The sequence below is a fragment of the Micromonospora sp. U56 genome (genome assembly GCF_018070095.1).
Taxonomy (GTDB): domain Bacteria; phylum Actinomycetota; class Actinomycetes; order Mycobacteriales; family Micromonosporaceae; genus Micromonospora; species Micromonospora purpureochromogenes.
In genome coordinates, this window is sequence record NZ_JAGPYL010000033.1 from 1 (window position 1) to 53,792 (window position 53,792).

Consider the following 53,792-nt stretch of genomic DNA (forward strand, 5'->3'; position numbering starts at 1 on the left):
CCAGCGTCAGACAAACTGACGGACTCGAAGTTCCAAGGAAGGTCGACGTCGGCGGGCGACCACCGCCGATTTTCACGCACGGCACGGGCGTCGCGACAGAGTCATCGGGGACAAACTGACGGTGCGGCTGGCCCCGAGGAAGTCTTGCTGCCGGGTTAGGCGCGGGCTGCTGATTCGGCGGGCGTGGTGGCAGGGTCGTCATCCGGTCCACCGTCGGGTGACGGGGCCTGCGCTCTGTCGGCAGCGCGGGCGGGAGCTACCGCCTGTAGCCGGCGGACGTCCCGGCTGGCCAGCATGCCGAGGACGGCGAGCACCACCAACGTGGCGAGGATCAGCAGCGTGTCGCGGGTGCCGATGGCCGCGGCGACCGGTCCGACCGCCACCTGTCCGAGTGGGATGGCCACCCAGGACCCCAACATGTCGTAGGAGTAGACGCGGGCCAGTCGGTCGGCCGGGATGTGTTGCGCGATTGACGTGTCCCAGGCGACGGCGAACTGTTCGACGGCGATGCCGACCGCCAGTCCGGCCGCAAGGAGTACGACGATGGTGGGCGCCAGGGCCAGCCCCAACAGTAGGAACGACTCGGCGAACATGCAGGCCACCCCGAGCAGCAGCAGCCGGCGCACCCGGATCCGCAGTGCGATCAAGCCGCCCACGACCATTCCGGCGGTCTCGGCCGCCAGCACCACGCCCCAGGCGCTACGGCCGATCGTGTCGTCCGCGACTGCCGGGCCGAGCACGTTCACGCCGCCGGCGAGGGCCGCGTTGAGGATCATGAAGCCGAGCACGACCACCCAGACCCAGGTTCGCGCGGTGAACTCGGTCCAGCCCTCGCGGAGGTCGGCGACGATGCTCGTGCGGGTGCTCGTCGCTGCCGGGGCAGCGACCCGGACTCCGGTGAACGCCATTGCCGCGATAGCGAAGGTGAGCGCGTCGACGGCGAGGCCCCAGCCGGGCCCGACGGCGGCCACCAGGAGGCCACCGAGCGCGGCCCCGCCGATCATGCCCGCGTTGATGCCGAGCCGGATGATCGCGTTGGCCGGCTGGATCAGCTCCGGCGGCACGGTCTGCGGCGTCGCGGCGGCCGAGGCTGGCTGGGCCAGAGCGCTCACGATGCCGTTGGCTGCACCGAGCGCCAGCAACAGCGGGATCGTCGCCGTGCCGGTAAGCACCAGGGCGGCCACCGCCGCCTGGGTCAGCGCACCAAGCACATTGGAGCCGACCAGGACCAGCCGGCGCGGAATCCGGTCGGCCACCACCCCACCGAAGAGTACGAACAACACGGTCATCAGCGATCTCGCGCCGACCACCAGGCCCAGGTCGCGCACCGAGCCGGTCAGATCGAGGACGGCGAAGGCCAGCGCGATGGGCGCGACACCGTTGCCAAGCATGTTGACCAGCCGACCAGCAGCGAGGTAGCGGAACGCGCCATACCGCAGCGGAGCCAGCATTAGTCCTCCATCGGGAACAGGACAACGAAGGTCCAAGTAAGCGGTGATCGACGCACGGGTGGTGGAAGGGACAGGCGTAATGATCGGCTTACCGTGCCGTCCGGTCGAGTGATTCTTTCGACAGCAGAAGTGACCGCGCAATTGCGTAGCCGGCACCACCGCCACTAGACACCTGGCAGCCTCCTGACCCTGAGCGGTCCGCATCTAGTCCGCAAGAGGTCTGCAGACGGCGGGGGAGCGGTGAGAGATGTCGAGAGGCATCTCCGCTGCTAGACCCTTGGTTGACCAGGTCGACGGGGCGGGCATCTTGATCTCATAATCCCTCGTTCGAGTCCCGCCCGCCCCACCGACCGCACCATTGTGCGAACCGGTGAACTCTTCGAGGTGCCCCGTCCGTTTCGGGCGTGACGAGGTCGAGGAGGTCGGCGACGCTGCGGCTGAATCGGTCGAGTCGGTAGACGAGTAGGACGTCGTAGAGGCCGGCTTTCGCGGCGTGGAGTGCTTTCTTTAGTCCGGGGCGTTCGGTGGTGGCGCCGGAGGCGTCGTCTTCGTAGTCGGCGACGATCGTCCAGCCCGGCTGGGAGGCGACGTACTTTTCGAGGGCAGCGCGTTGGGCGTCGAGGGAGAAGGGTTGGTGTTCGTCGTCGGTGGAGCGGCGGACGTAGATGCAGACCCGGCTCGGGCCGGCGGGCCGTTCGGTATCGGTAGTGGGTTGGGCGCGCCAGCCGCGCCGTCGGGGTGGGGCGAGGGGTGGGGCTGCCATGCGGCGAGTCGTCCTTCGAGATCGAGGGGCCCGGAGCCGCTGGCGACCTGGTGCGGGCCGCCAGCGGTTCGGGCGCCTACAGGATGAGGTCGGGGTGGTCGTCGACGTCCGCCCGGGGACGTCCGTTGTGCGGAAGAGGGTTGGGAAGCCACAGCGGCAACGGCGGCCTCGGCGGCCGACCAGGTGAGCACATCGCGCAGGATCAGCACCGCCCGCTGCCGCGCGGGCAGGTGCTGCACGCGGAGTCGTCACTGGGACACGACCGCCATCGGCGCCGGCGCGATGAGGCATGGCCGCCCTCTCGCCGATACCCGACGGAAACCCCCTCCTGCCGCTTGCGTCGAAGCCCGTAACGCTCAAACCAGGGCGGTGGTCAGCCGGGTGACGTCCTGCCAGCCCTGCGCAGCCCGAGCAGGGCGACCACGGCGAGGAGGATGACGGCGACGGAGTACTCGTTGGCGGTCCGGGGCAGGCCGCCGGCGTAGACCACGAGGAAGCCGGCAATGACGGTGGGCAGGCCGAAGCCGACGTAGCAGACGATGTAGAGCAGGGAGAGCACGCTGGCGCGTTCGTGCGCCTCCACGAGCGGCATGACCGTCTTGAGGCTGCCCTGGAAACCGCCACCGAAGCCGACGCCCCCAAGCGCGAGGCCGACGAAGAAGCCAGGGATGGATTCGGCGGTGACCGAGATCAGCGTGATGATCATGCCCAGGATGAGGGCGGCAATTCCGATGAGCATCACGGTCCGTGCGGCGGCGTTGCGCAGCAGGAGAATGGTGGCGGATTGGAAGACGGCGAAGACGAAGACGACCAGACCGCCGACCACGATCGAGGTGGCCATGAGGGCGCGCACGAGCGCCGGGCCGAGCGCGCCGAAGAATCCGGCCAGCGCCCAGACGGCGAAGAGCACCGGAGCGACGACCAGTAGCGGCCCGCGCACGGCGCGCGGCAGCGCGATCTCCGGCCGCAGACTCTGCAGCGCTCCCTTCATCGGCGTGACCGTTTCCCGCATCAGCACGACCCCGACGCCTTGGACCAGCAGGATGCCGAGCAGAACGGCGTACACCAGTCGGGTGGGCGCGGGCAGGTACTGGATGAGCAGCGCCGAAAGCAGGGCACCGGTGCCGTACCCAATACCGGGGGCGATCGAGTTCGTGAGCGTGCCGCGGTAGCGGTTGATGTCGAGCATGGCGGCACCAACGGCGCCGGTGGCGGCGCCGGCCGCGAGCCCCTGTACGACGCGGGCGGCCAACAGCGCCGACACGCCGTTGGCGAAGATGAAGATGACCAGCGAGATCATCTGGACCGCGATCGCGACGAGCAGGACCGGTCGCCGCCCGACGTGGTCGGACAGCTTGCCGAACGTGAGCAGGGAGGCCAGCACCGCGAGGGCGTAGACGGCGAACACCATGGTGGTCGTGATCGGCGAGAAGTGCCAGCGCGCCTGGTAGATCTCGTAGAGGGGGGTCGGGGCTGTCGACGAGGCCACGAAGGAGACGAGGATCGAGGCGAGCAGAAACAGGGCGACATCCGGCGAGATCCGCCGTTGTCCGGCGATACTCATCAGACGTCCCCCTCGTGAACCGCAAGCAGCGTCCGGCAGCGTCGCCATGGACGCGCTCCTGCTGACATGCCGCAGCGGATTGCCCGGTGCGAGCCCCCTCACACGCGATATGGACTGGCCCCGACACGCCAGGCTCACCGGTTTGCCGTCAGCCATCACCGACTCCACTGGCGAATTTGTGGACTAGGCGTTGACCTGGGGCTTCTCGGCCTGGCTGGGGTGGTGTGGGGCGTTGGGGCACGATGGTGACCCTGCTGGTTAATTGGTGTCCTGATTGGAGCTGTCGGCGTGGCTGCTGCCGGTTGATGTTGGTCGAGGGCACGGGCGGGGGCGGCCATGACACGGTCTCGATCGGCGCGGATCCGCCTGATCGCGGCCCGGTCGCTTTCGCTGTCGCGGCCGTAGAATCGGTGCCTTGATGTCGATGCAGCCGCAGTCCCGGCCGCAGCCGTCGCCGGAGATCACCGCGGCGGTATTGGCGATGTACCGGGGCCGGTGTGCTCCGTTGCCGGTGGTGATCCGGGATGAGTTGGGTGAGCTGTTCGCCGATGAGCAGTTCGCGGCCGGGTTCGGGGTGCGGCACGGCCCCGGCGCTGTTCGGGAGCGTCCGGTTTGATCATGGTTTGTTAGATGCCGTAGGCGGCGAAGGTGTCGGTGCGGTCGTGGAAGCGACGAGAAAACTCTTGCACTCCCAAACCGGCTCCTGTCAGATTCTGCGAACTCCTCAACTTCGTGATCTTGCAACATTCAGCCGAAAGTCTGATGGATGAAAGTGATAAGAGAGGCGAAACGGAGATTCTCGGAAAGGCTGCTCCATGGGTCGTCCGACACCTTCAAGACCCATCTGCTCGCTGTCCGGCATCCTCAGCGTTGACCGCAGCAAGGCGTCGGACATGACCTTCGGACACGCCGGCGGCCAGACCCAACTCCGCCAGGCTGGCCTGCGGACGCTCGGCACGCAGCCGGGCTACGACATCTGCCGTCCGCTCCGCGCGCCCCGTCACCCGCTTACGTCGCGCGGTGCGCCGCCGCAGAGGCACCGATACCTGATCCGCCGTCGGATCGTCGGCGACCCCGGCCTGCTGCGCTCGCTTCGCCTCAGTCATGGAGCCCGACGGGCGCGACTGCGGTGGCGGCGCAAACGCAGCGTCGAAGGTAGGCAGCTGCTGCGGACGGGCGGCGTCTAATGGCACGCCGCCACGATCCGCGCTCCGAGGCTTGGCTCGGCGGCGGCGATGTTCGCCGCCACGCTGGCCGCCACCCCGACCGCGAACGCCGTCCGGGCCGACCAGCGCACCCTCCGACCGGCGCGTTTGTCCTCGACCATGGCCGCCGACGCGACGACGAGCATCCCGTCGACCGACAGCGGCAGCACATAGGCGACCTCGGGACGCTCCCCGAACCTCAACGCCACGGCCACCATATGACTCCACGACGACCAGGCAGCAATCCCGGCCACCGCCACCGTGCTCACGTCTCGGGCAAGCCGGGTCGGCGTCATCGGACCACCCCCAGCCCGAGCCGTCGCTCGATGGCCCGGACCTCGACGGGATCCACGGCCGGACGTCCGCCGATGTCCAGCCGCGTTTGGACACTGACCCACCGCTGCCACCGCCGGACGACTTCGCTGACGTCGAGGCCGGTGGCATCGGCGATGTCCGCCAGGTCCGCGCCCGCCCGTAGAGCGGCGTGGATCACCGAGGGTTGCCAGCGAGTCCACCAGGACACCACCGCAGCGGACAACGCCAGCTCCGTCAGTGCCTCATCGCGACCGAATGCCGCCGTCCGAACGACGGCATGGTCGTGAAGATCGAGAAGGAGCTTGAACGGGTTGATCTCTTCCGCATCGGCGAACCGTACCGGCGGTTCGGTCGGTCGAGCCGGGTTCATCGGGCACCGCCCAACGCCCGTGAGCTGGGCAAACTCAGTGGTAGTGGATCACCGGCGATCGTGGCGGTGTGGTTCGCATGGTGGTACCTCCGGCCCACTTCGATCCCTCATTCAAAACGCCATGGAGCCGCGCCCCGGGTCGCCGAGCAGATGGCAGTCACCTGGCGCCGCCCACATCGATGTCACGCTGTCGCAGCATCGGACATCCAGGCTCTGGTCCGGGGCCGGCCGAACTGACCAGGAGTCCATGGCGTACCGTGGCACCCCGCATGATCGCCTGTACACAAGTTTCTGTACGGAAGGAGGAGACGGACGAGCTGGTGGTGCGCCCAACCCTGTGTCGCTCGGCGTGCCCGTCAGAACTTCCCCGCTGATTTCTCCAACCCACTCCACGTCCCACACGGAGGGCCTTTGCCGGACGCCTACGCCCGAAATGTGATGGCCAACCGGCCATGGCAGGTCCAGCACCCTCGCGGCCATCTCTGGCCGGGGGCCTGCCAGCCGCCGAGAGGACGTGTCAGATGACCTTTTTCGAATATCTGGAAAGCCGCCGTGACCTGCTGGTCGCCCAGACCATCGAGCACGCCACGATCGTGCTGATGGCGATAGCGCTGGCGACGCTCATCGGCATGTCCATCGCCGTCCTCACCTACCGCCACCGCCGTGCCCGGGGGATCGCCGTCGCGGTCGCCGCAACTGTGCTGACCATTCCCTCCTTCGCGTTGCTCGGCCTGCTGATCACGCCGCTGGGCCTGGGGTACCTCCCCGCGTTGGTCGCGCTGACCCTTTATGCCCTGTTGCCGATCATCCGTAACACGGTGGTGGGACTGACCGAGATCGACCCCGCGCTGACCGAGGCCGCCCGCGGCATCGGGATGAGCTGGGTACGGTCGCTGTGCACGGTCGAGATACCGTTGGCCTGGCCGGTCATCCTGACCGGTATCCGGGTCTCCACCCAGATGACGATGGGCATCGCGGCGATCGCCGCGTACGTCGGCGGGCCGGGCCTGGGCAACCAGATCTTCTCCGGCCTGGCCAACCTCGGCGGCGTCAATTCGCTGAACCAGGCCCTGATCGGCACGCTCGGCGTGGTCGTCCTCGCCCTCGTCGTGGACCTCTGCCTGGGCCTGCTCGGTGTGCTGACCCGGGGCAACCGGGGCAACCGGCGGCCCCGCTCGCGGTCAACCGCGCCGTTAACCGCCGGGCAACCGAACTCCGCCACGGCGCTCGCCGGCACGCCGTCCTTCGCGGCCCCGTCCACCCCTCAGGGAGGCCAACGATGACCGCTGACGTGATGATCGAACTGCAACAGGTCAGCAAGCTCTACCGGGGACAGAAGACCCCTGCGGTCGAGGACGTCTCGATGACCATCCGGCGCGGCGAGATCGTCGTGCTGGTCGGCCCTTCCGGCTGCGGCAAGACCACCACCATGAAGATGATCAATCGATTGATTGAGCCCAGCTCCGGGCGGATCATGGTGGACGGATCCGACGTCACCTCGCTCAACCCGACCGAGCTGCGCCGGCGCATCGGGTACGTCATCCAGCAGGTCGGGCTCTTCCCGCACATGAGCGTGGCGACCAACGTCGGGTTGGTGCCGAGGATGCTCGGTTGGGACCGCAAGCGAATCGACGCCCGGGTGGACGAGCTGCTGCACCTGGTCGGGCTGGAGCCCGGCCAGTACCGGCACCGCCTGCCCAGCCAGCTTTCGGGCGGCCAGCAACAGCGCGTCGGGGTTGTCCGGGCGCTGGCTGCCGATCCGCCGGTGATGCTGATGGACGAGCCGTTCGGCGCCACCGATCCGTTGACCCGGGACCGGCTGCAGAACGAGTTCCTCCGGCTGCAGGAGAAGCTGCAGAAGACCATCGTCTTCGTCACCCACGACTTCGACGAGGCGATCAAGATGGGCAGCCGCATCGCGGTGCTCGGCGACCGGTCGAGCATCCGCCAGTTCGACACCCCCGAGCGGCTGCTGAGCAATCCCGTGGACAAGACGGTGGCCCAGTTCATCGGTGCCGGCGCCTCACTCAAGCAGCTCAACCTGCGGCGGGTCGACGCGGTCGACTGGGACGAGGCCGAGTTGGTCCGGCTGGATGACTCGCCGGCATCGGCGCTGCGCCGGTTGGACGAGACCGGTGAGTGGGCCGTACTGAGCGTCGACAGCGAGCGGCGTCCCGTGCATTGGATCACCGCTCGGGACCTGGATCCGCATCAGGACAACCTGCGCGGGATCGGCGGACCGGCCACCGTGGTGGAACCCCGTGCCACGCTGCACGACGCGCTCGACGCGATGCTCAGCAGCAGCAGTGGTGCTGCCGTGGTGGTCGACGACGCCGGCCGGTACCGCGGCACCGTGACCATCGACCGGCTGATGCGGGCGATCGGTGAGATGCGCGAGACCGAGCGGCGCCGCGATCAGCCGGTGTCGGAGGCGCCGGAGACAGCGGACGGGCCGAGAGTCGATGCGATGCCCGGGCAGCGCCGTGGCGCCCGGTCGGCGGCGGATCGGCAGACGCCATGAGTGTGGGTACCGTCGGCTCCGGTCAGCTCGCGGACGCCCCGCCATCGCGGTGGCGGCCTCTGCTGCGCCGGCATGCGACCATGCCGCTGGTGCTCGCGGCGGCGCTGCTCGCCACGTACCTCTGGGTGGGCTCGCTTGCCCTCGACGACATCGAGCGACGCTCGCTCAACGCCGGGCACCTGTTCCGGGTGACCGGCCAGCACGTCTCGATCTCCGCGATGACCGCCCTGCTGGTGGTGGTGATCGCGGTCAGCGCCGGCGTCCTGCTCACCCGCCCGGCGCTGCGCTGGCTGGCACCGTTCGTCACCGCTCTGGCCAACATCGGCCAGGCGACGCCGGCCATCGGGCTGCTGGTGCTGCTCAGTATCTGGCTGGGCATCGGCGCCGGCACCGCGTTGATCGGGCTGGTGGCCTATGCCGTGTTGCCCGTGCTGCGTAACACGATCGCCGGGATCAACCAGGTCGACCGGCATCTGATCGAGGCGGGTCGGGGCATCGGCATGTCCCCGCTCGCGGTGCTGCTCCGGGTCGAGTTGCCGCTGGCGGTACCGGTGATTTTCGCCGGCGTACGCACCGCGCTCGTGCTCGCGGTCGGGGTCGCCACGCTCGCCACCTTCATCGACGCGGGCGGACTCGGCGGATTGATCGTGACCGGGATCAAGCTTCAGCGTGATCCCGTCCTGATCACCGGTGCGGTACTCACCGCCGCTCTCGCCCTGACGCTGGACTGGCTCGGCGGTGTGATCGCCGATCTGCTCCGGCCGCCCGGGCTCGACTGATTCGCAGATCATCCACATCCCCTTTCCCCAACCGACGCCCCGTGCGTCGTGGAGGCCGTCAATGCGTACCCAAACACCCCTTGCCCGGCTGGCCGCCGGCACCGCACTCGTCGCGCTGGCACTGACCGGTTGCTCGGTCACCACGCAGGACTCCGGCGGGGAGGTGGCGGTCGGAGCGGGGTCGATCAAGAAGGACGACGCGCTCGCCGGCCAGACGCTCGTGGTCGGCTCCAAGGACTTCACCGAGAACATCGTTTTCGGTCACATCACCATGCTGGCGCTGAAGGCGGCGGGCGCGAACGTGACCGACAAGACCAACATCAAGGGGTCGGTCAACGTCCGCAAGGGACTGCTCGCCGGCGAGATCGATGTGTACTGGGAGTACACCGGCACCGCCTGGATCACCTACCTGAACCACACCGATCCGATCCCGGACTCCCGTCAGCAGTACGACGCGGTGGTCAAGGAGGACAAGGAGAAGAACCAGGTCGTCTGGGGTGGCATCGCGCCGGCCAACAACACCTACGCGTTGGCGGTGCGTGCGGAGAAGGCCAAGGAGTGGAACCTGCGGACCCTGTCCGACCTCGCGGCGTTCGCCAAGAGCAAGCCGGCCGACGCGACTTTCTGCCTGGAGAGCGAGTTCGCCGGACGGAACGACGGGTGGCCCGGCCTGACGAAGATGTACGACATGAACCTGCCGAAGTCCAACATCAGGACCGTCGACACCGGAGTCGTCTACACCGAGACGAAGAAGGGCGAGTCCTGCAACTTCGGTGAGGTGTTCACCACCGACGGCCGGATCAGCAACCTCAACCTGGTGGTGCTGGAGGACGACAAGAGCTTCTTCCCGATCTACAACCCGGCGCTGACGGTCAACGGCGCGACGGCCGCCAAGTACCCGAGCCTGACCAAGATCCTTGAACCGATCACGGCCAAGCTCGACGACGACACCATCCGCAAGCTCAACGAGCGCGTGGACGTCAAGGGCGAGCCGGTGGCGCAGGTCGCCGCGGACTGGTTGAAGGAAGAGGGCTTCATCGCCTGATCTTCCGCGCGACCGCGAGCGGCTCCCCGGACCCGGAGAGCCGCTCGTGGTCGTACCTGTCCAGGTCGATGGTTTGGTCGCCGCCAAGTCCGGTCCACCTACGCCAGGTGACGAATGACCCTGGGCACTCGTGCCGCTCGACTGATCGTCGCCGCCTGACGACGGAGCTCGGGCGTTCATCGGCCTTCCTGGTCCGATCCAGCGGAAGTGGAGTTCCGGCGATCGTGGCGGGGTGGTTCGCATGGTGGTAACGCCGTCGGTCCGCACTGAGTCCGCAGCAGCGCGAGCCGCCGCACGGGCATCGGGTTCACCGACGAAGTTCGGATCCGCCACGTCGACCTGATCGATGGATTGTGGCCTAGGCTGGGTCGTCATGAACGAGCCGCGCGGGTCAGGAGTCCTCCGTCATCAGCCGTTGCATGACGGGTTCGTACCGGCGCAAGGGCAGCAGCAGGGCTTCGCCGAGGCCATCGACCGGCACATCGAGGAACACTTCGGGCCTGTCGAGTTCGTCTACCACGAGGTTGCGTCGCACCTGGTCGGCGTGCATGTCTATGTCGTGGCACCGACCGAGAAACGCCCCTATCGGACGCTGATCACGTCTGGGATGAGTGAGCTGCCGATGACGGTCCCCGAGGGCCATGGCCCGTACGCCGAACTGATGCTCTGCCTGCCGGCCGACTGGCCGCTGACTCGGCTGACCGGGCTGGATGACGACCCGGCCGGCTGGCCGGTGCGAGTCCTCAAGCAGGTGGCCCGGCTGCCGCACGAGTATGGGACCTGGATCGGCGAATGGCATTCCGTGCCGAACGGCGATCCCGCGCAGCCGTACGCTACGGACTCCCCGTTCGCCGGAGTCGTTGTCACGCCGATGCTGCGTGTGCTGCCCGAGGCTCGCACGATCGCGGGCCCCGGTGGCATTCAGATCGCGTTGCTCGCGCTGATTCCGCTGCACCCGGAGGAGATAGCGGTCAAGGTCGAACGCGGCACAGGCGCACTCATCGAAGTGCTCGACCGTGGCCGCGTCACCGAATTGCTGGAGCCGCGCCGGCCCTCGTACGCCTGACGGTTCGATCCTGCACGTACCGACCTAAAGATCACCGTGCGGGCCTGTGCCGCGATCCCTCTTCAAAGATCGGCTGAGCGGCGGACGCCGCGGGACGACTGTCTGCGTACTGATGGTTCGCTCAACTCCGCCGGAGCGATTCCACCGACTGGCCAGGACGCCAGTTACCTGCGGGCTCCGGTCGATGGTTCGTTGCTGGCTCACTCGGTAACGAGCCGTCTCCCGTTCGCGACGGGCCAAGCAGGGCGAGGACTGCTGCCACGATCGTCTCGATGGCCGGAGCTGCATGGTCTGAGGTGTCGATCTCAACGACGGCGTCGACGCCCTCCGGCGGTTCGAAGATCGACCGTTTCATCTCACCCCGCTGGAACAGGGATAGGAGCTGCTGGTCAATGGTCCCGCCATCGGCAGCCCGAGCGCCAAGTCGCCGGCCGATGACCGCCTCCTGGGCGACGACGTGAACAGCCAGCACTCGGGTGCCACCTGCGAGCAGCACGCCCAGCAGCTCGCGGGACAACACCGAGGACTCCACGACGAAGCTCACCCCTGAGGCCGCGAGCAGCCGGATTGCGTCGACCATCACGGCCTCGGCCCGGCGGCTGACGGGACCACCGGCAACGTGGAAGTCCGGGTCGAGCCGGACCCGCCCGTCCTCGGCGACGGAGGCGGAGGACAGCCCCAGGCCTGTCTTGATCTCATCGCGGGTCAGGAACGGGATACCGAATCGGCCAGCCGTTGCAGAGGCAATGGTGGTCTTCCCGGCTCCCGGACACCCGCAGACAGCAATCACCACCGGCCGTTCCCTCACCAACATCCGCCGATCCTGGCAGACCCGCAGGCACGCTGTCGACGTGCCGAGCGTGAGCACCCAGGGCGTCACGGGCCATCCATGGGCCAGTAGCGGCGGCCGGCAGCGGTCATGAGCGGTCACCAGGGGCGAGTAGCTTCGCCGTTGGGCGCAGGCGTTCTGGGCATCACGACCGGTTGAGCAGCTCTTCCAACTGAAGCTACAGGCGCCATCCCGATTGCCGGGGCGCGGCATTGGGCACAGGATGGCGGGATGTCCGAGAAGCCTGTCAGCCTGCGGGTGCTCACGCTGAATGCCCTTGCGCCCTTCTTCGCCGACTGGCCACGCCGTCGGGCGGTGCTCGTTGACGGGCTGCGCGAATTGCGGCCGGACGTGGTGGCCCTGCAGGAGGTGGCTGGCGGCGGGGACTTGGACGAGGCCGGTGGCCTGCTCGGGCCGGACTATTACCTCGTACCGCACCCGGGGCGGTCGGCCGACGGAGTCGGAGCCGTGCTGGGCAGCCGGTGGCCGATGCGTACCGTCGGGGTTGTCGACCTGCATGTCACCCCGCGCACCGCGGCGCTGCCGTGGAGTGCCGCCGTCGTGGTGGAGGTCGCGGTGCCGCCGCCGCTGGGACCGGTACTCGTCGCGCACCACAAGCCGACCTGGCAGTACGACGCCGAGTACGAGCGGGAACTGCAGGCGGTGTGGACGGCCCGGTACATTGAGGAACTCGTTGCCGAGCGGCGGTCCGAACCGCTCGACCCGGACGGTCCGGACACCGAGCCGCACGTGGTACTGCTGGGCGACTTCGATGCGGCACCCGACGCTGCGAGCGTCCGGTTCTGGACCGGCCGGCAGTCGCTGGCTGGCATCAGCGTCTGTTACCAGGACTGCTGGACGGCGATTCGTCGTGAGGAGCCGGGGCACACCTTCTCGCCGGACAATCCGCTGATCCAGGCCGGGCTGATGCCGCTGGACCGGGGGCGGCGGATCGACTACGTCCTGGTCCGGTGCGGCCCGCACGGGTCAACCCTCGACGTGATGGACTGCCGGCGGGTATTCGCCGAACCGGTTGACGGGGTGTGGGCGAGCGACCACTTCGGGGTACTCGCGGACCTGCGCCTTCCACCGCACCCGCCGGGTACCTGGATGGAGATCCGCTAGCGGTCCGCAGTCGGTCCGCGGCCCGTTCTTCTCACCGTTCCCGCACCGGCGCGGTGTGACTGGCGGGCCTGGTACGCCGGCCGCGGCCGCATGCCTAATCTTCAGCAGCCCGCCACAGCGGCACGCTTCAGACCGGCGCAAGCAAGGTGTCGAATACGGAGAAGAAAGTGTCGAAGGCGGCGGGGGAGCGGTCGGTACGCGCCCGGATGAGCGTGCCTTCCCAGGCGTTGACGAGGAAGCCGGCGGTGACCTCGGGGTCGACGTCGGCACGGATCGTCCCGGCACGCTGCGCCTCGGCCAGGGTTGTCGCGATGAGGCCGGCCCACGTGTCGAGGCTGTGCCGTACGGCGTCCCGGATGGCGTCCCGGTGGTCGACGATCTCGGTGCCGAAGTTGCCGTACAGGCAGCCGCGGTGGTATCCGTATCGGACGACCTCGTCGCGGAGGAACTCGAAGTGCGCCCGGAGCCGCTGCACCGGCGGGACCGAGCTGTCGGTGAGGTCCTCGAGCCGGCGTCCGGCGCCGTACCGCTCCAGCGCCACGATGGCGAGGGCTTCCTTGCTCTCGAAGTGGTTGTAGAACGACCCCTTCGGTACGCCGGCCGCCTGGGTGATGTCGTTGACGCCGGCGGCGTTGTATCCGCGGGCGTGGAACCGGTCGAGCGCGGCCGTGACGATCTCTTCGCGCGTGCTCTTCCTGGCCAAGACGGACCACCTCCCGGGGCAAATATGACCGGTCGTCTTGGCCGCGTCAAGCCCACGGTCATGTGATTCAGCGCTCGTTGCCGCTTCTAAGACGACCGGTCATATTCAACCTCTGGCCGGGTAACCAGCGCCTGGTCAACCGGGTGGCTACCCCGGGACGACGGATCTACATCACCGAGGAGAATTGATCGTGAGCGACCTTACGAACGCCGTCATCGAGGCCCACGGCGGCCTGGACCGCTATCAGCAGTTCAGCTCGGCCACGGCCCACTTCCGCTCCGGCGGAGCGCTGTGGGCCATCAAGGGCCAGGAGGGGATCTTCGACCAGGCTGCCGTACGGGTCGACCTGCGCCGACAGCACGCCAGTCACTTCCCCTTCAAGGCACCTGACCTGCACACCTCGTTCACCGCTCAGCGAGTGGCCGTGGAGAGCGACACCGGCGAGGTGAAGGCCGAGCGCCTCAACCCCCGTGCCTCCTTTGCCGGCCACGTCCTCGAAACCCCCTGGGACGACCTGGACGTCGCCTACTTCGCCGGCTACGCCATGTGGACGTACCTGACGTCCCCGTTCACCTTCGCGAGGCCCGACTTCCAGACCGAGGAGCTGTCTCCCGTGACCGAGGAGGGGGAGACCTGGAACCGTCTCAAGGTCGTCTTCCCCGAGGACATCGCCACCCACTCCCGGGAGCAGACGTTCTACTTCGATCAGGACGGGCTGCTGCGCAGGCACGACTACACGGCCGAGGTCCTCAACGCCGGGCCGGCCGCGCACTATTGCTCGGACCACAAGGAGTTCGGCGGCATCATGGTCCCGACCCGGCGGCGCGTCTACCCGCTGTCTGAGGACGGAACCGCGGTGCGCGACATCGAGCTCGTCACCATCGACATCGACAATGTGGTGTTCGCCTGACGCCGGATAGCCGCTGATGTCCCCCTGCCGCGCTTTCTCGGTCAGGGGGACTATCGGGTTCGACGCGGCCCGTCGAAGGACAGTGCGAGCCCAGCTCGTCGCGTTCGGCTAGGAGATCAATGCCGCCGGTACCTGGTGGCGTCGGTCAACGCGCTCAATCGGTAGCGCAGCACCCGGGCCTGCCCGATCGACAACACCACCCGGTGAGCGGTGGTGGACACCGTCGCCGTCAACGCCACGACCGGTCCGGCCGCCGGGTGAGTCGTCTGCACCAGCCCCACGGTGAGGATCGACGCCTCGGGCCGATTGGTGTCGACATCAGCCACCCGCGACCGGTGTTCCCCGCGCTGGTGGCACCCGGCGGCATGCCGTGTGATGCGGTGGGGGAGCGGTAGCCGCCGGGGCGAGCTCGGACGAATCATCGACGCCGACGAATGACGCGTCCGGAGCTGCGGTGCTGGAAAACATTAACAAACTTCTATCTAGAGGCCCATACCTTTCGTTCATAGATGCAAAAGTTCGATAACACCCTGCGGAAGTTCGCGGGATACCTCCGCTTGTGCACAAAAGGTCCACGGTGGACATCCGCGGATCGCTGCCGGGAGCGCGCCGGCAGCGGCGTACCGCCCGTATGGTGTCCGCATGGCGCGCGAGGTATGGGCCGACGGTGCCGCGTACGAGGCGTACGTGGGCCGGTGGAGTCGCCTCGTGGCGGCGGAGTTCGTGGCCGGGCTGGACCTGCCGCCCGGACTGCGCTGGCTGGACGTGGGCTGCGGCACCGGCGCGCTGACCTCGACGGTGCTGGCCCGCACCGAGCCGGCCCGGGTGGACGGCGTCGACCCCTCCGAGGGCTTCGTGGCGCACGCCCGTACCCGGGTCGACGACCCGCGGGTGGTCTTTTACGTCGGCGACGCCCGCTCGCTGCCGCTGCCCGATGCCGCCGTCGACGTCGTCGTCAGCGGCCTGGCGCTCAACTTCGTGCCCGACCCGGCGCGCGCCGTGGCGGAGTTCGCCCGCGTCCTCGCTCCGGGCGGCGTGGCCGCCGCCTACGTCTGGGACTACGCCGAGGGCATGGTGATGATGCGCCACTTCTGGGACGCCGCGGTGGCGCGCGACCCGGCGGCGGCGGAGCTTGACGAAGGTCGCCGCTACCCGCTGTGCCAACCGGAGCCGCTACGCGCGCTCTGGGCCGGTGCCGGGTTCCGCGACGTGACCGTGCGGCCCGTCGAGGTGCCCACCGCCTTCGCCAACTTCGCCGACTACTGGACGCCGTTCCTCGATGGGCAGGGACCCGCGCCCGGCTACGTCAGCTCGCTCGCCGAGCCGGACCGGGCCGAGCTGCGGGAGCTGCTGCGCGCCCGGGTGCCGACCGGACCGGACGCCGCCATCCGACTCACCGCCCGCGCCTGGGCGGTCCGGGGGACCGCACCGACACCCCGATCGTGAGTACGAATGCTCATCCGCGACGCGGTCCGTACCGCGAGGATCGGGGCGTGAACAGCATGACACGCGCCCTCCTCGCCGCCCTCGTCCTCGCCGCCGCGGCGGTCGCCACCTGGTGGGCCTGGCTGGGGTGGGACACCGGCTACACCACCGACCCCGAGACGGGCGCCGTCAGCGGGCCCTACCAGCCGTGGCAGGTGGCCGGCTGCGTGCTCACCCTTGCCCTGGTCGCCGCCCTCGCCGGCTGGCGGCTCCGGCCGTGGCTGGTCGCCCCGGTGCTGACGGTCGCTTTCACCGCCGCCTGGACGGTGCACGCCGCCTCGACCGACGACAGCGGGCTGTGGGCGGTGGGGGCGGTGCTGGTGCTGGTCGGCACGGGGCTCGGGACGACGGTGGTGAGCGGAGTCGCCCACCTGCTGCGGCGCCGGCGGGGCTGACGGACGGGATGCCGCAAGCGCCGCCGTCGTGGCTGAGTGTCGCGCTGACCGGGTCGGCGTCGCTCGTCGCCTAGGATGGGACTCATGAGCGCTGAGGCCGTCGGCATGCACATGCCCGCTGTCGTCACGCTCGACGACGTCGCGGCGATGAACGCCGCCGACCCCAACGGTCATCGCTACGAGACGAGCCCCGAGGGGGTCCTGTCGGTCATGCCGCCGCCCGACTCGGAACACGCGATGATCGCCAGTCGCCTCTTCGCCTGGCTGATCATGGCCGGGTGGCCCGCCGAGCAGGTGCTCCAGGCGGCCGGCGTGCGCATTCCCGGGCCGGACGGCGACGGCGGCCGGATCCCCGACCTGACCGTGTGGCGCAAGCCCCCACCTCGCGGAGTCTGGTCGGCGGTGGCCGACGTCGCCCTGGTGATCGAGATCGTCTCGCCCGGCTCGGAGGCCATGGACTCCGTGACGAAGGTCCGGGAGTACGCCACGGCGCGCATCCCTCAGTACTGGGTGGTGGACCGGGACGGCGGACAGACCGTCACGCTGCACCGGCTCACCGGGCAGGGCGGGTACGAGGAGCGGGCGCGAATGCCGCTGGCCTGGCTGCTGCAGACGTCGCCCGCCGACCACCTCGACTGAGCCGGCACCCACACGCCCCCGCCGGGGTCGCAATCGGCCACCCGGCCAACCCCGGGGACGGATAGCCGACAGGACGCCGTACCCCCTTCCGACGCATTGTTTATGCAGGTGGAGAGGCTGCGGATGGCGGGCCACATCCCATCCCTCACCCCGACGGCGACAGCACGGTCGCCGTCGGACGCCGCCATCGCCGGGCTCGGCCCGGCCGTCCCGGCGGACACGGCCGCGCCGGTCCGACCGCGCCCACGGCCACGTCGCGTCCCGGTGGACCCCGTCCCGGGCGCCCGGGCCGGGGTCAGCTCCCACAGGACAAGGACGTCACCACCTCCGGTCGACGCCGTCGCGCGTCCGCTCCGCCCTGACCGGCGGCAGTCCCGCGCCTCGACCGGGCGCACCGGCGACAGCCGGGCGTACGAGCAAGGAAGGAGGGGGCGGACATGGCCGCTCCCACCGTCACCGCGAGCCTGAACGCCGCGACCTATTCCCCCGGCGACCAGATGACCCTCACGGTCACCTACGGCGACCCGGACACCAGGCCCCTCACCGTCACCGTGGTGGTGACCGACGCGCAGGGCAACAGCAGCGCCCCGGTCAAGGTCACCGCCGTCATCGACCCGCTCACCCTCACCGTCACCGACGACTCCGGGCGTACCTGGACCCGGGCGTCGGACAACGGGTCGGTGGCCGTCTACCGGGCGGTGGCGTGATGCCCCGGGTCACCGTGACCGTCCGCGACAACGGCGGGCGCACCGCCACCGCGACCGCCGACTACGCCCTCGCCCCACCGGTCCTCGGCGGCTACTACCTGGCGGGCAACGCCGACCCGACGGCCGACATGGCCGGCGGCAACTTCCGCTCGCTGACCCAGTACCGCAGCTTCGCCGACGGCTACATTTTCCCGGGCTACAACAAGCCCTGGCTGCTCAGCCTCGGCCGCAGCGGGTTCGCGATCAACATGGTGCTGGAGCTGAAGCACTACGGCGTCGCCACCACGGCGGCACAGACCTTCGCCGTGGACGGCGTCAGTTACACCGTCCCGGCGCCGGCGATGACCATCCAGCAGCGTCCCGGGACGACCTGGCCGAAGGCCTACGGGTACGGCCAGGTGCTCGCCGGGCTCTGCGACGGCCTCTTCGCCCGGGCGCTGTCGCAGTACCGGACGATGGGCTTCGGGGTGAACATCCAGCTCGCCTCCGAGCTGGACACCGACCACGAGTTCGGCACCACCGAGTCCGGAGTGTCGTACGGCTGGGCGGAGTCGGACGCCCGCGCGGTGCGGGCGATGACCTACATCGTGAACTGGTTCCGGGCCCGCGCGCTGCCGGCCGGCACCACCTTCTCCGTCGGGTCGGGCGGCTTCGACCGGGCCTGCTTCCAGCGCACCCACCCGGAGTCGCTGATGGCCAAGCTGGACTTCCTCCAGTGGAACGCCTACGCCACCGACCCGAGCCACACCGCGCTCGCCCGGTTCCGCCGGGCGAAGGACTGGGCGGTCGCCGACCTCGGGCCGGTGGCGCTCTCCCGTCCCGTGATCATCGCCGAGTGGGGGGTACGGGCCGCCGAGATCCCCGACCAGGCGGCCTGGATCGCCACCGTGCCGGCGGCCATCGCCCGGCTCAACAGCGAGCGCGGCCCGCGCATCGTCCGGACCAACTACTTCAACTCCAGCTGGGGCACCCTGGCGCCCCGCACCGACGGGCTCGCGGCGCTGCGGGCGGCGTACGCGACCAGGCCGTACGTCTGACGGGGGCCGGCGGCGTCGGCACCCGGCGCCGCCGGCGCTACCACCGGGACGTGCGGGTTCCGGCGGGACGGGTACGGCGGATCAGGGGCGGTCCGGCTGCCCGCCGAGACGGTCGGCGTACGTGTCGCGCAGCTCGGCCCAGCCGAAGTCCTTCGCCTCCGCGCCCCGGATCGGACCCACCGGGTCGCCGGCCAGCAGGTGGTCGGCGACGTCGAGGCAGAGGTGCCAGCCGGCGGCCACCATCGGCAGCATCCCCCGCTCGGCGAGGGTGTGTCGCAGCAGCAACCGGGTGCCGGTGCCGGACGGGGTCAGCTCCCAGCGGAGCAGATCGTCACCCCAGGTGTACTCGAGCAGGTGGGGTGGCTCGGCCCGGCGTACCGTCGCGGGTTGCGGCACGGCCGTGTCGCCGTCGACCACAGTGAGCGTCGCGGTGCCCGGGGCGCCGAGGTCGCGGTCGGCCAGGAACGGCGCCCACTCGGCCAGCCGGGCCGGGTCGGTCAGCGCCGACCACACCTTCTCCGGCGCGTGCCGCAGCTCCCGGACGAACAGCAGGGTCCACCGGTCGCCGGCGGGCTCGGCCTCGATCTCGGCCGGCGGGCCGGGGCGGAACGAGTCGCGGTCCATGGTCACTCCTTGTCGAGGTGGCGCTCCAGGGCGTCCAGGTGCGCGGTCCACACTTCGCGGTACGGCGCGAGCCAGCCGTCCACGGCGCGGAACGGGCGTACGTCGATGCGGTAGATGCGGTGCTGGGCGGCCGTGCGGCAGGAGACGAAGCCGGCCTCGCGCAGCACCTTGAGGTGCTTGGAGACGGCCGGCTGGCTCATGCCCAGCACGTCGACCAGCTCGCCGACGCTGCACTCCGAGCGGCGCAGCGCGTCGAGGATCCGGCGTCGGGTCGGCTCGGCCAGCACGGCGAAGGCGTCGACGGACACCGCAATAATATGCCCCCTCGGTCATATGCCGGTCAAGTAATGGAGGCTCGTCCAGGATCGGAGGCGACGGCGCCGCCGCCTCCATATGCTCGGCACATGGAACTGCGGATCTTCACCGAACCCCAGCAGGGCGCAGGCTACGACCAGCTGCTCGCCGTGGCCCGCGCCGTCGAGGACGCCGGGTACGGCGCCTTCTTCCGCTCCGACCACTACCTGAAGATGGGCTCGGTGAGCGGGGAGCCGGGGCCGACCGACGCCTGGACCACGCTGGCCGGCCTGGCCCGCGACACCTCCCGGATCCGGCTCGGCACGCTGATGACCGCGGCGACCTTCCGGCTGCCCGGCCCGCTCGCCATCACCGTGGCGCAGGTCGACCAGATGAGCGGCGGCCGGGTCGAGCTGGGCATCGGCACCGGCTGGTACGCCGACGAGCACACCGCGTACGGCATCCCGTTCCCGCCGCTCGGGGAGCGGTTCGCGCGGCTGGAGGAGCAGCTGGCGGTCATCACCGGGCTCTGGGAGACCCCGGTCGGCAAGACCTTCGACCACCCCGGGACGTACTACCCGGTCACCGACTCGCCGGCGCTGCCCAAGCCGGTGCAGCAACCGCGCCCGCCGATCCTGCTCGGCGGGATGGGGCCGAAGCGCACCCCGCGCCTGGCCGCCCGCTACGCCGACGAGTTCAACCTGCCCTTCGCCTCGATCGAGGACACCGTCGCGCAGATCGCCCGAGTGCGGGCGGCGTGCGCGGCCATCGACCGTGACCCGGCCACCATGCGCTGGTCCAACGCCCTGGTGCTCTGCTGCGGGCGCGACGAGGCCGAGGTCGCCCGCCGGGCCGAGGCGATCGGTCGGGAGCCCGCCGAGCTGCGCGAGAACGGCCTCGCCGGCACCCCGGCCGAACTGGTCGACAAGATCGGCCGGTACGCCGACGCCGGCAGCGAGCGGATCTACCTCCAGCTGCTGGACCTCACCGACCTGGACCACCTGGAGCTGGTCGCCGCCGAGGTGATGCCGCAGCTCTGAGGGTCAGCGCGCTCGCAGGCCGCCCGGCTCGCGCAGCACGGTGTCCAGCCGGCCGTCCCGGTCGCTGTCCAGATAGGTGATGTCCGGGACGCCGTCACCGTCCAGGTCGAACTGCACCACGTCGGCGATCCCGTCGCCGTCCAGGTCGGTGACCACCTGGGTCGACCCGTCCACGTGGTGGGTGACGATCGAGACCGAACCCGGCCCGGCCGCGCGCGGCGGCGGGCCGGGGGTCGGCGGGGTGGGCTCCGGCTCGGGCGTGGGCGGCGGCACCGGCTCGGTCCGATCCGGGTACGCCGCCGGCGGCGTGCTCGTCGGCTCCAGGCCCATGCCGGTCGGGTCGATCTCCTCCTCCGACGGGTAGACGTCGCCGTGCAGAGTGGGGTCGCGGTAGCTGCTCATCCACCCATTGTTCCCATGGACGCCGTCGACAAGCGTGCCGGATGATGCACTCCGACACGATCGCGGACGGGGGTACGACGTGGAACTGCACCGTAGGCCGGGCCGGCTGCTGCTGCCGGCGATCTGCATCCTGGCCGGGATCGTCCTGCTGACGCTCGGTGACGGCGGTGGGCTGCTGCGGACCCTGGTGGCCCTCGGCGGGATCGCGCTCGGCGTGGTGGTGCTCGTCGGCGCGCTGCGGCCGTTCCGGTTCGTCGTCGACGCCGACGGCCTGACCGTCCGGCGGCCGGGCCTGCGCCGGACGATCCGCTGGCCGGAGCTGGCCGCGGTGGTGCTCGACCAGCCGGCGCCCCGCTCCGGCGTACCGGCCGCGCTGCGCCTGCTCGCCGTGCCGGCCACCGGCGCCGGAATCGGCCCGCTGGACGCCCGGCACCCGCTCGACGAGCGTCCGGCGGTCGAGCTGCTCGACCTCGCCGGGATCCGGGAGTCGCCGGGGGAGATCGCGGCGACACTCGCCCGGTACGCCGGCGAGCGCTTCCTCGACGCCCGCGCGCTGCGCCGGGCCGCCTTCGCCGACCTCGACTTCGCCGTCGGCCTGCGCGGCTACCGGGTCGACGTGGTCGACGCGCTGATCCGGGGCGGGCAGGACGCCCTCGCCTCGGGCGACCCGACCCGGCGCCGCTCGGCCCGGGCCGAGATCGACCAGGCCCGGCGGGCCGGCCTGCCGGTCGACCTGCGCGGCTACAGCACCCTCCAGGTGGACGAGGCGCTGGACGCCCTCGGCGCGGCGCTGGCCGACGAGCCCGCCGAACGGGAGCCCTCGTGACCGACGTCGCGCGCCGCAACTGGGCCGGCAACGTCGCGTACGCCGCCCGCCGCTTCCACCGGCCGTCCAACTTGGACGAGCTGCGTCGGCTGGTGGCCGGCAGCGACCGGATCCGGGCGGCCGGCACCGGGCACTCCTTCAACCGGCTCGGTGACACCACCGGTGACCTGGTCTCCCTCGCCGGGCTGCCGCCGACCGTCGAGGTCGACCGGGAACGCGGCACGGTCACCGTCGCCGCCGCCCTGCGGTACGGGGATCTGGCGACCCGGCTGCACGCCGAGGGGCTGGCCGTGGCCAACCTCGCCTCCCTGCCGCACATCTCGGTGGCCGGGTCGGTGGCGACCGGCACCCACGGCTCCGGCGACGGGAACCGCAACCTGGCCGCCGCCGTGGCCGCGCTGGAACTCGTCACCGCCGACGGTGACCTGCTCACCGTGAGCCGGGCCGACGGTGACCGGTTCGCCGGCATGGTGGTCTCGCTCGGCGCGCTCGGCGTCGTCACCCGGGTCACCCTGGACGTGGTGCCGACCTTCGCGATCCGCCAGTACGTCCGCCGCGACCTGCCCGCCGACCGGCTCGACACGGCGTTCGCCTCGGCGTACAGCGTCAGCGGGTTCACCACCTGGCGGTCGGCGACCGTCGACCAGGTCTGGCGCAAGCAGCTCGCCGACCAGCCGCCGCCCCCGCCGGACTGGCTCGGCACCACCGCCGCCGAGGCCCCGCTGCACCCGGTGCCCGGCCTGGACCCGGTGCACTGCACCGCCCAGCTGGGCGAGCCCGGCCCGTGGCACGAGCGGCTGCCGCACTTCCGGCTCGGCTTCACCCCGAGCAGTGGCGACGAACTCCAGTCCGAGTACCACCTGCCCCGCGCCGCGGCGGCCGGCGCGCTGGCCGCGCTGGACCGGATGCGGGACCGGATCGCCGCCGTGCTCCAGATCTCCGAACTGCGCACGATCGCCGCCGACGACCTCTGGCTCAGCCCGAACCACGGGCGCGACAGCCTGGCGATCCACTTCACCTGGGTCGACGACGCGGCGGCGGTGCTGCCGGTGCTGGCCGAGGTGGAACAGCGGCTGGCCCCCTTCGCGCCCCGCCCGCACTGGGGCAAGGTCTTCACGCTGGACCGGTCCTCGGTGGCCGCCGCCTTCGGCCGGTACGCCGACTTCGCCGCACTGCTGACCGAGCTGGACCCGACCGGAAAGTTCCGCACCGGCCTGCTCGACCGCTACTTCCCGCGCTGACGGGCCGGCGGGGCGACCGGCGTCGACCCGGTGCGGGGTGCGCTGCCCGGGCCGGGACGCCCGGCCGAGGTCGAGCGGACCCGACCGGAGCGGGCAGGGGATGTCGGGTCGGGCACCCACCGGTCGGCCTAGCGTCGAGGCACACGGGAAGGAGACCAGGTGCTGGAGCGGCTGAACGAGGCCATGGCCCACATCGAGCGCCACCTCGACCAGCGGATCGAGGCCGCCGAGCTGGCGCGGATCGCCCTCACGTCGGAGTACCACTTCCGGCGGATGTTCTCCGCGCTGGCCGGGATGCCGCTGTCCGAGTACGTCCGCCGCCGCCGGCTGACGGTGGCCGCGGCCGAGGTGACGGCCGGCGAGCGGACGCTGCTCGACATCGCGGTCCGGCACGGGTACGGCTCGACCGAGGCGTTCACCCGGGCGTTTCGCGCGCTGCACGGGGTCGGGCCCGGCGAGGCCCGGCGGACCGGCGCGGCGCTGCGCTCGCAGCAGCGGTTGTCCTTCCGCCTCGTCGTCGAAGGGAGTGGCAGCATGCGTTATCGGGTCGTGGAGAAGCCGGAGTTCCGGCTGGTGGGTCGGCGGGCCCGGGTGCCCCTGGTGCACCAGGGGATGAACCCGGCGATCGTGGAGTTCATCCGGGGCATCCCGAAGGAGACGGTCGCCCGGATCGCGGCCCTGTCGGACCAGGAGCCGGCCGGGATCGTCAACGTCAGCGACAAGGTGGCCGACGACCGGGCCGAGGGCAGCGAGCTGGACTACTGGCACGGGGTGGTCACCGGGGCGGACGCCCCGGCCGACCTGGACTCGACGACCGTGCCGGCGGGGACGTGGGCGGTCTTCGAGACCGCCGGCGAGTTCCCGGCCGCGGTGCAGGAGTTGTGGCGGGACGTGTTCACCCAGTGGTTCCCGTCCAACGCCTACCGCAGCCGCCCCGGGCCGGAGATCTCCCGGAACCGGATCTCGGCGGACGGCACGCAGGTGGACGCCGAGCTGTGGATCCCGGTGGAGCGCGCCGTGCCGACCAAGGCGTCGTAGTCGGACGGGCGCACCGCGCTGCCGGCGTGGCCGGCGGCGCGGTGGACCGTCTCACCGCGACGGCCGCACCCACGGGGTGACCAGGGTGAGCAGCAGCAGGAACGCCACCAGGGCGGCGACGGTCCGGACGTCGTTGAACAGCTCCCAGCGGCGCAGGATCGCCGCGTGGTCGGGCGGGGCCGAGGTGACCGCCCACACCTTGATCCGGCCGTTGATCGGCACGTTGCCGAACCGGGTGACCAGGAACGAGGTCGCCACCAGCGCGGACGCGACGGCGGCCAGTCGCCGGGCGGCGCCGCGCAGCAGCACGGCCAGTGCCAGCGAGCTGAGCAGCGCCAGGCCCATGGTGGTCTGCATGACCGGGCCGTTCATCGTCATCAGCGCGGTGTGGAAGGTGAGCCGGACGTCCAGCGGTACGGCCTTGAAGGTCTGCGCGACGTTGACCGCGCCGTAGCCGAACGCCCCGGCGAGCAGGCCGGTGAAGAGCAGCGCGAGCGTGCGTACGGCGGGAACCAGCCGCGGGCGGTCGGTCACGACGTCCGCCCTGCCGGGAGGGTCCGGGTGAGCTGGTCGACGCGGCGCAGCCGGCCGTCGGGCGCGAGTCGGCCGAAGAGGTGGATGTCGCTCACCACCGGGCGGCCGCGCGCGACGGCGTGCAGGGTGTAACGGGCCGCGACCCGGTCACCGCAGATCAGCGTGTCGTGGATGTCGAGGTGGCACTCGGTCACCGTGCGACGGGCCGGTCGCGCGTGGTCGATCAGCCGTTGCCGGTCGAGGTGCAGACCGTCGTTGAGCCAGGCGACATCCGGGGTGTGGTACCGGTCCAGGACGATGCCGGGATCTTCCTGGCCGAAGGCCATCTCCTCGACATAGGTCCGTAGGTAACCGGCGAGGTCGTTGCCGGGCAGCGCTGTCATGTCGCCCCCTTAGCCTTGACGATGCCGTAAAGGCTAAGGGGTGCCTGTAGCGTTGACAAGCGTGTCAGAGGTTGATTCCGGTGCGCGCTCGCGACGGATGCGTGCCGAGGGGCGGCGCAGCGTCGCCGCGATCCTCAACGCGGCGGTGCGCATCCTCGGCGAACGGCCGCAGGCCAGCATGGACGAGGTGGCGAGCGGGGCCGGGGTCTCCCGGCAGACCGTCTACGCCCATTTCCCGTCCCGCGACGCGCTGCTCGGCGCCGTGGCCCGCCGGCTCACCGCGCAGGCCGTGGCGGCGCTGGACGCCGCCCAGCTCGACCAGGGCCCGGCCGCCGAGGCGCTGCTGCGGCTGCTCGACGTCAACTGGCGGACCTTCGCGCATTTTCCGCTGCTGAGCACCGTCCCCGAGGCCGACGCGGCGGAACTGCACGTGCCGGTGTTCGAACGGCTGGAACGGCTGATCAGGCGAGGGCAGCGCGCCGGAGAGTTCGACCCGGGCGTCACGCCGGCCTGGCTGATCGCGGCCACCGTCGCCCTCGGGCACACCGCCGGGAACGAGGTCGCCGCCGGCCGGATGTCCGCCGCCGACGCCGAGGCCGCGCTGCGGGCGAGCGTCCTGCGGGTGTACGGGGCCACCCCGACCCGCCCGACCCGCGGCGGGGAACCGGCGGCCTAGTGCCGGCTGCCGGCCAACTGGTCGCGCAGGCTGCCGCGCTGCACCGCCCGGCTGATGTCGCTGGGCGAGACGATGCCGACCAGCCGCTGGTCGGTGACCACCAGCGCCCGCCCGTCGGCGCACTCGCTGAGCCGGGGGAGCAGGTCGTTGAGCTGCTCCTCCGGCCGGGCGAGCACCAGGTCCTCGGCCCGACAGGAGACCTCGGCCAGGGTGGTGGTGCTGCGGCGGTCGGCCGGGATGCCGCGTACCCGGTCGAGGGTGACCAGGCCGACCGGCCGGCCCTCCTCGGTCAGCGGCAGCGCGGTGTGCCGGTACGCGAACAGGTAGTGGTCGACGAAGTCGGCCACCGTCATCTCCGCCGACGCGGTCTGCGGCTGCGGAGTCATCACGTCGCCGACCCGTACGCCGTGCAGGGCGCTGCCCATCCGGGCCTGGCGTTCCTCCATGCCGGCCGCGCCGATCAAGAACCAGCCGATCAGCGCCAGCCAGAGCCCGCCCACGCCGAAGCCGGTCAGGAACTGCACCAGCCCCAGACCGATCAGCAGCGCGCCGAGGACCCAGCCGGCCCGGGCGGCCACCACGGAGGCCTTCGTCCGGTCGCCGGTGGCCTTCCACACCGCGGCGCGCAGCAGCCGGCCGCCGTCCAGCGGCGCGGCCGGCAGCACGTTGAAGATCGCCAGCAGCACGTTGATGCCGGCCAGCCAGGCCAGCGAGCCGAGCAGCAGGCCGCGCTGCCCGGCCAGCGCGAGCACCGCGGCGATGGCGCCGAAGAAGAGCCCGAGCAGCAGGCTCACCAGCGGCCCCACCCCGGCGATGCGCAGCTCCGCGCCCGGGTTCTTCGCCTCGCCGCGCAGCTCCGCCACGCCGCCGAAGAGCCACAGCGTGATCCCCTCGACGTGCAGGCCGTTGCGCTTGGCGACGACCGCGTGGGAGATCTCGTGGGCGAGCAGGCCGAGGAAGAAGACGACCGCGGCGGCCAGCCCGGCCAGCACGTACGCGGCCGTGGAGCGGCCCGGGTACGCCTCGGGGAACTGGTTGGCCGACAGCGCCCAGGCGATCAGCAGGAAGATGACCAGGACGCTCCAGTTGACCCCGACGGGTACCCCCGCGATCCGGCCAAGCCGGAAACTCGCCCTCATGAGTCGGTGATACCCCAGGTGAGTGAATCCATGCCAGTGCAGAAGGTCACTGTCTGACCGCTTCGCCGTGCCGAGCGAACAGGTTCGTGAGTTCCACCCGCCCTCGCCGGACCACGTTGACCAGTGGGGCCAGGTCGAGACCGTGCGGTAGCGGCATGTCGGTGATCAGGTCTCGCACGCCGAATGGCCGGTGCAGCCAGCGGTGCAGCGCCCTGCGGTCGACGGCGGCGTCCAGGTCGTCCGAGACGGTCCAGACATCCTTCGCGTACGGCGTGTCGTCGCTGTCCAGGGCGGTGAGGAGACCCGAGCGGTGCACCAGGCACGGATAACAGTGGCCGCAGTGCAGCTCGGGTTGGTCTCTTGGCGGGTGGCCGCAACTGAGGGTGAGGCCGGTCAAGGCCGCCGCTGGCATCCCAGCATCGAGCGCCCGCAGGCACACCTCGCCCTTCGTCAGGTGCAGGTACGGGTTGACGACGGCGACCGGGCCGCCCAGCGCGCGGATCAACTCGTTCAGCAGGCTCAGCGTGTAGGGGTGCACCGATCGGGTGGAGCAGGCGGCGACCCGGGCCGGTGTCAGCGCCGGGTTGAGTGCCAGTTGGCCGTTTTCCGGCACCGCGACCTGCGGGACGTCATGGGCGGCGGCGAGATAGACGGCGGTCGCCACATAGAGCAACCCTCGGGTACGCGCCGACGGTTCGAGTTCCCGCTGCTGGGCCCGGACCTGCTGTGACGTCTTGAACTGCCTGATGTTCCTGCGTGAAGAGTTGCGGATGGTGGTGAGGACGCGCTCCTGCTGCATCCCCCACTGCGGCTCGTAGTACGAGACGGCCAGGAGGTCGCCCCCCGACACCCGGGACCGCTCGGCTGCGTATGCGGAGGAGTCCAGTCCGCCGGAGAAGAGGGCCACCTCCTCGACCGGCGGGCCTGCCAGGACGCGGCCCTGTTGCGGCCATGCGACCGCCCCCCGGGTGTACGTGGATCGTCCAGCGGTCGGCGGTGAGGGTCTCGGTGAGCTGGGACAGCAGCTCACCCGCTCTGCCTGTCCAAGCATCAACCTCCGTCACCTGTACGGACAAATCAATTTGCCGGGTCCAGCTGTCGTCGGCATCGAACCGAAGGGACAGTTTGTCAGCCAGATAGATCGCCCGGGCGACCTGCAGCAGGTCCTGCGCCCAGATGGGGTGGTCCCGGTTCACCTCGGCGATCTGTTGCAGCCGCTGGTCTGCCTGCGCGAGGAGGCTCCGATCGATTGGGTCTCGGCCAGGCTCGACTGATGGCTGGCCGTTGGTCGTGTAGTGGTAGGCGTAGCGAGCCGGGCTCATGCCACCAACTCCAGACCGGTGTCCCCGAGGCCCAGCGCATCGGTGACGGTGTCCGCGAGCAGGTTTCGGGCGACCTCCGCGAGGCGTGGTCGTTCGGGCTCGCGTGCCGTGGCTTCCGCACATGGGTCGGGCAACACTCTGACGATCTGATCGGCGACGAAGCCGGCGACCGTGTCGGTGGGGTCGAGCAGAACCAGCGCCGGCATGGCGAGCTTGATGTTCTCCGCGATCAGGATGTGTACGAATTCACCGACCAACTCCCCGAAGAACAACCGGTAGAGGGTGCAGAACAGTTCGCCGGTGACCCGTTGCGGACGGGCTGGATCGGCGAGCGGGCCGCCGGGGGCGATCAGGCGTTCGGCGCTGCGCCGCGCGGCACGCCAGGCGGCGGCATCCACGATGAGTCGGCCGTCGCCGCAGACCTCGGTGACGAAACGGTGCACGAATTGGTCGGCAGGGGTGGTTGAGGTCAAGTTCTGAAGGTGTCGGAGCATCGGGGGGTCGGGCCGGCGCAGGTCGTCAAGGGCGGCGACGAGACGCCTCCCGGCGTCCTGTGCCGCGTCGCGGAGGCCGAATCGCTCCGGGTCTTCAAGGAGCGCGTCGCGCAGTGCAATCCGGAACTGCGCCGCTACCTCCTCCGCGGCACGCTGGTCGTCCTCGGTCAGCGAGTTGGGCCGGCTGTCCGCGTCGGGCGTCCACCTGGTCAACCGGCCTTTCGCGCCGGTCCATCCGCCCTTCTTGGGGCCGAGCAAACGGGTCGACGTGCCCAAGGCGACCTCCCGGAGGGGACGGGAAAGTGCGTAGATCGGAGTCTATTGACGCGGAAAGTGTTCGGACAAGTGCGGAACGTGTCCGGCGAGCGCGGGGATCAGTGGCGTTCCGCTGATCAGGCATGTGAGCGGTAGGGTGCGAGACCTGAGCCGGAACGGGATGGCCAGGGTGGAGGGGTCGGCGCATGCGTGAGGATTCGCCGCGCTGGGAGCAGATCAACGCCAGCTCCTACACCTGGGAACAGGACGGCCTGCGCGAGCTGGCCAGCTACCTGCCCGATGCCGACCCGTACCACGGCTGGGCGAACGTCGAGTTCGTCGGCGCCGACGGCTCGATCAACGAGGTCGACGCCCTGGTGCTGACCCCCAGCGGGCTCTACGTGCTGGAGCTGAAGCACTGGCAGGGCGAGATCCGTAGCGACGGGACCCAGTGGCTGCGCCGGGCACCCAACTCCCGGCTCATCCCGGAGGACAACCCGTACATCCTGGCCAAGCGGCTGGCCAGCCTGATCCGGTACTACGCCCGCCAGAACGGCCGCGAGGGGCAGGCGCCCTACGTCGGCGCAGCGGTGTTCATGCATGCCCGCGCAATGCGGGCGAGTCTGGACGCCATCGGCGGCCAGCACGTCTACGGGCTGGAGGGGCACGATTCGGGGCTGCCCGGCCTGAAGGAGCTGCTGCGGACTCCGCCCCGCAACCCGGCGCACCGGGTGGACGAGGCGCGCGGCCGGCAGATCGTCGACCTGGTGCGCGGCGCCAAGATCCGGCCGTCGGTGGCGGACCGTAAGGTCGGGCAACTGCTGCTGCACCCGAAGCCGTTCGCCGAGGGGCTCGGCTGGCAGGATTTCCTCGCCGGGCACGCGCTGGACACCTCGCTGGTGCGGCGGGTGCGGTTCTACCTGACCAGCCGGGCCGCCGAGCACGAGGTGCCGGCGATCCGCAGGGCGGCGGAGCGGGAGTTCCGCCTGTTGCAGGGCATCCACCACCCGGGGGTGGCCCCGGGCGCACGACCTGGTCGAGCACGCCTGGGGCCCGGCGGTCATCTTCGACCACCAGCCGGACTGGGTACGCCTCGACCAGTGGCTGCTGCGCCGGGGCGACTCGCTGACCCCGGCCCAGCGGCTGCACCTGGTGCAGGATCTCGCCGAGATCATCGACTACGCGCACTCCCGCCGGCTGGCCCACCGCGCGCTGTCGCCACGCGCGGTCTACGTCGGTGACCCGGACGGGCCGCGCCCGACGCTGGTGGTGACCGACTGGCAGACCGGCGGGCGACTGGCGGGCACCACCCAGCTCACCCGGCTCGGCCCGTCGAGCGATCCGGCCAGCCTGGAGCTGTTCTTCGACGACGAGGTCCGCCGCTACCAGGCGCCGGAGGCCGAGAACGCCACCCGCCTGCCCGGTCACCAGCTCGACGTCTTCTCCCTCGGTGCGCTGGCATACCGGATCTTCACCGGGACGGCGCCGGCCGCCACGCCGGAGGAGTTGGTCAGCGCGGTCCGGGACAGCGGCCTGCACGTGGACGCGGCGGTCGACGGCATGCCGCACACCCTGGTCACCCTGGTCTACGACGCGACCCGTGGCGACCCGGCGCACCGGCTGCCCAGCGTCTTTCGGTTCCACCAGGATCTGGAGAAGGTCTGGGACGAACTGACCGCTCCGGAGCCGGAACCGGTGGCCGATCCGCTCTCGGCTCACCGGGGTGACCTGCTCGACGGTGGCCTGGAGGTGAAGGACCGGCTCGGCTCGGGTGCCACGGCCGTCGCCCTGCTGGTCACCCGGGACGGGGAGTCCCGCGAGCTGGTGTTGAAGGTGGCCCGCGACGAGCAGCACGAGGAACGGCTGACCGCGGAGGCGCGTACCCTCGCGCAGTTGAAGCATCCCCAGGTGGCCGCGCTGGTCGACGGTCCGGTGCGGGTCGGCGGCCGGACCGCCCTGCTGATGGAGAGCGCCGGTCAGCGGAGCCTGGCCGAGGAGTTGCGCGGCGGCCGGCTCGCGCTGGACCTGCTGGAGCGGTACGGGCGGGACCTGCTCGACATCGTCAACTACCTCGACGGCCAGGGTGTCTGGCACCGTGACCTGAAGCCGGCCAACCTGGCGGCCCGGCCGAGGCCGAAGGACAAGCAGCCGCACCTGTGCGTCTTCGACTTCTCGCTCTCCTCCGCGCCGGCGGACCAGCTCGGCGCGGGCACCGTCGGCTACCTCGATCCGTTCCTCGGGCCGCCGCGCCGGCTGCGCTACGACGCGGCGGCCGAGCGGTTCGCAGCGGCGATCGTCCTCTACGAGATGGCGACGGGCGTGCTGCCCCGGTGGGGCGACAACGCGAACCCGGCCGCCGTCAGCGACGAGGTCACCCTCGATCCGGCGGCGTTCGACCCTGCGGTCGCCGACCGGCTGGTGGAGTTCTTCGGCCGGGCGCTGGCCCGGGACGCGGCGGCCCGGTTCGACACGGTCGACGAGATGACCGATGCCTGGCGGGCGATCTTCCAGCAGATCCCGCAGCCGGCCGTGACTCCGGTCGGCCCGGTGCCGCCGGTGGTGGGGCTGACCCGTGAGTCGCCGCTCGAGGTCACCGAGCTGACCGCCCGGGCGCGCTCGGCGCTGGAGCGGCTCGGCATGCACACCGTCGGCGAGCTGCTGGACGCCGAACCGTCGGCGCTGACCCGGGCCAAGGGCGTGCCGGACGCCACCCGCAAGGAGATCCTCGCCCAGGCGCGAGCGCTGCGCGCCGTGCTGCCCGGCGGCAGCGAGCCGGTCACTGAGGAACAGCCGCAGGCGCAGGGCGTGGAAGCGCTCTGCGCGACCCTGCTGCCCGCCCCGACCTCCCGCAACCATCGGACGCTGGCCGTGCTGCTCGGGCAGACACCCACCGACGACGGCACGTTCCTGTGCTGGCCGGCGCAGAGTGAGGCAGCCCGGGCCACCGGCCGCAGCCAGCCGCAGATCTCCAAGCTGCTCAACGCACAGGCCAGGACGTGGCTGGGAGTGCCGGCGCTGGAGGCGGTGCGCAACGAGATCGTGGCGCTGCTCGACGCCCGCGGCGCGGTGATGTCCGCTGAGGAGCTGGCCCAGGCGCTGATCGCCGCCCGGGGCTCCTACACGACCATGCCGAAGCGGCTGCCGCAGGCGGTGGGGCTGGTCCGCGCCGCCGTCGAGGCCGAGCTGAGCACCGGCGGGGACGCCCGGGTGGCCATCCACCGGTTCCGCACCTCCGGCACCGTCCTGGTCGGCCGGGAACCGGACGATCCGGCGTCCGACGTCACCGCCGCCGACTTCCTCGGGTACGTGGTGGAGCTGGGCGGCCGGGCCGCCGAGCTGGCCGCCGCCGACCCCCTGCCGACCCGGCAACGAGCCGTCGAGGAGCTGCGCCGGCTGCCCGTACCGGCCGGGATGGCGGCCGTGGCCGACCTGCGGCTGTTGCAGCTCGCGGCGGCCGGCAGCAGCGACCGGGTCGACGTCAACGCGCAGGGGCAGCTCTACCCGGTGGGGATGCCGGCGGAGCGGGCACTGCGGTTGTCGATGGGCAGCCTGATCGGCCAGCGGCTCAGCGAGGACCAGATCCGTGACCGGGTGCACAGCCGCTTCCCGCAGGCCGAGCGGGTGCCGAACCGGCCCACGCTGAACGACCTGCTCGCGGCGGCCGAGGTGCCGCTGACCTGGCACTCGAACGACCGGGTGTACGGGCCGGCGATCACGGCGGCGTCGGTGACCGGTACCCGAATGGCGAGCACCCATGCCCCGCTGCTCGGGCTCACCGCCGCCGACGAGGTGGGGGACAAACTCGCCTCGGCCATCGAGCGGCGGGCCTTCCTCGCAGTGCTGGCGCCGCTGCGCCGGCTCGGCCCGGCCCGGCGGGCGCTGCTGGCCCGGCTGCCGCTGACCGAGGTGGACGTCACGGCGATCCTGCTGGATCGGCTGCGCGCACTGGGCTTCCCCTGGGAGGCGATCCTGGCGGCCGACAACGGCTCGCCGCTGGACGCCGACTTCCGTAGCCTGGTGGACCTGGTCCGGCACCAGGTGGTCCCGGCGGTCAGTGCGGCGATCGCCGCCGCCGACGGGCCGGTGCTGATCACCGAGGCGGCGCCGCTGGCCCGGTACGGGCAGCTCGGGCTGCTCCAGGAGCTGGCCGACCCGACCCGACCCCGGCCGGCGGCCCGGCTGCTGCTGGTGCCGGCGCGGCGACCCGAGCCGGCGGTGCTGGACGGGGTGCAGCTGCCGCTGACTTCGCCGGCCAGCCAGTCGCTGTGGCTCGCCAACGACTGGATCGAGTCGTCGGGCCGGGCGGCGTCGCCGACGGGTTGAGCGGGCGGTGCGGTGACGCTCGCCTGTCGAATGGCGGCTACCGTTGCTGGCGCGCGGGAACGGTGATTCAGCGAAGGGGTCGAATCAAGTCATGGCAAAGCTCGCGTTGAGTCCGGCCGAGGCCGCGCTATATGAGCTTGTCGGCACCCGGACCTTCGTACGGGCACGGCAGCTGCTCGAGCGCGGGGAACTGGTCGACGTGCAGTGGGATCCGGAGACCGGCCAGGGGCACGGGCGGCTCGACGGCAGCGGAGCCGGACGGGTGGCGGCGACGGTGCGGCTGGGCGCCGACGGCATGGTCGAGGCGATGGATGGTTCCTGCACCTGCGGGGAGGCCGGCTGTGCTCACCCCGCCGCGCTGGTGCTCGCGACGCTCACCGCGGCCGCGCCCCGCAGAAGCCGCCGGGCGCGGCCGGCGGCGAGCTGGGAGCGGGCGGTCTCGGCGCTGGTCCGGGACGTCGCCCCGCCGCCTGCTGTGGTGCAGTCCGAGCCGCCGGGCCTCGGCCTGCAGTTCGACGTCGTCGCCCAGGGCGCGGACGACGCGGCGGGCTTCCTGGTCGAGCTGCGGCCGGTGGTGCCGGGCCGCACCGGCTGGGTGCGGTCCGGGATCAGCTGGTCGACGTTGAGCTACGCCCATCTCGGCCGGTCGAAACTGGTCGAGCGGCACCGGCGACTGCTCGTCGAGATCGCTCGACTGGCGACCACGGACATCGACCTCGGTGGCCACTACTACGGCGGCCAACGGCCGGCGGTCGCGCTGCACGACTTCGCCAGCCGACGAATCTGGGACCTGCTGGCTGAGGCGGACGAGGCCGGGCTGCCGCTGGTGCAGGCCGGCAAGCGCGCCGGGCCGGTCGTGCTGGGCCGTCCGGCCCGCCTCTCGGTGCAGGTCGGCCGGGCCGACGGGGAGTTGTTGCTGGCGCCGACCCTGTCGGCCGGCGGCGCGCCGATCCCCGTGTCGCGCGTGCTCCTCGTCGGCGAACCGGCACACGGCCTCGCCGGTTGGGAGGAGCCAGGTGGGGCCGACGCCCGCCCCGGCGTACCGGCACTCTGGCTGGTGCCGCTGGCCAGGGCGATACCGCCGGAGACGGTGCGGGCGCTCGCCGGGCCGGCGATCCGGATCCCGGCCGCCGAGGAGCAGCGGTTCTTCGACCGCTTCTACCCCGAGCTGCTCCGCCAGGTGGAGGTGCTCGCCGCCGATCCGGCCATCGAGCTTCCGGCGGCCGGGCCGGTCACCCTGACCGCCACGGTGAGCCCCGAGCCCGATCACCGTCTCCGCGTGGGCTGGGAGTGGCACCGGGAGGTCGGTGGCCGGCGCCATCCCGAGCCGCTGCGCGACGGGGTGGCCGCCGTCGCGGATGAGCGCCGCGAGGAGCTGCTGCGGCGGGTCGTCGAGCTGGCCGCCAAGCCGGTGCCCGAGCTTTTGGAGCCGTCGCCGACCGGGCTCCGGCTGGCCGCCTCGGTGAGCCTCGCCGGTGACGCCCTGATCCGGTTCGTCGCCGACGTCATGCCGCGACTGGCCGAGCTCGACGGCGTCGAGCTGGTCGTGCCGCCCGACGGGGCGCTCCCCGACTACCAGGAGACGTACGCCGCGCCGACCATCACCTTCGCGGACGGCGACGGACCCGGCGAGCACGACTGGTTCGACCTGTCGGTGCGGGTCAGCATCGGTGGGGAGGAGGTCGACTTCGTCGAGCTCTTCGCGGCGCTGGCCCAGGAGCAGCAGTTCCTCATCCTGCCCAGCGGCAGCTACTTCACCCTCGAACGACCGGAGTTCCAGCAGCTGCGGGACCTGATCGCCGAGTCGCGGGCGCTCGCGGACGCCCCGCCCGGGGTGCTGCGGGTCGGCCGGTTCCAGGCCGGGCTCTGGGACGAGCTGGCCGAGCTGGGCGAGGTCACCGGTCAGGCCGCGGCCTGGCAGCGGTCCGTACGCGCGCTCAGCGAGGCGGAACCCGCCGCCGAGCAGCAGGTCCCGTCCGGGGTACGGGCGCAGCTGCGCCCGTACCAGCGCGACGGGTTCCGCTGGCTTGCCACCCTGCACGACCACGGCCTCGGCGGTGTCCTCGCCGACGACATGGGGCTCGGCAAGACCCTGCAGACGCTGGCGCTGATCTGCCACGCGCGCGCCGAGGCGCCGTTCCTGGTGGTCGCCCCGGCCAGCGTCGTCGCCAACTGGTCGAGCGAGGCGGCCCGCTTCACGCCGGAGCTGGAGGTCCGGGCGGTCACCCAGACCGCGGCACGGCGTGGCGCCCCCCTTGCCGAGGCGGTGGCCGGTGCGGACATCGTGGTCACCTCGTACACGCTGTTCCGGCTGGAGTACGACGACTACCGCGCCCTCGACTGGGCCGGGCTGATCCTCGACGAGGCGCAGTTCGTCAAGAATTCGCAGTCCCAGGCGCACCGCTGCGCGAAGCTGCTGCCGGCCCCGTTCAAGCTGGCGATCACCGGCACGCCGATGGAGAACCACCTCGGCGAGCTCTGGGCGCTCTGCTCGATCACCGCACCCGGGTTGCTGCCCCGCGCCGACCGGTTCACCGAGTACTACCGCAACCCGATCGAGAAGGAGCGGGACGCGGAGCGGCTCGCCCAGCTGCGCCGCCGGATCCGGCCGCTGATGCTGCGCCGTCGCAAGGCGGACGTGGCCACGGACCTGCCGGCCAAGCAGGAGCAGGTCATCCAGGTGGAGCTGGACCGCCGGCACCGCCGGGTGTATCAGGCGTACCTGCAGCGGGAGCGGCAGAAGGTCCTCGGTCTCCTGGGCGACCTGGAGAAGAACCGGTTCGAGATCTTCCGGTCGTTGACCCTGCTGCGGCAGGCGAGCCTCGACGTGGCGCTGGTCGACCCGGCGCAGCAGAACGTGCCGGCGACCAAGCTGGACGTGCTCACCGAACGTGTCTCCAGCCTGGTCGCGGAGGGGCACCGCAGCCTGGTGTTCAGCCAGTTCACCCGCTTCCTCGACGCGGCCCGGCAGCGGCTGGAGGCGGACGGGATCGGGTGCAGCTATCTGGATGGGAGCACCCGCGACCGGGCCGCGGTGATCGACGAGTTCAAGAACGGCGGCAACCCGGTCTTCCTGATCAGCCTCAAGGCGGGCGGTTTCGGCCTCAACCTCACCGAGGCCGACTACTGCCTGCTGTTGGACCCGTGGTGGAACCCGGCCGCCGAGAACCAGGCAATCGACCGGACGCACCGCATCGGCCAGACCCGCAACGTCATGGTCTACCGGCTGGTCGCCAGGGACACCATCGAGGAGAAGGTGATGGCGTTGCAGGCCCGTAAGGCGGAGCTCTTCAGCAGCGTCCTGGACGGCGGCGAGTTCGCCTCCGCGCAGCTCACCGCAAGCGACATCAGGAGCCTGCTCGAGTGAATGCGACCGCGTGGCGTGACCATCCGGGGGCGCTCAGTCAGTATGCAGCAGGTATGCTCAGAGTATGACGCGCCGCATCACGATCAGTTTGCCCGACGACGTGGCCGCGTACGTCGAGCGCACGCAGGGCAACACGTCCGGTTTCATCGCCGGAGTCCTTCGCCGGAAGATGCGGGCCGACGATCTCCGTGCGCGGTGGGCACAGCTCGGTTATGTGGTCACCGATGAAGACGTGGAGCGGACAAGGGCCCGCCTGGCGGCTCTCCCACCGATCAGTGACGAGCAGCATGCCCGCAATCTCGAGTGGCTTCGTCAGTTCGACGATGAGGGGACCGCAGCCGCGTGAACGGCCTGGTCCTCGACACCTCTGCTCTTCTCGCCTACGCCTCGGGGGCCAGCGTCGAACCTGGTGCCATGCTGACCCTCGCGCAGGAGGATCCGGAGCAGCAGGTGTGGGTCCCCGCCCTCTGCCTGGGGCAGGCGCAGCTCGAACTGGCGGGCACCGCAGCCGCCACCATGCTTGACCTGTTGTTCACGAAGGACCGCGACATCCAGGTAGCGGTCTACGACGCGGCCACGAGCCGACGGGTCGCCCGTATCGCCGCGCGTTCACATGTGTCGTTGGATGTCGCGCACGCTGTCGCGACCGCCGCGCTCTACCGCTGCTATCTGGTCACCCAGGACCCGAAGATCGTGTTGCCGGCGATGCCCCCTGGGCTGGAAATTCTCGATATCAGTCAGACCTGGGACTAACGCTCAGTCGGCATGCCGACAGTGCGTGGATGGTGGTCACTCGTCAGGGATAGTGGCGAAGGTGGCGAGGTTGATCGATGAGGGCGATGACCCGTACCTCTGGCTGGAAGAACTTGATGGCGCGGACGCCGCCGGGTGGGTGCGGGACCGCAACGCGGAGACCCTGACCACGCTGACCGGAAGCGAAACGTTCACCGCCCTGCGGACCGAAATCCGGTCGGTGCTCGATGCCGAGGGCCGCATCCCCTGCCCGGGGTGGCGTGGGGACGATTTCTACTACAACTTCTGGACGGACGCGACGCACCCGCGGGGGGTCTGGCGGCGGACGACGCTGGACCAGTACCGCCGGCCCGAGCCGGAGTGGGACGTGCTGCTCGACGTCGACGCGCTGGCCGCCGAGGAGGGCGAGAACTGGGTCTGGCAGGAGGTGACGGTGCTGCGGCCCGGATACCAGCGCTGCCTGATCAGCCTGTCCCGGGGCGGCGCCGACGCGGTCGTGGTGCGGGAGTTCGACCTGGTCCGCCGGGCCTTCGTCGAGGACGGCTTCACGCTGCCCGAGGCGAAGACCGGCGTCTGCTGGATCGACGCCGACCACATCTACGTCGGCACCGACTTCGGGCCCGGTTCGCTGACCTCGTCCGGTTACCCACGCATCGCCAAGCGGTGGCGGCGGGGCACGCCGCTGTCCGCGGCCGACGTCGTCCACGAGGGGCGCGCGGACGATGTGGGGGTGCATGCCTGGCATGACGCGACGCCCGGCTTCGAGCGTGACTTCGTGGGCCGGAGCCTGGACTTCTACCGCAGGGAGAGCTACCTGCTGACCGAGTCGGGTGAGCGGATCCGGATCGCCGTGCCGGAGGACGCCCAGTGGGACGTGCACCGGGAGTGGCTGCTGATCCGGCTGCGCTCGCCGTGGACGGTCGGCGGGGTGACCCATCCGGCGGGCGCGCTGCTGGCAACCCGGTTCGACGCGTTCCTGGCCGGCGCGCGGGAGCTGGCGGTGCTGTTCCGGCCCGACGCCCGCACGGCGCTGAGCGACTACCTCTGGACCCGCAACCACCTGATCCTGGCCACGCTGGCCGACGTGCGGAGCCGGCTGGAGGTGCTGACGCCCGGCGAGACGGGTTGGCGACGGGAGCCGCTCGCCGGGGTGCCGGAGTTCGACCACAGCCGGATCGTGAAGACCGACCCGGACCACAACGACGCCTACCTGCTCGCCTCCGAAGGGTTCCTGCAACCGGCGGCGCTGCGGCTCGGCCAGGTCGGCGGCGCGGTCGAGACGCTCAAGCGGGAGCCGGCGTTCTTCGACCCGGACGGCCTGGCGGTACGCCAGTTCTTCGCCACCTCGGCCGACGGAACCCGGGTGCCGTACTTCGTGGTGGGCGATCCGGATGCGCCCGGCGGGCCGACGCTGCTCACCGGGTACGGCGGCTACGAGGTCTCCCAGACCCCGGACTACAGCGGGATCGTCGGGCGGGGCTGGCTGGCCCGGGGCGGCAGTTACGTGGTGGCGAACATCCGCGGCGGCGGGGAGTACGGCCCCGAGTGGCACCGCGCCGCCATGCGGGAGAAGCGGCCCCGGGCGTTCGAGGACTTCGCGGCGGTGGCGGCCGACCTGGTGAAGCGCGGGATCACCACGCCGGAGCGGCTCGGCATCGAGGGTGGCAGCAACGGTGGGCTGCTGATGGGGGTGATGCTGACCCGCTACCCCGCGCTCTTCGGGGCTGTCGTCGCGAGCGTGCCGGTGTTGGACATGCGGCGATACCACCGGCTGCTGGCCGGGGCCTCGTGGATGGCCGAGTACGGCGACCCGGACCGGGAGGCCGACTGGGCCTACCTGCGCGAGTTTTCGCCGTACCACAATGTCCGCGGCGGCCGGCCGTACCCGCCGGTCCTGTTCATCACCTCGACCCGCGACGACCGGGTGCATCCGGGGCACGCCCGGAAGATGGCGGCCCGGCTGCGCGAGCACGGCCACGAGGTGGCGTACTACGAGAACGTCGAGGGCGGGCACGGCGCGGCGGCGAACAACGAGCAGTGCGCCTTCGTGTGGGCGCTGACGCTGGAGTTCCTGCGGCGGAAGCTGACCGGAGAACCGCACGCGCCCCTACCGCGCCAGTTGTCGCCGGACGACGCGGCTGAGCCGGCCGGCCGTAGACTCTGGCGGTGATCGAGCTGAAGGCGTTGCAGGCGCAGGTCAAGACCCTGGTGGAGGATCTGCGCGGGCAGGTCGCGGAGGCGCCGGGTCTGCGGGCGGAGCTGCGCCAGGAGTACGCCCAGGCGCAGGCCGCCCAGCGGGTCGGCGGCAGCTTCGAGACGTGGCTCGACGACGTGCTCGACCAGGCGGCGGTGGCCTGGGTGCTCGGCTGTGTGTTCGTCCGGTTCTGCGAGGACAACGAGCTGGTCGAGAAGCTGTGGATCGGTGGTGCCGACCCGGCCGCGCCGGCCGAGCGGGCGGTGCAGCACCGGCAGGCGTACCTGATCGCCAACCCCGGCACAACGACCGGCACTGGCTGCGGGAGGCGTTCGGCTACCTGCGCGGCCTCAAGGCCACCGGCAAGATCTTCGACCAGCACAACCCGGCCTGGCGGTTCGACATCTCCGGCCCGGCCGCGGAGGAGCTGAGCGACTTCTTCCGGCGCGGCGCGGGCCAGGAATCGCTGCGCCGCGACGACCTGAACACCCGCTTCCTGGGCGACCTCTACCAGGACCTGTCGACGCACGCGAAGAAGACGTACGCGCTGTTGCAGACGCCGGAGTTCGTGGAGGAGTTCATCCTCGACCGGACCTTCGAGCCGGCGGTCAAGGAGTTCGGCCTCGCCGCGACCAGCGTCATCGACCCAACCTGCGGGTCGGGCCACTTCCTGCTCGGGGCGTTCCACCGGCTGGTGGGTAAGTGGCAGGACCGGGAGCGGGCGCTCGGGCAGGTGATCGGGGTGGACATCAACGGCTTCGCGGTGGCGATCGCCCGCTTCCGGCTGCTGATCGCCGCGATGAAGGTGTGCGGGCTGACCAAGCTGGAGCGGACGCCGGCCTTCCCGGTCCGGATGGCGACCGGCGACTCGCTGCTGCCGTGGGGGGCGTTCAGCTCACGGGCGCAGGGCGACCTGCTCAAGGTGTTGGAGAGCCAGGCGCAGCAGAACGAAGAGGCCGAGGCCGCGAAGAAGGAGATTTTCGCGTACGAGAGCGAGGACGCCGACCTGCTCAAGGATTACCTGGCCGAGAACCAGTACACGGTGGTGGTCGGCAACCCGCCTTACATCACTGTCGCAGACTCCGCCCGCAACCAGCTCTACCGCAGCATCTACCCCACCGTCTGCCACCGGCAGTACGCGCTCACGTGCCGTTTGCCAAGCGCTTCTTCGACCTGGCCAGGTGGTCCGACGAGCACGGCGAGGGCGCCGGTCACGTCGGCCAGATCACCGGCAACGCCTTCATGAAGCGTGAGTTCGGCAAGAAGCTCATTGAGAGCTACTTCGCGCACGAGGTCGAGTTGACCGAGATCATCGACACCTCGGGCGCATACATCCCTGGCCATGGAACACCGACGGTGATCCTGGTCGGCCGCGCCAACAAGCGCCGCCGTTCACCTGCTGTTCGTGCTGTGCTTGGTGTCCGCGGCGAACCGTCCGCCCCAGACAACCCGGGTGAGGGGCTGTGTGGCGGGCGATCGTTGCGCAGATCGAACGGCCGGGCTCTGAGTCTTTATGGGCGAGCGCTGCGGATATGGTTCGTGTTCAGTTTGCGGCTCATCCATGGAGCCTTTCTGGTGGTGGCGCTGTCGGGTTGATGCTGCTGGTCAACCGTGCGTCGACCGTTGGTTTACGTAAAATCGCCGACGCGATCGGTTTTTATGTAATTACAGGCGAAGATGACGCCTATCTGCTAAACGGTGAGGCGACAGCTATCCGACGGGGAGGGATGCCCGTTAGGCCAATGGTCGAGGGAGATGAAGTTCGCGACTTCAATATTTCGCCGGAGACCGTAGCTGCCTGGCCGTATGGCGATGATCTGCAGCCTGTTGACTTCGAGTCCTCGAGTCTCAGTCGCTTTATGTGGCCGAACCGGAAACTGCTGCTTACACGCAAGCGATTCGGAGTGGCTGTCGAGACAATCCCAGGGTTCGTCTGGCATGAATATCGCGAGTTTTATCGCCGGCGGGTCGCTACTCCCTTGTCGATCGTCTTTTCTGACATTTCGACCCACAACCATTTTGTGCTTGATCGAGGCGAAAAGCTTTTCAATCGGCACGCGCCCGTGATCAAGTTGCCGGAAGGGGCGACAGAGGACGACCACCTGCGGCTGCTCGGGGTGCTGAACAGCTCGACCGCCTGCTTTTGGTTGAAGCAGGTGAGCCACGACAAGGGCATCCGAGGTGAGGGCGGCGGCTTCACCAGCGACGACTGGGAACGGTTCTTCGAGTTCACTAGTACCAAGCTTCAGGAGTTTCCGCTGCCGGGGGCGTACCCGTTGGAGCGGGCTCGGGAGATTGATCAGCTGGCGCAGCGGCTGTCGAGCTTGACCCCGGCGGCGATTGCCGCATCGGGGGTGCCGAGCCGGCAGCGGCTCGCGGAGGTTGAGGTGGAATACCACTCGCTGCGGGCGCGGATGATCGCGCTTCAGGAGGAGTTGGACTGGGAGGTTTACCGGCTTTACGGGCTGATCGACGAGGACCTGACCTGCGCCAACCCGCCGGAGCTAGCGTTGGGGGAGCGGGCCTTCGAGATCGTGCTGCATACCAGCGGGGCGCAGACCGAGTGGTTCAACCGGCACGGGTCGAAGCCGATCGACCGGCCGCAGCCGCACTGGCCGGCGGAGTATCGGTCCCTCGTGGAGCGGCGGATCGCCACCATCGAATCCAACCGGCACATCGGGTTGATCGAACGGCCGGAGTGCAAGCGGCGCTGGTCCACCGACGGGTGGGAGAAGATGCAGTCGGCGGTGCTGCGGGGTTGGCTGCTCGACCGGTTGGAGGCGCCGGAGCTGTGGGGTGGGCAGCCGACGCCGTTGTCGGTGGCGCAGCTCGCCGACCGGGTCGGTAGCGATCAGGACTTCCGGGCGGTGCTGGACCTGTGGGTTGGGCACGACAGCTACGACCTGACCCGCACGTTGGGGCAGTTGCTCGCCGACGAGCACGTGCCGTACCTGCCGGCGCAGCGCTACAAGCCGGCCGGGTTGCGCAAGCGCGCGCAGTGGGAGCGGACCTGGGCGTTGCAGCGCCGGGAGGACGCGGGGGAGACGGTCACCATCGAGGTGCCACCGAAGTACACCTCGGCGGACTTCGTCCGGCCGTCGTACTGGCGGGCGCGCGGCAAGCTCGACGTGCCGAAGGAGAGGTTCATCTCCTACCCACAGGTGGGGCGGGACAGCGACGGCAGCGAACTGCTCGGCTGGGCCGGGTGGGACCACCTCGCGCAGGCGCAGGCGCTCGCCACCGTCTACCTCGACCGGAAGACGCAGGAGGCGTGGCCGACGCACCGGCTGCTGCCGCTGCTCGCCGGGCTGGTGGAGATCGAGCCGTGGCTGCACCAGTGGCACTCGGGTGAGGAGCCTGGCTTCCCCGGGTCGCCCGCCGAGTTCTTCACCGACTTCATCAACGCCGAGCTGTCCCAGCTCAGCTCCGACCGCTCGGCGCTGACCCTGCTCCGCGGTGTTCCCGCATTGTCGTGAGGGCTGCACCGGCGAGCGGTTGAGGCTGTCCGGGGGGTCAACACACCGGCGAGGCCCGTCGGTATTTGCTGTTGTGGACTGTTCGGTCGCGGTACGCGGTGGTCGGTTCGCGTTGCGTTCACCGGTAGGCCCTTGACGTTGCGGCTATGCGCATATATCTATATGGTTCCGCGCCGTCAAACTCTCGATCACCGCCAACAAGCCGGTGGCCGGGACACGCAGAGGAGTCCACGTGAACCCACGTATCTTCCATCGCGCCGCCCGGTCGTTGGGCATCGCGGCCACCACCCTGGCCGTAATGGTTGCCAGCCCGGCGTACGCCCGGCCCGACCACAACACACCGGCAGCGGCGACCGTCGCCGCCAGCCCGGTGCTCGCCATCATCGACGGCGTGGCTCGCCAACTGGCAGTCGTCGACCGGTCCACCAGCGACCGCCTGAGCGCCAGTGCCGCGAGCGACCCGGTCGACCTGCTCACCGTCAAGGTGAACGGCCGGCTCACCGGCGACCTGCGCGCCGCCAACCAGCGGCTGCTGATCGCCAAGGGCTTGCCGGCCGACACCGGCTCGCTGCTGCTGCTGCGGCTGGCCCACCCGGACATGCGCGCGGCGCTGGCCCGCGGCGAGGCGCCGCTGGTGGCCGCCACCCCGACCGACGACTCGGTGACGAACGTGACCGCCTACGACCGCTCCGGCGGCACGGTGGTGCTGGACGCCGCCCGGGTGCCGCAGCGGCCGGTGCTGCTCGTCGACGTGGACACCGAGCGGGCGCTCTCCGCTGGCCTGAAGCTGATGCGCGAGGAGTTGAGCCAGCGGGGCATCGGCCAGGCGGCGTCGGCGCGACCCGCGTCCCGCACCTCCGCCGCTGAGGTCACCGCCGCATCCGGCTACTGGGCCACCAAGGTCAACGGTGTCCGGCTCAGCGACGACGAGGAGCCCTGGGTCAAGGGCGGAGCCGAGATCTACAACGTGGTGGCCGGGTTCGGGCTGGACGGCAAGGTCAAGGTCGACCTGGTGCAGATGCCGTACCTGGACCACGACGGCACGACGTACTACCCGAACCAGCTCCTGGTGCACTTCTCGGCCTACAAGTACAACCTGGCCGACGTGGTCATGATGGAGGACGACGGCGACACCAACTACTCGTCGCTGGTCAAGGCGATCGCCAACGCCCTGCTGGTGATCGTGGACGGTGGCGCCTACACCCCGCTGGTCAACGCGATCCTGGACGCCATCCCGACCTCCTGGTACACCGACGACCCGGACTTCGTGGACGCCTGGTACACCCTGAGCACCGGCAGCAGTGGCCGGAAGTACGGCGCGGGCGCCAACGGCTGGATGGACGTCGCCCCGTACTGGGTGGCGCCGCTCTGACCCGCTCCGGTCGGGCGTTGATCCGCTCTGCTGTGCAGTGAGACCGAAGGCCGCCTCCCCGCTCACCGTGCGGGGAGGCGGCCTTGTCCGTTCAGCCCGTGAACGCCCCGTGCTTGACACTCGCGACGAAGCGCGACCACTCTCTCGGGCTGAAGGCGAGTACCGCGCCAGCCGGGTTCTTGCTGTCGCGTAGCCCCACGATGCCGGGAAGGTTGTCGGCGACCTCGACGCAGTCGCCGCCGTTGTTGCTGCGGGTCGACTTGCGCCAGACGGCACCGGTCAGGTCAGGCACGGGAGTACTCCTCTGCGACTTGCTGGATCAGGCTCTTCGATCGGGACTCGTTGAGGGCACGGCCCGCCATGTCAGCCCAGATGGCATCGTAGGCGGCGATCTCGTGCGGCTTGTCGAGGTAGATCGCCCCGGTTGCGGCTTCGAGGTAAGCGACCGGCGGTTCCACCTCCTTGCCGCTGCTGTCCCGGGGGAACTCCATGATCGAGAACGCTCCGGCCATCGCCCCGGCGTGCAGCCCGGCAGAAAAAGTCAGCACCTGGACGGTTACGTTGGGTAGTTCGGCGGCCTTCAGAATCTGGTGTAGCTGCTCCGCCATGATCATGGCGCTGCCGGCCGGCCGGCGCAACACCGCCTCGTTGAGTATCACGCTCAGTTGCGGGGCCGAGAACCGGGTGAGCAGCCCCTGTCGTTCGATCCGAAGCTGGACGGCGCGCTGCCGCTCGTCGCTGTCTCCGGCGTCGATCGAGCCACCGGGCATGTTGAAGACCTGCTCGGCGTAGGCGCGGGTCTGGAAGAGGCCGGGGACCAGTTCGGGCTGGTACTTGCGGATGTCGGAGGCTGCGGCTTCGAGCCCTATGTAGAGCTGGAACCAGCGGGGCAGGCCGGAGCCGATGTAGTCGTGCCACCAGTTCTTGTTCTCGCGGGTGGCCGCCGCCATCGCGAGGACCAGTTCGACGTCTTCATCCGAAGCGCCGTAGAGCTTGAGCATCTCCTTGACGTCCGCCGCGCGGAAGCGGACGTTCTCAGCGCCACTCTCGATTCGGTAGAGGGTCGCTCGCGCTCGGTCCAGTTCCTCGGCGGCCTTCTCCATCGTCAGGCCGGCGGCCTTGCGAAGTGCTTCGAGCTTTCTGCCGAGCTGGCGCCGAAGCATGGTCGATCCGGCTACTGCCTGTGACACCCCTGCCTCCGATGGTCAGGTCGTGGTTGACGTACGTCTGCCCAATTAAACGCTCCCGGTGTATCAAGAACAATAGACACGTAACGCTGGGTCCTCCTAGGAGTGTTAGACGCTTCTAAGACGACGTTTGTTAGACGTTGCATCTGATCCGATGCGGTGCTTGACTGCCTCTGCGGCCACTGTGGAGTTATCGCTGCTCAGCCGTTATGTGTGCCCTGCTGTCGTACTGCTGATTGGAGGCTGCGGTGGCAGGTGCCGGGGTGGGTCCGTCGGTGCGGGGCGGGCCGGTGGGCCCGCCCCATCCACAGGTCAATCTCGACGGTGAGAGGCAGGTCCTGTCATGCGCGTCTTCTTCCGGCGTGCCCGGCGTCGCCAGCGGTCGGTCAGCGGGCCGACCTGCTACCGCTCGGCCGCCTACCATCCGCTGCGCCCCTGGCAGGTGCGGGAGCGGGGCTTCCGGCCGACTCCGCTGGGCCGGCGCGGCCTTGACCCGCAGGAGGTGCGGGAGTTCCTCGACCGGGTCGCCGGTGACCTGGCCGTCGTCTACGACGCGCTCGCGCAGAGCCGGCGGGAGACCGACCGGGTCAAGGACGCGCTGCGCCGCTGGCAGTCCGAGCAGGCCCGGGTCCGCAACGAGCGGGGGTACGACCGGTGACCGAGCGCTGGGTCATCCACCTGCCCGTCGTCGTCAGCGACAAGGTCTCCGCCCAGCGGCTCGCCCGGGTGGTCGCGCACTGGACGCACGTCCTGCCGCAGATCGACCCGGGCGGCACCACCGTGTCGGCCGAGGACCAGCAGAACGTACGTCACTGGGTCTTCTGCGACCGACTTCTGCCCGGCGGCCGGCGCTGCCTGCTCCGGCCCGACCACGACGGCGAGTGTTCCCGGCGGTTCCGGCTGCGCTGACCGGCATTCCGTGGATCATGAAGTCGTGGCGCGTGAACCGTGGTTGTTGTGGCCTTTTGGGGTGGTGCCCGGACTTCATGATCGACGGGGTCGGGGAGCGGCTGTCGCGTGAACCTGGCCAGTCGTTGCGGTGGCGAGCCGCTTGGCCAGTTGCGCCGCCTTGGACGTGCCGGCCAGTCGTTGACGACCACCAAGCCCCGGAAAATGCCGCTACCGCTTGTACAACACAAGCCCGCACCGACTTGACCTGCTCGAACAACACCATCACCGGGTTGCCCAACCGGGTGCGGTCCTCCACCCCTTCGCCAACAAAGCCGATGTCGAACTCAGCCGTCAACGGACCGCTTCGGCCCGGCACCGCGCGTAGCACATCGGCACAGTACTGAGTTGCCGACGTCACCATGCGTCAGCCCGCCACGTTCGACCCATTTGGCAATGACGGAGTCACCCTGCGTAATGCTGATCATGGTATCGGCCATCGCGGAGGTGTCCGGATCTGCCGATGTGCGCGCACGTTCAGACCTCTCGGAGTGTGATCTCGAGGTCGCGGGGTGCTTGCACGCCGGCGAGCGCCCACGCCCAGCCTGGAAGGGCAGCAGCCTCTGCGAAGAACTCATCAAGGGGCGTGCCGAAGGACCACAGGTGCCCGGAGGCGAAACCCTCGGTCGCTGCACTGCGAGTCCAGTGGAAGGTGCAACTCAATTGCCACATGGGTGCGTACTCATCGCCGGCCTCGATGAACTGTCGCGTGAGATCAGCCGAGAATTCTCGCTGACCCCGGAAGTCAAACGTTCCGAACTGGGCGAGGACGCCATCGCCGTCCTCCTCGGGCGGCGCCGCATCATCGATCGAGATCGCGGCGAACCGCCGGAACACCTCGACGAGCGTCCGCACGTCAGCCGTGGTCACGACGCTCGGATTCACCCCGGCATCGGTAAGCATCGACTCCAGGAGCACCTTGGTCTGACGGATCAACATAGGCGAAGCATGTCACTCCCGTCGCCTCACACACCGCAGCTTCGCGACCGTGCGCACTGCGGAGATGCGCCGATAGCTGGGGTCGCGCACGCGTGGACCAGGTGTCCTCATCTGCCGCAGAGCGGTGTTGGCCCATCCATGGTCCCCCGAGACGTCCTGGCGGATCGTTCTATGCTGCCGTACGTGAATCGCGTGGGTATCCGAGCTACGACCCTGACGAGTTGCCTGATGGTGACGGCCATGACCCTGGCTGGGTGCGCGAACGAGGCCCGTCAGGCTGACCCGAAGAAGAAGCCTGGGGCGGTTGCGACAACGGAGCCGGCCAAGCCGGTGGAGATCCAGCAACGCTGGTGGAACTGGGCAGCGGCCGAGGGAACCGCCACCAACCCGGTTTCCGACCGCTCCGGTGTCGACTGCGCCCGGAACCAGCCCGTTGACGTGTGGTTCTTTGCGGGCAGCTTTGGGGAAACCGTGCGACGCAAGTGCTCGGTACCGGCCGGACGGCCGATCGTCGCGCCGCTGGTGAACGTGGTCGCCTCCAGGAAAGCCGACTGCGCCACGTTCCTCCGCGACGCAACCGGCAGCGCCAAGTTTGATGGCAAGCGGCTCAGCGGCGAACGGATGGAGGGCGAGAAGATCACTTACCGTGGTGTCGACGGCAACCCCATCACACAGACCAGCGCACTGTACGAGGGCACGGCCTGCGGGCTTTGGATCACAATCCCCGCCCCTGTGCCGGGTGCGCACACGTTGACCATCCAGGGTGAGTCCGGCAGCTTCGCGCTGCGCGTCGACTACACCTTCAATGTCACCGCCTAGCAGTAGCCAGGGCGGATCGGGGGCCGGAATCAGGCCAGATAGTCAGAGCCAGCGTCACCACCAGGAAGGTCGGCACATGCCGCCGTCCGTGCGCGCCAGCCAGCCGGGAGCCGTCACACTCCGTGGCGGCCAGCACCCCGCGCCGGCCAACGCCCGGAACTGCCGAGATGAGCGCATCGAGGCGTTCGAAGAACTTGCTGCCTCACCTTGTTGCACCGATCCTTCGCGGTCAGGTGTTGGCGCCGCGGGCGGCGACCGCCCAGCGGTCGATTTCCCGGCCACCGGACACGACGACGAGTTCGTCGGCGAGGTTGACGGCGGAGCAGACGTGGTTGGGTGCCACCCGCACGATGTCTCCACGCCGGGGTACAGGTGCATCCTCGGGAAAGACGGCGGTGGAGTGGTGCTCGGACAGGGCCGTGATGTGGGCGTCGGGGTGATCGGGCAGCCGCCCGCCCCCGGTCGCCCAGGTTGGTTGGTCCGCGCCGAGAACCTTGCTACCGGCGTCGAGGATGATGCGTGATCCTGAGCCGCTGACCACCGTCGCCGCTACGGTGAGCGCCACGTCGGGCCAGGCGCAGCTGCCAAGTTCTACCTGCTGTGCGTCGCCGAAGACGTAAACGCCGGGACGCATCTCGGTCAGCGCCTCGGGGTCGGCCATGGACGCCGTGGGTGTCGATCCGCCGCTTCGCACCGTGGCGTCTACACCTGCGGCGCAAAGCGCCGACGCCGCCTGGTCCAGTGCGGCGGCCTCGTCGGCCGCTGCTTGGCCCTGGCGGCAGGGTCCGTACCCGTGACCGGGGAAGGTGAACACGCCGGTCACCTGCAGTCCGGCTCGAGCTGCGGCAGCAGCCACCTCGCCTGCCGCTGCGGGCTGCACCCCGCTGCGGTGATGCCCACTGTCGATCTCAACGAGAACCTCGACTCCTGGTTCCCCAACGGCGTCGGCCAGTGCCTGCGCGCCCTCGGCCGAATCGACCCCTACCCGCAGCGACACCTGCTCGGCGAGGGCACGTAACCGTGTCGCACGCGCAGGTGACGCCCAGACGGGGTAGGCGATGAACAGGTCCGTGAATCCTGCCTTGGCGAACACCTCGGCCTCGCTGACGGTCGCCACGGTCAGACCGACCGCGCCGAGGTCGATCTGACGGCGGGCGATCTGCAAGCATTTATGGGCCTTGGCGTGTGGCCGCAGCGCGAGTCCCTGTGCGGTGGCCCTCGCCGCCATGACGCGCAAGTTTCGGTCGAGAACGTCGAGGTCAACGGCCACATACGGCGTGTTCAGATCAATGGGCAGCGGAGCCGGCATGTCCATGCGCCGGATCATGTCATGCGAAGAAACAGGCGGGTGAGGACCGCAGCGCCTGCACTCATCTGCCGCCGACCGCGCCTATGCAGCGTCACGACAACCGGGTCAAGCCGGCGCACGGTCGTGCCGATGAGCCGTTGCCTGCCTCTCCGTCGCGGGTACGGCTTTGGCGAGAACCACTGCTCGTCAGCGGCGGAGCCAAAAGACATCCCGAAGGATCGCGTTGCCAACACGCTCGTCGGTGACCCAGGTCAAGCCCCTGCGCCCGAAGGGGATGCCGGAGCGGTAGAACAGCAGCACGGCGGGCACGAGCGTCACGCAGCCGACTGCCCAGGCCCCCATGAAGACCGGTTGCGGCAGCGTGGGCGCAATCTGCGCTACGGAGACGATGCCCCAGACAACCACCGGAAGCAGCACAAGGTTGGCCACGCGAGCCAACCACACGGCGGTTCGGTACACCGCGCTCCGCCGGATGCCCAGCAGTGCATCATCCTCGATCGGCAGCATGCAGGCCATCGTAGAGCGACGCTGCCACGGCGAGTCCCCTGCCGCACGAGGCGATTGGCTCCTCCCACGGCCCCCGCAAAAGGGCCCTCGCGCGTCCTTAACTGCCGCTGACCGCGCGACTTTGACCCATGAGCGGCGTTCAGAGGATGGGGTCGCTCCGGTTGGGCAGGCACGAGATGCCAGGCGGCGCGATGGGGAATTGTCGGCCCTGTTTGGCAGGCTGACCGCCGTGGTGATGATAAGCATCGTCGATGAAACGACCGCGGGTCGCGGGCCCGACGCGTGGCATCTGGAGATCTTCGAGGAGCGGCTGCCGCTGCGCGAGGTCATTCGTCGCCGTGTGTTCCAGGAGGTTGCGGAGCACAACGCCCGGCGCTCGGGAGAGTTCCGGGGACTGGTGCAGCCGTCGGAGATCGAGCGTGGGCTCAATGGCGCCCCCGTGTACGAGCATCGGCGGGTCGATCCGCACCGCCAGTACGATCGCGCGGTGGAGGCGTTCAGTCGCAACGGATTCATCGTGCTCGTCGACGACCGGCAGGTCGAGGACCTCGACGCGCAGGTCGAACTTCGGACGGGCACCGAGATCACGTTTCTCCGGCTCGTTCCCCTGGTCGGTGGTTGATGACCGCGGTGATTCCCGATGTGACCTTGTCGCCGTACGCGGTCAGCCTGCTGCGGGTGCTGACCGTCCCCGGGGCGGCCGAGGACGACCCGATCGCGCGTGAGCCGGTGGACACGTCCCGGCTCAGCGACCGGGAGCTCGGCGTACTGCTGCCCGTCGCCTTTCGCCTGTCGGCGCAGCACCCCGCCCACCGGGTGGTGGGGGCCATCGTGACGGCGGGCCGGTTGCGGCAGCCGGCGTTCACGCCGGAACCGTGTGCCGCCATGCTGTCCGTCGCCGTCGAGAAGCTGGAGCGGGGCGGGTACGGCGGATATTCGGTGCTGGCGGTCAACGCGCTGGCCCGCTGCGAGGGGCCATTGCCGGAGGAGGCGGCGCGATCGGCTGGGAAACTCGTCACTCTACTCGGCGACCGATACCGGCTTGATCATCCGTACGCGCTGATGGCCCTGGCCGGGCTTGGCGGCGGGTTGACCGCGCGTATCGAGAGCAAGCTGTTCGCGTGGTCGCTGCATTCGATCGCCCGGGACGAGGCCGCTGTGGTGTCCGCGCTCGGCCCCACCGCGCAGGCGCTGCTCGCCGAGGCGAGCGGGGAGCGCTCGTACCACTCGCCGCCGCCGCTGCCGGACCTGTGGCAACGACTGGCCGACCTGCCCGAGTACGCGTCGTTCGCGCACCGGGCGCTCGAGGCGGCACACAGGCGGGTCGCGGATATTCAGTCCGGCAGGATCGCGTACAAGGCGGACGCGGCGTTCGAGAGGGACGAGGTTGGGGCGCTCGGCCGGGCGGTGCGGGTCGCCTTGCTGCGGGACGAGCCCTGGCTGATGGACCTGCTGCGACCGCTCCTGCTGGGCGTCGCCGTGGCGCCGACCGCCGCCAGGACAGCCCCCTCGCAGGCGCTGCTGTACGAGGTGGCCCGCGCCGTCGAGGACTTCCCCACGCCGGAGGCGTTGGCCGCGCTGCGTGCCGCGCGCGCCGCATCCCGGCACAAGGGCATACACAAACAGCTCGACCGCGAGCTGCGGCGAATCGAACGGGCCTTGGGGGATCGGCCCGACGTGGCGTTCCGACTACCCGACCTCGGATTCGGGGCCGATGGCGTCCGGACTGTGACCGTCGGCGGGTATGACGCGGTCATCACCCTGTCCCACGACGTCGACCTGGCCTGGCGGCGGGCGGACGGCAAGGCGCTGGCGACTGTCCCGGCGGCTGTACGGCGCGACCACGCCGACACCGTAAAGGAACTGCGCGACCTGGTGAAGCAGGCCCGGGGACATCTCGCGACGGTAGCCCGGTCGCTGGAATTTGGCTTCACCGCCGGCGCCACGCTGCCGTACCGCCGCTGGCGTGACGAGTTGGCGGCGAACGGTCTCGGGTGGAGCGTGGTGCGGCGCCTGATCTGGGAGGTACCGGGCGCGTCCGGCCAATGGCGGTCGGTGCTCCCCACGGGCGACGGTTTCGCGGATCTGAGCGGGACGGCCGTGCCCGAGCCCGAGCCGGAGGCCGACATCCGGCTGTGGCATCCGCTGAACTCGGCGGCCAACGAGATCCGGGGCTGGCGCGATGAGCTCACCGATCGCGAACTGCGGCAACCGTTCAAGCAGGCGTTCCGGGAGGTCTACCTGCTGACGCCGGCCGAGCTGCAAACCGAAACCTACTCCAACCGGTTCGCCGCGCACATCGTGCACTACCGGCAGCTGTACGCGCTGGTGAAGGGCCGGGGCTGGACGTGTTCGAGGCTCGGTCCGTGGGACGGCGGGGACACCGACGACGCGTACCGGGTCCTGCCCGGCGGGGCCTGGCGGGTCGGGTTCCGGCATGACTTCCGCGACCAACAACCGGACGGCGTCGAGTGCGCCAGCACCGACCGGGTGTGGTTCGATCGCCGGGTCGGCGGCGCCTGGCGGACGGCGCAGCTTGCCGACGTTCCGGCCATCGTCCTCAGCGAGGCCATGCGCGACGTGGACCTGTTCGTGTCCGTGACCTCGATCGCCGCCGATCCCCAATGGTTGGACCGCGGGGACGACCTCTACGTCGATTACTGGCGGGAGGCGAGCCTCGCCGAGTTGACGGCGACGGCACAGGCCCGACGGAGCGCGCTGGAGCGGATCATCCCGCGGACGAAGATCGCCGATCGATGCGAGCTGACCGAGCGCTACCTCTTCGTGCGGGGACAGCTGCACACCTACAAGATCCACCTGGGCAGCGCGAACATCCTGATGGAGCCGGGAAATACGTACCTCTGCATCGTGCCGTCCCGGCGCGGACCACTCGAGCCGGTCTTCCTGCCCTTCGAGGACGACCGGCTCGCGCTAATCCTCAGCAAGGCGTTTCTGCTCGCCGACGATGCCCGGATCACGGACCCGTCGATCGCGGCCCAGCTGCGCGCACACCGTTGACCACCAGTCAGCCTCGGAAAGTAGGTTGAACGTCCGCTCATGTCGCGGGTCGAGCGCGTAGGCGGCCGGTGCGGCCATCACCGTCCGTAGCTAAGCCCGCTCGGCAGATGTGCTTTGCCGGTGTGGGTGCCCGGGTAAGGGGCTACGCCCAGGGCGGGATGTATCGGCCGACGTAGTCGCGAGCACGGGGGAGCGGGTCATGCCAATACTGGTTCGGCCTGCGGTGGTGGTGCTTCTCGCAGAACTCAGCGAGACTGTCCTTGATCTTGATGTGTTCTAGGGCCTGTGTCGAAGTCGGTCACAGCCACTCGTTGATCGCGGCGATGTGAACGGTGGCTTCGTAGCGGACGGCGAGTTTGTCGAAGCGGGTCGCTACGGCCCGGTTGCCCTTGAGCCGGTTGAT

Annotated in this window: 51 protein-coding genes and 2 pseudogenes; 32 read left to right on the top strand and 21 right to left on the bottom strand. The window is 70.2% G+C overall.

Annotated features, from left to right (window positions below; genetic code table 11):
* Nucleotides 1–155: 155 nt before the first annotated feature.
* The 3 genes from KBX37_RS13950 to KBX37_RS13960 all read right to left on the bottom strand — a co-directional run bounded on the left by KBX37_RS13950 (nucleotide 156) and on the right by KBX37_RS13960 (nucleotide 3,826).
* Nucleotides 156–1,616, bottom strand: a complete 1,461-nt coding sequence (locus tag KBX37_RS13950; protein WP_307849064.1) for an MFS transporter — start codon at nucleotides 1,614–1,616, stop codon at nucleotides 156–158.
* Nucleotides 1,617–1,764: 148 nt separating this feature from the next.
* Nucleotides 1,765–2,214: a recombinase family protein gene (locus KBX37_RS13955; protein ID WP_210776319.1), complete on the bottom strand. Its 450-nt coding sequence runs from the start codon at nucleotides 2,212–2,214 to the stop codon at nucleotides 1,765–1,767.
* A 373-nt stretch (nucleotides 2,215–2,587) separates the two neighbouring features.
* Entirely contained in the window at nucleotides 2,588–3,826 is a 1,239-nt protein-coding gene (locus KBX37_RS13960) for an MFS transporter (RefSeq protein ID WP_247657978.1), read from the bottom strand.
* 370 nt (nucleotides 3,827–4,196) lie between these two features.
* Here KBX37_RS13960 and KBX37_RS13965 point away from each other — a divergent pair, with 370 nt between their 5' ends.
* Nucleotides 4,197–4,394, top strand: coding sequence for a hypothetical protein (locus tag KBX37_RS13965; protein WP_210776320.1), 198 nt, complete (start codon nucleotides 4,197–4,199; stop codon nucleotides 4,392–4,394).
* A gap of 567 nt (nucleotides 4,395–4,961) precedes the next feature.
* On the opposite strand, the gene KBX37_RS34445 is transcribed toward KBX37_RS13965, so the two are convergent.
* Nucleotides 4,962–5,279 carry a DUF2637 domain-containing protein gene (locus KBX37_RS34445; RefSeq protein ID WP_247657980.1) on the bottom strand — a complete coding sequence of 106 codons (318 nt, stop codon included), beginning with the start codon at nucleotides 5,277–5,279 and terminating at the stop codon, nucleotides 4,962–4,964.
* A complete protein-coding gene (locus KBX37_RS13975) occupies nucleotides 5,276–5,668 on the bottom strand; it encodes a hypothetical protein (RefSeq protein ID WP_210776321.1) in 393 nt (130 codons plus the stop codon). The genes KBX37_RS34445 and KBX37_RS13975 overlap by 4 nt, the downstream gene beginning before the upstream one ends.
* A 521-nt stretch (nucleotides 5,669–6,189) precedes the next feature.
* On the opposite strand from KBX37_RS13975, the gene KBX37_RS13980 reads away from it, so the two are divergent.
* The 5 genes from KBX37_RS13980 (at nucleotide 6,190) to KBX37_RS14000 (ending at nucleotide 11,079) form a co-directional block, all read left to right on the top strand.
* A complete protein-coding gene (locus KBX37_RS13980) occupies nucleotides 6,190–6,951 on the top strand; it encodes an ABC transporter permease (RefSeq protein WP_210776322.1) in 762 nt (253 codons plus the stop codon).
* On the top strand, nucleotides 6,948–8,189 hold the full coding sequence (locus KBX37_RS13985) for a betaine/proline/choline family ABC transporter ATP-binding protein (protein ID WP_210776323.1): 1,242 nt from the start codon (nucleotides 6,948–6,950) through the stop codon (nucleotides 8,187–8,189). Before KBX37_RS13980 ends, KBX37_RS13985 begins: the two co-directional genes overlap by 4 nt.
* Nucleotides 8,186–8,968, top strand: a complete 783-nt coding sequence (locus KBX37_RS13990) for an ABC transporter permease (protein ID WP_210776324.1) — start codon at nucleotides 8,186–8,188, stop codon at nucleotides 8,966–8,968. Before KBX37_RS13985 ends, KBX37_RS13990 begins: the two co-directional genes overlap by 4 nt.
* A gap of 61 nt (nucleotides 8,969–9,029) precedes the next feature.
* Nucleotides 9,030–10,013, top strand: a complete 984-nt coding sequence (locus KBX37_RS13995; RefSeq protein WP_210776325.1) for a glycine betaine ABC transporter substrate-binding protein — start codon at nucleotides 9,030–9,032, stop codon at nucleotides 10,011–10,013.
* 373 nt (nucleotides 10,014–10,386) lie between these two features.
* Entirely contained in the window at nucleotides 10,387–11,079 is a 693-nt protein-coding gene (locus KBX37_RS14000; protein ID WP_210776326.1) for a suppressor of fused domain protein, read from the top strand.
* A 121-nt stretch (nucleotides 11,080–11,200) separates the two neighbouring features.
* On the opposite strand, the gene KBX37_RS14005 is transcribed toward KBX37_RS14000, so the two are convergent.
* Nucleotides 11,201–11,959, bottom strand: coding sequence for an AAA family ATPase (locus KBX37_RS14005; RefSeq protein WP_210776327.1), 759 nt, complete (start codon nucleotides 11,957–11,959; stop codon nucleotides 11,201–11,203).
* Between the two features lie 180 nt (nucleotides 11,960–12,139).
* On the opposite strand from KBX37_RS14005, the gene KBX37_RS14010 reads away from it, so the two are divergent.
* Nucleotides 12,140–13,033 carry an endonuclease/exonuclease/phosphatase family protein gene (locus KBX37_RS14010; RefSeq protein ID WP_210776328.1) on the top strand — a complete coding sequence of 298 codons (894 nt, stop codon included), beginning with the start codon at nucleotides 12,140–12,142 and terminating at the stop codon, nucleotides 13,031–13,033.
* A 127-nt stretch (nucleotides 13,034–13,160) separates the two neighbouring features.
* Here the strand turns inward: KBX37_RS14010 and KBX37_RS14015 are convergent, their stop codons facing one another.
* Entirely contained in the window at nucleotides 13,161–13,736 is a 576-nt protein-coding gene (locus KBX37_RS14015; protein ID WP_210776329.1) for a TetR/AcrR family transcriptional regulator, read from the bottom strand.
* Between the two features lie 190 nt (nucleotides 13,737–13,926).
* Here KBX37_RS14015 and KBX37_RS14020 point away from each other — a divergent pair, with 190 nt between their 5' ends.
* The gene (locus KBX37_RS14020; RefSeq protein ID WP_210776330.1) at nucleotides 13,927–14,646 is read left to right on the top strand and encodes a hypothetical protein; all 720 of its coding nucleotides are present in this window, start codon (nucleotides 13,927–13,929) and stop codon (nucleotides 14,644–14,646) included.
* Nucleotides 14,647–14,762: 116 nt separating this feature from the next.
* On the opposite strand, the gene KBX37_RS14025 is transcribed toward KBX37_RS14020, so the two are convergent.
* Nucleotides 14,763–14,972 carry a hypothetical protein gene (locus KBX37_RS14025; RefSeq protein ID WP_210776331.1) on the bottom strand — a complete coding sequence of 70 codons (210 nt, stop codon included), beginning with the start codon at nucleotides 14,970–14,972 and terminating at the stop codon, nucleotides 14,763–14,765.
* 316 nt (nucleotides 14,973–15,288) lie between these two features.
* On the opposite strand from KBX37_RS14025, the gene KBX37_RS14030 reads away from it, so the two are divergent.
* The 5 genes from KBX37_RS14030 to KBX37_RS14050 all read left to right on the top strand — a co-directional run bounded on the left by KBX37_RS14030 (nucleotide 15,289) and on the right by KBX37_RS14050 (nucleotide 18,909).
* Entirely contained in the window at nucleotides 15,289–16,092 is an 804-nt protein-coding gene (locus tag KBX37_RS14030; protein ID WP_210776332.1) for a class I SAM-dependent methyltransferase, read from the top strand.
* Nucleotides 16,093–16,148: 56 nt separating this feature from the next.
* Nucleotides 16,149–16,526 carry a hypothetical protein gene (locus KBX37_RS14035; protein WP_210776361.1) on the top strand — a complete coding sequence of 126 codons (378 nt, stop codon included), beginning with the start codon at nucleotides 16,149–16,151 and terminating at the stop codon, nucleotides 16,524–16,526.
* Between the two features lie 84 nt (nucleotides 16,527–16,610).
* A complete protein-coding gene (locus KBX37_RS14040) occupies nucleotides 16,611–17,165 on the top strand; it encodes a Uma2 family endonuclease (RefSeq protein ID WP_210776333.1) in 555 nt (184 codons plus the stop codon).
* A gap of 437 nt (nucleotides 17,166–17,602) precedes the next feature.
* The gene (locus KBX37_RS14045; RefSeq protein WP_210776334.1) at nucleotides 17,603–17,872 is read left to right on the top strand and encodes a hypothetical protein; all 270 of its coding nucleotides are present in this window, start codon (nucleotides 17,603–17,605) and stop codon (nucleotides 17,870–17,872) included.
* The gene (locus KBX37_RS14050; protein WP_210776335.1) at nucleotides 17,872–18,909 is read left to right on the top strand and encodes a hypothetical protein; all 1,038 of its coding nucleotides are present in this window, start codon (nucleotides 17,872–17,874) and stop codon (nucleotides 18,907–18,909) included. Before KBX37_RS14045 ends, KBX37_RS14050 begins: the two co-directional genes overlap by 1 nt.
* Nucleotides 18,910–18,990: 81 nt before the next feature.
* On the opposite strand, the gene KBX37_RS14055 is transcribed toward KBX37_RS14050, so the two are convergent.
* Both KBX37_RS14055 and KBX37_RS14060 read right to left on the bottom strand, forming a co-directional pair.
* The gene (locus tag KBX37_RS14055) at nucleotides 18,991–19,533 is read right to left on the bottom strand and encodes an SRPBCC family protein (RefSeq protein WP_210776336.1); all 543 of its coding nucleotides are present in this window, start codon (nucleotides 19,531–19,533) and stop codon (nucleotides 18,991–18,993) included.
* Nucleotides 19,534–19,535: 2 nt separating this feature from the next.
* Complete coding sequence (locus tag KBX37_RS14060) at nucleotides 19,536–19,841, bottom strand: helix-turn-helix transcriptional regulator (protein ID WP_210776337.1); 306 nt, start codon at nucleotides 19,839–19,841, stop codon at nucleotides 19,536–19,538.
* A 96-nt stretch (nucleotides 19,842–19,937) separates the two neighbouring features.
* Between KBX37_RS14060 and KBX37_RS14065 the strand changes: the two genes are divergently transcribed.
* Nucleotides 19,938–20,867 (top strand): LLM class F420-dependent oxidoreductase, encoded by a 930-nt coding sequence (locus KBX37_RS14065; protein ID WP_210776338.1) that lies wholly within the window; start codon nucleotides 19,938–19,940, stop codon nucleotides 20,865–20,867.
* A 3-nt stretch (nucleotides 20,868–20,870) separates the two neighbouring features.
* Here KBX37_RS14065 and KBX37_RS14070 read toward each other — a convergent pair whose 3' ends face one another.
* Nucleotides 20,871–21,269, bottom strand: a complete 399-nt coding sequence (locus KBX37_RS14070) for a hypothetical protein (RefSeq protein WP_210776339.1) — start codon at nucleotides 21,267–21,269, stop codon at nucleotides 20,871–20,873.
* A 79-nt stretch (nucleotides 21,270–21,348) separates the two neighbouring features.
* Here KBX37_RS14070 and KBX37_RS14075 point away from each other — a divergent pair, with 79 nt between their 5' ends.
* The 3 genes from KBX37_RS14075 to KBX37_RS14085 all read left to right on the top strand — a co-directional run bounded on the left by KBX37_RS14075 (nucleotide 21,349) and on the right by KBX37_RS14085 (nucleotide 24,374).
* Nucleotides 21,349–22,095: a hypothetical protein gene (locus tag KBX37_RS14075; RefSeq protein WP_210776340.1), complete on the top strand. Its 747-nt coding sequence runs from the start codon at nucleotides 21,349–21,351 to the stop codon at nucleotides 22,093–22,095.
* Nucleotides 22,092–23,336, top strand: a complete 1,245-nt coding sequence (locus tag KBX37_RS14080; RefSeq protein WP_210776341.1) for an FAD-binding protein — start codon at nucleotides 22,092–22,094, stop codon at nucleotides 23,334–23,336. The genes KBX37_RS14075 and KBX37_RS14080 overlap by 4 nt, the downstream gene beginning before the upstream one ends.
* A gap of 159 nt (nucleotides 23,337–23,495) precedes the next feature.
* Nucleotides 23,496–24,374: an AraC family transcriptional regulator gene (locus KBX37_RS14085; RefSeq protein ID WP_210776342.1), complete on the top strand. Its 879-nt coding sequence runs from the start codon at nucleotides 23,496–23,498 to the stop codon at nucleotides 24,372–24,374.
* A 51-nt stretch (nucleotides 24,375–24,425) separates the two neighbouring features.
* Here the strand turns inward: KBX37_RS14085 and KBX37_RS14090 are convergent, their stop codons facing one another.
* A complete protein-coding gene (locus KBX37_RS14090) occupies nucleotides 24,426–24,908 on the bottom strand; it encodes an anthrone oxygenase family protein (protein WP_307849065.1) in 483 nt (160 codons plus the stop codon).
* Nucleotides 24,905–25,291 carry a nuclear transport factor 2 family protein gene (locus KBX37_RS14095; RefSeq protein ID WP_210776343.1) on the bottom strand — a complete coding sequence of 129 codons (387 nt, stop codon included), beginning with the start codon at nucleotides 25,289–25,291 and terminating at the stop codon, nucleotides 24,905–24,907. Before KBX37_RS14095 ends, KBX37_RS14090 begins: the two co-directional genes overlap by 4 nt.
* Before the next feature lie 61 nt (nucleotides 25,292–25,352).
* Here KBX37_RS14095 and KBX37_RS14100 point away from each other — a divergent pair, with 61 nt between their 5' ends.
* Nucleotides 25,353–25,967 carry a TetR family transcriptional regulator gene (locus KBX37_RS14100; protein WP_307849066.1) on the top strand — a complete coding sequence of 205 codons (615 nt, stop codon included), beginning with the start codon at nucleotides 25,353–25,355 and terminating at the stop codon, nucleotides 25,965–25,967.
* Here KBX37_RS14100 and KBX37_RS14105 read toward each other — a convergent pair.
* Nucleotides 25,964–27,106 carry a site-2 protease family protein gene (locus tag KBX37_RS14105; protein ID WP_210776344.1) on the bottom strand — a complete coding sequence of 381 codons (1,143 nt, stop codon included), beginning with the start codon at nucleotides 27,104–27,106 and terminating at the stop codon, nucleotides 25,964–25,966. The genes KBX37_RS14100 and KBX37_RS14105 overlap by 4 nt on opposite strands.
* Nucleotides 27,107–27,152: 46 nt before the next feature.
* Nucleotides 27,153–28,013: a hypothetical protein gene (locus tag KBX37_RS14110; RefSeq protein ID WP_210776345.1), complete on the bottom strand. Its 861-nt coding sequence runs from the start codon at nucleotides 28,011–28,013 to the stop codon at nucleotides 27,153–27,155.
* A 67-nt stretch (nucleotides 28,014–28,080) separates the two neighbouring features.
* Between KBX37_RS14110 and KBX37_RS14115 the strand changes: the two genes are divergently transcribed.
* A complete protein-coding gene (locus tag KBX37_RS14115) occupies nucleotides 28,081–28,380 on the top strand; it encodes a hypothetical protein (protein ID WP_210776346.1) in 300 nt (99 codons plus the stop codon).
* A 44-nt stretch (nucleotides 28,381–28,424) separates the two neighbouring features.
* Here KBX37_RS14115 and KBX37_RS14120 read toward each other — a convergent pair whose 3' ends face one another.
* The gene (locus tag KBX37_RS14120; RefSeq protein ID WP_210776347.1) at nucleotides 28,425–29,198 is read right to left on the bottom strand and encodes a hypothetical protein; all 774 of its coding nucleotides are present in this window, start codon (nucleotides 29,196–29,198) and stop codon (nucleotides 28,425–28,427) included.
* 185 nt (nucleotides 29,199–29,383) lie between these two features.
* Here KBX37_RS14120 and KBX37_RS34450 point away from each other — a divergent pair.
* The 8 genes and pseudogenes from KBX37_RS34450 to KBX37_RS14150 form a co-directional block, all read left to right on the top strand.
* Nucleotides 29,384–29,701 (top strand): annotated as a pseudogene (locus KBX37_RS34450) (NERD domain-containing protein); the annotation flags it as partial.
* 538 nt (nucleotides 29,702–30,239) lie between these two features.
* Nucleotides 30,240–33,500, top strand: coding sequence for a BREX system serine/threonine kinase PglW (gene pglW / locus KBX37_RS14125; protein ID WP_307849069.1), 3,261 nt, complete (start codon nucleotides 30,240–30,242; stop codon nucleotides 33,498–33,500).
* Nucleotides 33,501–33,591: 91 nt separating this feature from the next.
* Nucleotides 33,592–36,867, top strand: a complete 3,276-nt coding sequence (locus KBX37_RS35450; protein WP_210776348.1) for a DEAD/DEAH box helicase — start codon at nucleotides 33,592–33,594, stop codon at nucleotides 36,865–36,867.
* 64 nt (nucleotides 36,868–36,931) lie between these two features.
* Nucleotides 36,932–37,213, top strand: coding sequence for a hypothetical protein (locus KBX37_RS14135; protein WP_210776349.1), 282 nt, complete (start codon nucleotides 36,932–36,934; stop codon nucleotides 37,211–37,213).
* The gene (locus KBX37_RS34460; RefSeq protein ID WP_247657982.1) at nucleotides 37,210–37,620 is read left to right on the top strand and encodes a hypothetical protein; all 411 of its coding nucleotides are present in this window, start codon (nucleotides 37,210–37,212) and stop codon (nucleotides 37,618–37,620) included. The genes KBX37_RS14135 and KBX37_RS34460 overlap by 4 nt, the downstream gene beginning before the upstream one ends.
* A 61-nt stretch (nucleotides 37,621–37,681) precedes the next feature.
* On the top strand, nucleotides 37,682–39,790 hold the full coding sequence (locus tag KBX37_RS14140; RefSeq protein ID WP_307849067.1) for a prolyl oligopeptidase family serine peptidase: 2,109 nt from the start codon (nucleotides 37,682–37,684) through the stop codon (nucleotides 39,788–39,790).
* A pseudogene (pglX, locus tag KBX37_RS35975) lies at nucleotides 39,787–43,290 on the top strand (BREX-2 system adenine-specific DNA-methyltransferase PglX). The gene KBX37_RS14140 and the pseudogene pglX overlap by 4 nt, the downstream one beginning before the upstream one ends.
* Nucleotides 43,291–43,522: 232 nt before the next feature.
* Nucleotides 43,523–44,662: a DUF3103 family protein gene (locus tag KBX37_RS14150; protein WP_210776351.1), complete on the top strand. Its 1,140-nt coding sequence runs from the start codon at nucleotides 43,523–43,525 to the stop codon at nucleotides 44,660–44,662.
* 91 nt (nucleotides 44,663–44,753) lie between these two features.
* Here the strand turns inward: KBX37_RS14150 and KBX37_RS14155 are convergent, their stop codons facing one another.
* Both KBX37_RS14155 and KBX37_RS14160 read right to left on the bottom strand, forming a co-directional pair.
* Nucleotides 44,754–44,954: a DUF397 domain-containing protein gene (locus KBX37_RS14155; RefSeq protein WP_210776352.1), complete on the bottom strand. Its 201-nt coding sequence runs from the start codon at nucleotides 44,952–44,954 to the stop codon at nucleotides 44,754–44,756.
* Nucleotides 44,947–45,825 carry a helix-turn-helix transcriptional regulator gene (locus KBX37_RS14160; RefSeq protein ID WP_210776364.1) on the bottom strand — a complete coding sequence of 293 codons (879 nt, stop codon included), beginning with the start codon at nucleotides 45,823–45,825 and terminating at the stop codon, nucleotides 44,947–44,949. Before KBX37_RS14160 ends, KBX37_RS14155 begins: the two co-directional genes overlap by 8 nt.
* Nucleotides 45,826–46,192: 367 nt before the next feature.
* Between KBX37_RS14160 and KBX37_RS14165 the strand changes: the two genes are divergently transcribed.
* Nucleotides 46,193–46,507: a DivIVA domain-containing protein gene (locus tag KBX37_RS14165; protein WP_210776353.1), complete on the top strand. Its 315-nt coding sequence runs from the start codon at nucleotides 46,193–46,195 to the stop codon at nucleotides 46,505–46,507.
* A complete protein-coding gene (locus KBX37_RS14170; RefSeq protein ID WP_210776354.1) occupies nucleotides 46,504–46,758 on the top strand; it encodes a hypothetical protein in 255 nt (84 codons plus the stop codon). Before KBX37_RS14165 ends, KBX37_RS14170 begins: the two co-directional genes overlap by 4 nt.
* A gap of 516 nt (nucleotides 46,759–47,274) precedes the next feature.
* Here KBX37_RS14170 and KBX37_RS14175 read toward each other — a convergent pair.
* Entirely contained in the window at nucleotides 47,275–47,736 is a 462-nt protein-coding gene (locus KBX37_RS14175; protein ID WP_210776355.1) for a hypothetical protein, read from the bottom strand.
* Nucleotides 47,737–47,964: 228 nt separating this feature from the next.
* Here KBX37_RS14175 and KBX37_RS14180 point away from each other — a divergent pair, with 228 nt between their 5' ends.
* Entirely contained in the window at nucleotides 47,965–48,555 is a 591-nt protein-coding gene (locus tag KBX37_RS14180; protein WP_210776356.1) for a hypothetical protein, read from the top strand.
* Between the two features lie 229 nt (nucleotides 48,556–48,784).
* Here the strand turns inward: KBX37_RS14180 and KBX37_RS14185 are convergent, their stop codons facing one another.
* Nucleotides 48,785–49,870, bottom strand: a complete 1,086-nt coding sequence (locus tag KBX37_RS14185; protein WP_247657990.1) for an alanine racemase — start codon at nucleotides 49,868–49,870, stop codon at nucleotides 48,785–48,787.
* Nucleotides 49,871–50,050: 180 nt separating this feature from the next.
* Nucleotides 50,051–50,371: a hypothetical protein gene (locus KBX37_RS14190; protein ID WP_210776357.1), complete on the bottom strand. Its 321-nt coding sequence runs from the start codon at nucleotides 50,369–50,371 to the stop codon at nucleotides 50,051–50,053.
* Between the two features lie 199 nt (nucleotides 50,372–50,570).
* Between KBX37_RS14190 and KBX37_RS14195 the strand changes: the two genes are divergently transcribed.
* Complete coding sequence (locus KBX37_RS14195; protein ID WP_247657992.1) at nucleotides 50,571–50,993, top strand: hypothetical protein; 423 nt, start codon at nucleotides 50,571–50,573, stop codon at nucleotides 50,991–50,993.
* On the top strand, nucleotides 50,993–53,389 hold the full coding sequence (locus KBX37_RS14200) for a DUF4132 domain-containing protein (protein WP_210776358.1): 2,397 nt from the start codon (nucleotides 50,993–50,995) through the stop codon (nucleotides 53,387–53,389). Before KBX37_RS14195 ends, KBX37_RS14200 begins: the two co-directional genes overlap by 1 nt.
* Nucleotides 53,390–53,792: the final 403 nt, after the last annotated feature.

Excerpts from the sequence above, each read along its gene's own strand:
- KBX37_RS14175 (WP_210776355.1), bottom strand. The coding sequence starts at position 47,736 with ATGTTGATCCGTCAGACCAAGGTGCTCCTGGAGTCGATGCTTACCGAT.
- KBX37_RS14160 (WP_210776364.1), bottom strand. The coding sequence starts at position 45,825 with ATGCTTCGGCGCCAGCTCGGCAGAAAGCTCGAAGCACTTCGCAAGGCC.
- KBX37_RS35450 (WP_210776348.1), top strand. The coding sequence starts at position 33,592 with ATGGCAAAGCTCGCGTTGAGTCCGGCCGAGGCCGCGCTATATGAGCTT.
- KBX37_RS14180 (WP_210776356.1), top strand. The coding sequence starts at position 47,965 with ATGGTGACGGCCATGACCCTGGCTGGGTGCGCGAACGAGGCCCGTCAG.
- KBX37_RS14105 (WP_210776344.1), bottom strand. The coding sequence starts at position 27,106 with ATGAGGGCGAGTTTCCGGCTTGGCCGGATCGCGGGGGTACCCGTCGGG.
- KBX37_RS14190 (WP_210776357.1), bottom strand. The coding sequence starts at position 50,371 with ATGCTGCCGATCGAGGATGATGCACTGCTGGGCATCCGGCGGAGCGCG.
- KBX37_RS13990 (WP_210776324.1), top strand. The coding sequence starts at position 8,186 with ATGAGTGTGGGTACCGTCGGCTCCGGTCAGCTCGCGGACGCCCCGCCA.
- KBX37_RS13995 (WP_210776325.1), top strand. The coding sequence starts at position 9,030 with ATGCGTACCCAAACACCCCTTGCCCGGCTGGCCGCCGGCACCGCACTC.
- KBX37_RS14065 (WP_210776338.1), top strand. The coding sequence starts at position 19,938 with ATGGAACTGCGGATCTTCACCGAACCCCAGCAGGGCGCAGGCTACGAC.
- KBX37_RS14070 (WP_210776339.1), bottom strand. The coding sequence starts at position 21,269 with ATGAGCAGCTACCGCGACCCCACTCTGCACGGCGACGTCTACCCGTCG.
- KBX37_RS14135 (WP_210776349.1), top strand. The coding sequence starts at position 36,932 with ATGACGCGCCGCATCACGATCAGTTTGCCCGACGACGTGGCCGCGTAC.
- KBX37_RS14055 (WP_210776336.1), bottom strand. The coding sequence starts at position 19,533 with ATGGACCGCGACTCGTTCCGCCCCGGCCCGCCGGCCGAGATCGAGGCC.
- KBX37_RS13985 (WP_210776323.1), top strand. The coding sequence starts at position 6,948 with ATGACCGCTGACGTGATGATCGAACTGCAACAGGTCAGCAAGCTCTAC.
- KBX37_RS14010 (WP_210776328.1), top strand. The coding sequence starts at position 12,140 with ATGTCCGAGAAGCCTGTCAGCCTGCGGGTGCTCACGCTGAATGCCCTT.
- KBX37_RS34445 (WP_247657980.1), bottom strand. The coding sequence starts at position 5,279 with ATGACGCCGACCCGGCTTGCCCGAGACGTGAGCACGGTGGCGGTGGCC.
- KBX37_RS14050 (WP_210776335.1), top strand. The coding sequence starts at position 17,872 with ATGCCCCGGGTCACCGTGACCGTCCGCGACAACGGCGGGCGCACCGCC.
- KBX37_RS14035 (WP_210776361.1), top strand. The coding sequence starts at position 16,149 with ATGACACGCGCCCTCCTCGCCGCCCTCGTCCTCGCCGCCGCGGCGGTC.
- KBX37_RS14165 (WP_210776353.1), top strand. The coding sequence starts at position 46,193 with ATGCGCGTCTTCTTCCGGCGTGCCCGGCGTCGCCAGCGGTCGGTCAGC.
- KBX37_RS13975 (WP_210776321.1), bottom strand. The coding sequence starts at position 5,668 with ATGAACCCGGCTCGACCGACCGAACCGCCGGTACGGTTCGCCGATGCG.
- KBX37_RS13955 (WP_210776319.1), bottom strand. The coding sequence starts at position 2,214 with ATGGCAGCCCCACCCCTCGCCCCACCCCGACGGCGCGGCTGGCGCGCC.
- KBX37_RS14200 (WP_210776358.1), top strand. The coding sequence starts at position 50,993 with ATGACCGCGGTGATTCCCGATGTGACCTTGTCGCCGTACGCGGTCAGC.
- KBX37_RS14030 (WP_210776332.1), top strand. The coding sequence starts at position 15,289 with ATGGCGCGCGAGGTATGGGCCGACGGTGCCGCGTACGAGGCGTACGTG.
- KBX37_RS13980 (WP_210776322.1), top strand. The coding sequence starts at position 6,190 with ATGACCTTTTTCGAATATCTGGAAAGCCGCCGTGACCTGCTGGTCGCC.
- KBX37_RS14045 (WP_210776334.1), top strand. The coding sequence starts at position 17,603 with ATGGCCGCTCCCACCGTCACCGCGAGCCTGAACGCCGCGACCTATTCC.
- KBX37_RS14185 (WP_247657990.1), bottom strand. The coding sequence starts at position 49,870 with ATGGACATGCCGGCTCCGCTGCCCATTGATCTGAACACGCCGTATGTG.
- KBX37_RS14040 (WP_210776333.1), top strand. The coding sequence starts at position 16,611 with ATGAGCGCTGAGGCCGTCGGCATGCACATGCCCGCTGTCGTCACGCTC.
- KBX37_RS14000 (WP_210776326.1), top strand. The coding sequence starts at position 10,387 with ATGAACGAGCCGCGCGGGTCAGGAGTCCTCCGTCATCAGCCGTTGCAT.
- KBX37_RS13965 (WP_210776320.1), top strand. The coding sequence starts at position 4,197 with ATGTCGATGCAGCCGCAGTCCCGGCCGCAGCCGTCGCCGGAGATCACC.
- KBX37_RS14095 (WP_210776343.1), bottom strand. The coding sequence starts at position 25,291 with ATGACAGCGCTGCCCGGCAACGACCTCGCCGGTTACCTACGGACCTAT.
- KBX37_RS13960 (WP_247657978.1), bottom strand. The coding sequence starts at position 3,826 with ATGGCGACGCTGCCGGACGCTGCTTGCGGTTCACGAGGGGGACGTCTG.